Genomic DNA, 57,671 nt, shown 5'->3' on the forward strand with positions numbered 1-57,671 from the left:
GACCGCGCGTGGGTGAACGAGTGCGTCCAGCGCATCCGGGGCGAGTTCGCGCCACTGGGAACCTCGCTGCGTGAGATCCCGCTTCCACCGAAGCTCGCCGGGCTGCGGCTGTACCTCAAGCGAGAGTCCGAGCAACCCTCCGGCAGCCACAAGCACCGCCTCGCCGCCGCGCTGCTCACCCACGCCCTCGCGAGTGGACGACTGACCCCCGGACGCCCCGTGATCGAGGCGTCCAGCGGCTCTACGGCCATCTCCGAGGCGTGGTACTGCGAGCGGCTCGGCATCGACTTCCACGCCGTGGTACCCAGTGGCACCGCCCCGGAGAAGCTGGCCCTGATCACGCAGTACGGCGGACAGGTGCATCCGGTCGACGGCGACATCGTCGAGGAGGCGAAGAAGCTCACGACCGCACTCGACGGCCATTTCATGGATCAGTTCACCTACGCCGAGCGCGCCTACGACTGGCGGGGCGAGGAGGGCCTCGCACCGGAGCTGATCCGGGCGGTCCCCGACCTGGCCTGGTTCGTCATGGGCGCCGGCACAGGCGGCACGGCCACTTCGGTCGCCCGCTACGGCCGCTACACCGGGCGGACCCTGCGCGTGTGCGTCACCGACCCTGACCACTCCGCGTTCTTCCGCGGCTGGCGGGACAAGAACCCCGCGGCGACCGACAAGGGTTCGCACATCGAGGGCATCGGCCGGCCGCGGGTCGAACCCTCGTTCCTGCCCCCGCTGGTCAACCGCATGATCCAGGTCCACGACGGCGCGTCCGTCGCGGCCATGAGGTTCGCTGCCGCCGCGAACTGGGACATCGTCGCCGGACCCTCGACCGGAACGGGCCTGTTCGGCGCGATGCGGGTCCTCCTGGGCATGCACGCGGCGGGACAGACCGGGGCGGTCGCCACCGTGATGTGCGACTCCGGCGACCGGTACGTGAACGAGTACTACAACGACGCCTGGCTGGCCGACAAGCAGATCGACCACAAACCCTGGATGCCCACCGTCGAACGCTTCTTCACCACCGGCGACTGGACACCGCCCGCCGCCTACGAGCCCACCCCCAAGCCCGCCACCACCATGTGGAACATGTGAGCCGTCCCGTTCGTCCCGGCCGCCGGCCGGTCCGACACGGACGGCCACCGAGAGCGCCGCATCGGCGCCGCATTCGGCATGCGCACACCGGTCAAGGGCGCCGAAGACACGTCGCCCGCGCTCTGCCCGGTGTCGAAGCCATCGAGGAGAACAGCCGGGTCTCCCTCGACAGCGCGTCGCCGGACGAAGGCAAGGGAGCCGTTGCCGCCCGGAAGCCGGGGCCGGTTCGTGACGTGGCGCCCGCCAGTTGGGGATTGGACCGCATCGACCAGCGCAGCCTCCCCCTTGACGACCACTTCACCGTGACCGGCACCGGCCGCGGGGTGACCGCGTACATCCTGGACACCGGGATCGAGACCGGGCACACCGAGTTCGAAGGGCGCGCCACCGTGGGGTTCGACGCCGTCGGGGACGGGCGCGGGGGGCAGGACTGTCACTTCCATGGCACCCATGTCGCGGGAACCGTCGGCGGGAAGACCTACGGTGTCGCCAGGGACGTTTCCCTCGTCGCCGTGCGTGTACTGGACTGCACCGGCGACGGGACCACGGCCCAGACCCTCGCCGGCCTCGACTGGATCGCCGCCCACGCCCATCATCCGGCCGTGCTGAACGCGTCCGTCGGTGACCCCACGTCTCCCGTGCTCGACGCCGCCACCAACGCCGTCGCCGACGCCGGGGTCCTGCCCGTTGTCTCGGCCGGCAACGACGCCAAGGACGCCTGCACGGCCTCTCCCGCCCGCGCGGAGAAGGCCCTGACCGTCGGCGCCACCGACCGCCAGGACCATCAGGCCGGCTTCAGCAACTACGGGCCGTGCCTGTCGCTGTACGCGCCCGGCGTCAACATCGTCTCCGCCCGGCTCGGCGGCGGCTCCCGCGCACTCAGCGGCACCTCCATGGCCAGCCCACACGTCGCCGGCGCCGCCGCTCTCCTCCTGGAGCAGGATCCCGGGGCCACCCCCCAGGACATCACCCGCCGCCTCACCGACGCCGCCACCACCGGAGCCGTCGTCTCACCCGGTACGGGCTCCCCCGACCGCCTCTTGTACATCGACGCGTCCTGAACGCTCAAGGCCACCGCGTGGTGAGCACAACGGCTGGAAGGCGCCGTGTGACTCCTCCGAGGGGCGGGCAGTGATGACATCGGTCCCCCGGGAGGCATCAGTGGATTCTCTGCCCATGCGCGTGCACCCCCTCGGGGCGGCCGAGACCGCCGAGGCGGAACTGATCGACATGGTGCGTGCTCACTACGACAACGAACCGCTGATGCGCCTCGCGGGGGAGATCCACTTCGACACCGACCTGAGCCGGGCGGATGTCGCAGCCGCAGTCCAGGTCTACGGCCGACCGCTGCCCCAGGTCGTCTACCTTCCCTGCTGTGGCACCCTGCGCCATGCGCCGGCGATCCTGAAGCAGGGCGCCGGGCAGGTGGTCGCGGTGGACCTGTCACTGCCGAGCCTGCTCGCCGGGCTGGCCCGCAACGTCCCGGCCGAGGTCCGCCAACACCTCTCGGTGCACCATGGCGACATCCGCGACGCTACCCCGGTGCTTCCCCGGGGCGGGGTGGAGCTGGCGTTTCTCGGGGGGAACAGCCTGGGCGACATCACCGCCCCTGCCGGCCACCAGGCCTTCGTGGCAGCGCTGGCCGGGGCCCTGGCCCCGGGCGGGGTGCTGGTCTTCGACTACGTCGCTGATCGTTACCTGCCGCCCGGCGGGCAGGAGACGACCGAGTGGTCACAGATGTGGCACGGCCCGGACGGTGACATCGAGGTGATCGACCGCCGCACCCGCCGGGTTGCGCCGCTGGACGGGAGCGGCATGGCAGTGCTGCACGTGGACTGCGAGATCCTCCAGGCCGCGACCGGCCGGACGGTGGTCGCCGCTCACTCCTACCGCAAGCTGATCGTTCCCGACGCGCTGCTGATCCGCCAGTTCGCCGCCGCGGGGCTGCACCTGGAGAACGTCGGCCCGGTCGCCGACTGGTCGCCCTACTACCGTGAGCGCATCGACCGCATCGATGATCTGGGCATGCTCGGCGAGCCATGCTGCTGGTACCGGGCAGAGCGCTGTGCCGGCCCGAGGTCCTAACCTGCGCAGGAGGATCTCAAACCAGGTCATAGATGCAGGCAGGCGAGTTGTGTCAACAACCCACCAGCTCAGACCCCTGTTGATCAGGGGTCTTTTGCTTTTCCCGGCACCTGTACGACCACCGGGCTCCCGTCCCGCTGCCGCCCGCGCGTGAACGCGGACCGTGCGGTTACCCCACCCCATGACACCTCGCACCCTCGCGTCACGATCCGGTCTCGGAGGGCGGGTGGGGGCTTGTTTTCGGTCATGTAATCGATTCCAATCATCCGTGTAATCGATTCCACGGCCCTGGGTCGCTGGTTTCGAGGCGTACGGAAACCACAAGGAGGTGGTCCCGGAAATGGCGAGCATCAAGGATGTCGCGGCCCAGGCAGGAGTCTCTGTCGCCACGGTCTCGCGCGTCCTCAACAGCCATCCCTCCGTCAGCCCGGACGCGCGCGGACGCGTCCTCGCCGCCGTCGAAGCCCTCGGCTACCGGCCCAACACACTGGCCCGCTCGCTGCGCACCGATCAGACCCGCACGCTCGGACTGGTCATCAGCGACGTGCTCAACCCGTACTTCACCGCCCTGGCCCGCTCCGTCGAGGAGGAGGCCCGCGCCCTCGGATACAGCGTGATCATCGGCAACGCCGACGAGCGGCCCGAGCAGCAGGACGAACACGTCCGCACCCTGCTGGACCGCCGGATCGACGGGCTCCTCGTCTCGCCGGCCGACGGCGACTCCCCCCTGCTGCACGACGTCGCACGCACCGGAACGCCGATGGTCTTCGTGGACCGCTGGATGCCGGGTGTGGACGTCCCCGTCGTACGCGCCGACGGACACCGGGCCATCCAGGACCTGGTCGCCCACCTGTACGCGCTCGGCCACCGCAGGCTCGCCATCATCGCCGGGCCCGCGGCCACCACCACCGGCGACGAGCGCGTCGAGGCCTTCCGGGCCGCGATGAGCGCGCACGGACTCGCGCTGCCGGACGCCTACATCGGCCAGGGCGACTTCCAGGCGGCCAGCGGCCGGCGCGCCACCGAGCACTTCCTCGCCCTTCCCGAGCCGCCCGAGATCGTGTTCGCGGCGGACAACCTGATGGCGCTCGGCGCCCTGGACGCCATCCGCGCCCAGGGCCTGCGGGTGCCCGAGGACATCGGGCTCGCCGCCTTCGACGACATCCCCTGGTTCGTCCACACCGGACCGCCGATCACCGCGATCGCCCAGCCGACCGGCGAACTCGGCCGCGCGGCCGTACGCGCCCTGGTCGACATCGTCGAGGGCAGGCCCCCGCAGTCCGTCACCCTGCACGCCCGTCTCGTCGTACGCGGCTCCTGCGGCGAGCGCACGCACGCGCCGGAACCGTCCGCCACCGAGCCGAGGAGCAACGCGTGAGCGAGTCAATGGAGTTGCTGCGCGTCGACGAGTCAGTCGAGTTGCTGCGCGTCGAAGGCGTGCGCAAGACCTTCCCCGGGGTGGTCGCCCTGGACAGCGTCGACTTCGACCTGCGCAGCGGCGAGGTCCACGTCCTGCTCGGTGAGAACGGCGCCGGCAAGAGCACCCTCATCAAGATGCTCTCCGGCGCCTACCGCCCCGACAGCGGCCGGATCTTCGCCCGGGGACAGGAAGTCCGCATCAACGGGGCGCAGGACGCCGAGAAGCTCGGGATCGCCACGATCTACCAGGAGTTCAACCTGGTCCCCGATCTCACGGTCGCCGAGAACATCTTCCTCGGCCGCCAGCCGCGCCGGTACGGACTCATCGACCGGCGCCGGATGGAAGCCGATGCCGAGGTGCTGCTGCACCGCGTCGGCCTGCACGTGTCGCCCCGGGCGAAGATCCGCGAACTGGGCATCGCCCGGCTCCAGATGGTCGAGATCGCCAAGGCCCTCAGCCTGGAGGCGCGCGTCCTGATCATGGACGAGCCGACCGCGGTCCTCACCTCGGAAGAGGTCGACAAGCTCTTCCGGATCGTGCGCAGACTGCGCGAGGACGGCGTCGGCATCGTCTTCATCACCCACCACCTGGACGAGATCGCCGCCCTCGGTGACCGCGTCACCGTCCTGCGCGACGGCCGCAGCATCGACCAGGTGCCCGCCTCGACCCCGGAGTCGGAACTCGTCCAGCTGATGGTCGGCCGCAGCATCGACCAGCAGTACCCCCGTGAACGTGCCGATGCCGGGGAGCCGTTGCTGTCCGTGCGCGGCCTCAGCCGGGGCGGCGTCTTCCACGACATCAGCTTCGAGGTGCGGGCCGGTGAGGTCGTCGGCCTCGCCGGGCTCGTCGGGGCCGGCCGCACCGAGGTCGCCCGCGCCGTCTTCGGCGCCGACCCGTACGACGCGGGCACCGTCGACGTACGCGGCGAGCGGCTCGGCAAGCACGACGTCACCGCCGCCATGACCGCCGGGCTCGGCCTCGTACCCGAGGACCGGAAGGGCCAGGGGCTGGTGCTCGACGCCTCCGTGCAGGAGAACCTCGGCCTGGTCACCCTGCGCGCGGCGAGCCGCTCCGGGCTGGTCGACCTCAAGGGCCAGCGCACGGCCGCCGCCCGGATCGCGGAACAGCTCGGCGTACGGATGGCGGGCCTCGGCCAGCACGTCCGCACCCTCTCCGGCGGCAACCAGCAGAAGGTCGTCATCGGGAAGTGGCTGCTCGCGGACACCCGGGTGCTGATCCTCGACGAACCGACCCGGGGCATCGACGTCGGCGCCAAGGTCGAGATCTACCAGCTCATCAACGAGCTGACCGCCTCCGGCCACGCCGTCCTGATGATCTCCAGCGATCTGCCGGAGGTCCTCGGCATGAGCGACCGGGTGCTGGTCATGGCACAGGGCCGGATCGCCGGTGAACTCCCCGCAGAGCGGGCCACCCAGGACGCCGTGATGGCCCTCGCCGTCGGCTCCGCCCCCGCAACGGAACCCACCGAACGCACCGAACCCACCGAACCCACCGAACGCATCGAGAACGACGAGGAGGGCCCCCGTGGCCACTGACACCCATCCGCGCAAGGCGGGCGCGGGAGCCGCCGGGCCGGGCCTGCGCCGCCTGCTGCTCGACAACGGAGCCCTCACCGCCCTGGTCGTCCTGCTGCTGGCGATGTCGCTGCTCTCGGGCGACTTCCTCACCACCCAGAACCTGCTGAACGTCGGCGTACAGGCCGCCGTCACCGCGATCCTCGCGTTCGGCGTCACCTTCGTCATCGTCTCCGCCGGCATCGACCTGTCCGTCGGCTCGGTCGCCGCGCTCTCCGCGACGGTCCTCGCCTGGTCGGCGACCTCGGCGGGGATGCCCGTCGTCCTCGCGGTCCTCCTCGCCGTCGCCACCGGCATCGCCTGCGGCTTCGTCAACGGCGCCCTCGTCGCGTACGGGAAGCTGCCCTCGTTCATCGCGACGCTGGCCATGCTGTCGATCGCCCGCGGCCTGTCCCTGGTGATCTCCCAGGGCAGCCCGATCGCGTTCCCCGACTCCGTCTCCACCCTCGGTGACACGCTCGGCGGCTGGCTGCCCGTACCGGTCCTCGTCATGATCGCGATGGGGCTGATCACGGCCCTCGTCCTCGCCCGCAGCTACCTCGGCCGCTCGATGTACGCGATCGGCGGCAACGAGGAGGCGGCCCGGCTCTCCGGGCTCCGGGTCAAGAAGCAGAAGCTGGCCATCTACGCGCTGTCCGGCCTCTTCGCCGCCGTCGCGGGCATCGTCCTCGCCTCCAGGCTGACCTCCGCTCAGCCGCAGGCCGCGCAGGGGTACGAACTCGACGCGATCGCCGCGGTCGTCATCGGCGGCGCCAGCCTCGCGGGCGGCGTCGGCAAGGCCTCCGGCACCCTGATCGGAGCACTGATCCTGGCGGTGCTGCGCAACGGCCTCAACCTGATGTCCGTGTCCGCCTTCTGGCAGCAGGTCGTCATCGGGGTCGTCATCGCCCTCGCGGTGCTGCTCGACACGCTGCGCCGCAAGGCCGGTTCCGGGGCCCCGTCCTCGGCCGGCTCCTCCGCCGCCGGGCCGGGATCACCGGGCTCGGGGCGCAGGGGAGCGATGAAGGCCGGTCTCGCACTGGTCTGCGTGGCGGCCGTCATCGCCGCCGTGACGTTCTTCAACTCCGGTTCCTCCGGCGGCAACACCCGGATCGGGATGTCCCTCTCCACGCTCAACAACCCCTTCTTCGTCCAGATGAAGGCGGGTGCGCAGGCCGAGGCAAAGGCCGCCGGGATCGACCTCACCGTCACCGACGCGCAGAACGACGCCTCGCAGCAGGCCAACCAGCTCCAGAACTTCACCAGTTCCGGCGTGGACTCGGTCATCGTCAACCCGGTGGACTCCGACGCGGTCGGACCGGCCGTACGCGGCGCCAACGACGCGGGCATCCCCGTGGTCGCCGCCGACCGGGGCGTCAACAAGGCGGACACCGCGACACTGGTGGCCTCCGACAACGTGGCCGGTGGCAAGCTCGCCGCCAAGGCCCTCGCGGACAAGCTCGGCGGCAAGGGCAGCATCGTCGTGCTCCAGGGCACCGCGGGCACCTCCGCGAGCCGCGAGCGCGGAGCCGGTTTCGCCGCGGGCATCAAGGCGTACCCGGGCATCAAGACCGTGGCCACCCAGCCCGCGGACTTCGACCGCACCAAGGGCCTGGACGTCATGACCAACCTGCTCCAGGGCCACCCCGGCATCACCGGTGTCTTCGCGGAGAACGACGAGATGGCGCTCGGCGCGGTCAAGGCGCTCGGCAGCAAGGCCGGGAAGTCGGTCTCCGTGGTCGGCTTCGACGGCACACCGGACGGACTGAAGGCGGTCGGCGCCGGAACGCTGTACGCGTCGGTCGCCCAGCAGCCCAAGGAGCTCGGGAAGATCGCCGTGCGGAACGCGGTCCGGGCGGCCGAGGACAAGAAGGTCGCCCGCACGGTCAAGGTGCCCGTCAAGGTCGTCACCCGGCAGAACGTGGCCGACTTCTCCTGACCGGGCGGCACACCACCCCGGCCACCCGCTCCACGGAAGGAAGGCAGTAGCAGCAGATGTACGAGAACGAGGACTCCGGCCCCGTCCGGTACGACCTCCTGGTCGTCGGTTCGGCCAACGCCGACCTGGTCGTCGGCGTCGACCGGCGCCCGGCGGCGGGGGAGACGGTGCTCGGCTCCGACCTGGCCGTCCACCCCGGCGGCAAGGGCGCCAACCAGGCGGTCGCCGCCGCCCGCCTCGGCGCCCGCACGGCGCTGCTGGCCCGGGTCGGTGACGACGCGCACGGCAGGCTGCTGCTGGAATCGCAGCGGTCGGCGGGCGTCGACACCACCGGGGTCCTCGTGGGCGGAGCGCCGACGGGTGTCGCCCTGATCACGGTCGACCCGACGGGCGACAACAGCATCGTCGTCTCGCCGGGCGCCAACGCGCGGCTCACCCCGGCGGACATCCGGGCGGCGGCCCCCCTCCTCGCCGCCGCCCGGGTCGTCTCCGTCCAGCTGGAGATCCCCCTGGAAACGGTCGTCGAGACGGCCCGCGTCCTGCCCGCGGGGACCCGGCTCGTCCTCAACCCGTCCCCGCCCGCCCCGCTTCCCGCCGAAGTGCTCGCGGCCTGCGACCCCTTGGTGGTCAACGAGCACGAGGCCCGCTTCATCCTCGGCCAGGGCGCGGGCACCACCCCCGAGTCCTGGGCACGGGCGCTCACCGCACTCGGCCCCCGCTCGGTGGTGATCACTCTGGGCGCCGGCGGCGCACTGGCCGCCGACACCCGTACCGGGGAGTGTGTACGGGTACCGAGCCCCGAGGTCGACGCGGTGGACACGACCGGCGCGGGCGACGCGTTCACCGCGGCCCTGGCCTGGCGGCTCGGCCTGGGCGAGGAGCTCCCCATGGCGACGGCCCTCGCCGTCAGGGTCGGCGCGGCCGCCGTCACCAGGCAGGGCGCGCAGGCGTCGTTCCCCACCGCGGAAGAGATCGGCGCACGGTGAAGAAGTCAGGCATCCTCAACCGCCACCTCGCGGGCGCCCTGGCCGAGCTGGGCCACGGTGACACCGTCCTGATCTGCGACGTCGGCATGCCCATCCCCCTGGGCCCCCGCATCGTCGACCTGGCCTTCCGGGCGGGCGTCCCGGCGTTCGCGGAGGTGCTCGACGGCCTGCTGGACGAACTCGTGGTGGAGGGCGCGACGGCGGCCGAGGAGATCCGGGACGCCAATCCGGCGGCGTCCCGCCTCCTGGCCGAACGCCTCCCCGACCTCACCCACGTACCCCACGACGCACTCAAGGCGCTCACGGCCCACGCGCGCCTGGTGGTGCGTACGGGCGAAGCGCGGCCGTACGCGAACGTACTGCTGCGCTGCGGGGTCTTCTTCTGAACAGACCGCCGACGGCGCGAGGGCGGTCCCTGCGCGTCCGCCCACGGTGCATGGGCGGTCCCCGCGTGGTCAGTCCGCCGTGACGATGCCATGGCCGGTGACGCCCACGAGCACCCGGCGGTACTCCGCGGGGCGGGCGTCGAAGTCCACCCGCGCGGCCAGCCCGGCGGCGTCGTTGTTCTGGCCCCGCAGCAGGTCCACCGACGTCTGCGTGAACCGGTCCGCGAGGTCGTCCCGCGCGGCTGCGGCCAACTCCTCACGCAGCAGCGCCACGGACTCCCGGGCGAGACGGCGCCGCTCGGGCCCGGCACGCAGCATCTCCCGGTACCCACCGCACGGTTCGGCGTCGGCCAGCAGCGGTTCCAGCCGCTCGGCCAGAGCCCGTCCCGCGACCGCCGTGCGCCGGGCCGCCGCTCCGCCGTCCACCAGCACCTGGAGGGCGACCAGCAGAGCAGTGGTCCGGGGCTCGGGTCGGTCGGAGTCGACCCGTACGGCGGCGGTGGCGTCGACCCGGTCGGAGATCCGCCGCGCGGCGGCCACCGCGCGCCCGGCCGCCCGGGGGCCCACCCCCGGCAACCGGCCCAGCTCCCAGGCCCCGGCGTCGAGCACGTCCCGCACGCTCCGGATGCCGCCCTGCTCCCATTCACCGGAGCCCGGCCGCCCCCTGACCGCCCAGCGCAGCCGCGCCACCGGGAGCCGGCCCAGCCGCTCGTCCACCAGCTCTCTGTGCAACGGCGCCCAGGCCGCCCGTACGGCCTCCACGGCCCGCTGGTGGTCGACAGCGACGGTTCCGGCGGCGTCGCTGAGCCGCCGTGCCCGCCGCATCACCTGCGGACTCACCCCGCTCGTCCGCGCCATGGCCCGGATGTTCCCGCCGACGAGACCGACGATCGTCACGAGAAGCCCGACTGCCACCAGCGTGTCGGAGATCCGGGTCAGCTCGTCGTCCGGCCCGCTGTCCTGTTCCAGTTCGTACAGATCGCCTCGGTCCGGACCTTCCGACCGCACGAAGCCGGTGTCCCAGCCGAGCCCGGAACCCTCGTCGTAGTACGGCGCCTTGAGGATCGGATCGCGTTCCGGATCACACCGGTACGGGCCCTCGCGCTCGCCCTGCCCGAACGGATCGGCCCACCGCACGGTGCACGTCCCGTCGGCCGACTCGTGGAGCACCGTCAGGTCCACCTGCCGCAGCTCGGGATAGCCGGGCGAGGCCAGATACACCCCCAGCGAACACCCGATCAGCACCAGGCCGACCGCCAGCACCCACCGGAACACAGGCACATGCCCCCTCATCCGGTCCCCCTCGCGTCGCGATCGCCATACCCCCTGCATGGCTGGGGCCAGCTTGCGCCGCGCCCGGTCGGGCATCAAGAAGCGGGACCGGCAGCCCCCGGGGCCCGTGCCTTCCTGATTCCGGCAAGCAGCGCGGTCCCGGGGCCCGGAGGCGGCGATGGGGGAAGCGGAGCCGGTACGCGGCGACCTTCCTGCGGTTCCCCCAGCGCGGTGTCGCCCGGCTCGGCGATCAGCGCCACGAGATTCGTCACCGCGTTCCTGCCACTCGGCCAGATCGCGCGGCACGGGCGGCAGGATGGCCGGAGGCGTCAGCCGCTCCCGCGCGTCGACGGCTTCGGCCCTACCCGGCTACGAGTTCTGCCCCACGCCCGCCTCCACCAGGAATTCGCTCGGCGCACCGGACCACGACACGTGCAGTCCGTCGCGCGCCCGCGTGCAGGCGACGAACAGCAGACAGCGTTCAGCCATCAGGTCGGACTGGTGCTGCATGCGATCGACGTCGACGGGAGTGACCGCTCGCGGATAGGGCAGCGAGGCCTCGTTGACACCGATGACCGCGACGCAGCGGAACTCCAGTCCCTTGAACGCATGCATCGTGCCGACCTGCACGGCGTCCGGTGAGGCGGATGCGTCCCCCCGCAGCCGGGCCGCGAGGATTCCGGACGCGCGGAACCGGGCCACGGTCTTGTCGCAGCTGTTGTTGAACCGGGCCGTTACCCCGATCTCGCCCGGTGCGATCCCGCTGTCGATCCAGCCGCGAACCCGCGCGAGAACGGCATCGAGTTCTGCGTCCTCCGAATCCGCCGCGTACACCTCGGGCCCGTTGCCATGCAGGGCCGAACGGTAGCCGAGCAGTGTCTCGTTGCGCGTGTCGTCCGCCAACTGCTCGAAGGGACGCCCGATGAGGAGGGCGGTGGACCAGCTGAGGATCTCGTGCGTGGAGCGGTAGTTCTTCCGCATCTTGGCCGACCGGCCCGCGATCTTGATCCCCACCGCCTTCAACGACACCTTCGAGTCGTAGATGCGCTGATGCGGGTCCCCGGCGATGAACAGATCGTCCGGGCGCGCCGGGGCCGCCGCCCGCAGCAGCCGCCACTGGGCCGGGTGCAGGTCCTGTGCCTCATCGACCACCACATGCCGGTAGCGGGGGCCCTCGGCCGCCAGCAGATCAGCGGCCTCCGCACACGTGCCCAGATACGTGCGCAAGCCGTCGGCGGCGAGCCGCCCCGTGAACTCCTGCACCGTCCGCCACACCGGCGGACGGGCCGACGCGGGCAGCTTGCTGCCGCGACCGGAGCGCTCGCAGTCCACGTACTCCTGCTCCGACTGCAGATTCCGCGCCAGAATCACGTGCCGGTACTCCTGCCCGAGGAACTGCGCGCTGCCGGTGAACCCGGTCGCGCTCGCCGCCTGCGCCCACCGCGTGTCCTCCTCCCCACCGCGAAGGGGCCGACGCGACGTGGACAGGACACGCCCCGCGAACGCGTCCACGGTCATGATGTCCACCCGGTCGCGCAGCGCCTCGTCATCGACTAGGGAGGCCAGCCCCATCCGCAGGGCGCCCACCAGTGCGTTGGTGTAGGTGGTGAGCAGGATGCGCTCGCCGTCCTTCAGATAGCCCAGTAGATGCCGCACCCGGTGCAACGCGACGACGGTCTTCCCGGTGCCGGGGCCTCCGGTGACCTGAGCGGGGCCGGAGTACGAGGCCCGGTAGGCGACCTTGTGCTGCGACGGGTGAAGAAAGACCCGCCAGGCCGCGAACGGCTTGTCGAGGATGTCCCGCAACTCCTCGGACCCGGTGACGTGCGCGATCCGGGTACGGGTGCGGTGGATGGCGGTCGCGAAGTCCTCGGTGTCCACGGGCGCGTCGTCCCCTGGTGCGGCCGCGAGACCGACGGACACCACATCCCGCCACACCTCCTCCACGGTGAACCCCGCGGCGAGGTATTCGAGGACCTCGCGCTGGTCCTGGGGGAAGTACGGTGCGAAGACTTCCAGTTGCTCGGCATCGGTGAGTGCTCGCGCCTGCCGCAGTGTGGTCTCGTCGATCCCGAGGGCGGCCAGATCCCCGTCGGAAACCTTCGAGAAGAGCCGCCGCTCGGGCGCGGGGGCGATGCGCTCGTACGCGGGCGTGAGCTCGTCCAGCATCGCAATGTCCCGCACCTCGACGGCACGGGTCACCGTGTTGATGCTGGCCTTCTGCTTGATCGCCCAGTCGATGGCCTTGTCGTGCGGCATCACCCGCAGCAGCACGTATGTGTCCCCGCTGTCGGGCGCGAGCACGACGCCTCGCGTCCCCTGATCGATCCTGATGGTCCGGATGTGCGGATCGCGTGCGCGCTTCAGCGTTTCGAGCTTAAGCCCGGGGTCCTTGAAGAGCTGGTCCAGGGTGAGCCGCTCGAACTTCTCCCAGGCATCGAACACCCCTTGCTTGACGGTTCCTTGGAGCTTGCCGAGCTGGGCGCAGAAGCCGATGTCGAACGCGAGATGGGGCATGTGCGGACTCTCCGGGGGAGCAGCGGTTGCGGTCACGGGTGTGGTGCAGGTCAGGTGCTGGGCCCGTCGAGGCCGAGACGGATCAGGGAGAGCGCTTCGGCGACTTCTTCGGTCATCTCGTCATCGGCTCCGAAGACCACACACAGGTCGTCGTGCAGCGGCCGCAGAATCCGGTCCGCCTCGGCCGCCCGCCCCTGGGCAAGCAGCAACATGCCGATGTCACGGCGCAGTTCGACGGCTTCCTCGCTCAGGTCGCTGTCGACGGTCCGTACGACATCCAGGAGGCCGCGCAGTGCGGCGAGCGCGTCGGTGGCCTGTCCCAGCTCGGCGCGGCAGCGGGCGGCCTGGGCGCGGCAGGCGCGCGCCGGTGCACCGGTCGGCCCGTCGGTACGGGCATACGCGTCGGCCAAGGCGTCGAACTCGGGCAGCGCCGCCCGGTAGTCGCCGCCGAGCAACTGGATCGCCGCCCGGTTCTTCCGCAAGGCCAGCACCCGCTTGCTCTCCGCACCCAGGGCACGTGCGGCGGGTTCGATGACCTCGCCCAGCACCTCGGCCGCCTGCGCGAACCTCTCTTCCTCCAGGAGTGCTTCGGAGTGCGCGTAGGCATCGTCGATCTCTTCGCGCAGCTGCGCCGGAACGGGCACGGGTACGGGTGCGGGCAGGCCGGCCTGCGGATCGATCGCTGTCGCTGCGGCGCCGCGAGGCGTGCCCGCCCGTGCCCGCGGCGCGTACGGATCGCGGAAGATCCCCGTGGGATCGGGCACACCCTGCGGGCCGGCGTCCCCGGGGGCGAGGTTCTGACCCGGCGGCGGCAGGAACGGCCGCAGCCGTTCGTACACCTCCTGCACATCGGCCGGCCGTGCCTCCGGGGACTTCAGCAGCAGCTGAAGAACGAGGTCCTCCAGAACCTTCGGCACGTCGGGGCGCAGCACGCGCAGCGGGGTGGGAGCCGCGTTGACGTGCTGGTACATCACCATGTACTCGCCGTCCGCGCTGAACAGCAGCCGTCCGCTGAGTAGTTCGTGCAGCACGCACCCCAGCGCGTACAGGTCGGTCTGCGGGGAGATCCGCCCGCCGCGCACCTGTTCGGGGGCCATGTACTGATAGGTGCCGATGGGGCTGCCGGTCGCGGTCAGCTTGGTGACGTCGGTCCGCAGTATGGCGGCGATCCCGAAGTCGAGGACCTTCACCGTCCCGTCGCGCGCGACGAGGATGTTGCTCGGCTTGAGGTCCCGGTGGATGACCGGCACCTCGTGCGCGTGTGACAGCACGGTGGCGACCTGCGCCGCCACGGCCACCGCCCAGCTGACCGGCAGCAGGCGCTCCGGGTGGATGTACGTGGACAGCGGCATGCCGTCCACGAGCTCCATCACGAGGAACAGCCGCTCGTAGCTGTCGTCGAGCACCGCGTCGTACACCTGCGGCACGCCGGGATGCTGGATCCGTGCGGTGATCCGGGCCTCGCGGCGGAACCTCTTGACGAACTCCTCGGCCAGCTGGGGCGAGCCGGCCACGGCCTGAGGCCTGATCCGCTTCACCGCGACGGGCCGGTCCAGCACGGTGTCGTAGCCGCGCCACACGTCGCCCATGCCCCCGTTGGCGAGCGGCTCCAGGAGTTCGTACCGTCCGGCGATCGACTGCTGCTGCGGCACAGGGCCCCCGTGTGTGCGTACGTGCGGGTGCGGACCCGGACACGTGCACGTACGGCGCGTGCGGACGGACCCGGCTCCGGCGTCGTCGGGAGCAAGTCTCTCCGGAGAGTGATCTCTGGTCCAGCCGGTGCGCGACCGACCGTCGCGGAGGGTTGCTTTCCGGTCACGATGCCTTACCCGGACGGCACCTCCACAACGGCCCAGACCGTCTTGCCGGGCCCGTCCGTACACGGGAACCAGCCCCAACGGTCCGTCAGCGCCGAGACCAGGAGCAGCCCCCTGCCCCCGTCTCCCTCTAGGTCGAGCCCGGCAACCGGCGCCGCGACGGTCGGCCGTACGGGAAGCCGCTCGCCGCGCGTATCGGTGACCTCCACGCGCAGGGCGCTGCCCTCGGCGGACAGGTTCAGCCGGAAGTCCCGCCCGGGCACGTGCCCGTGGCGCAAAGCGTTCGCGCTGAGCTCGGCGACCACCAGCGTCACCGTGTCGTGCGTGTCGCTGCCGTACGGGACGCCCCAGGCGTCGAGCCGCTCTCCGGCCAGCCGGCGGGCGAGCCGGGCGCCGCGGGGCGTGGAGCTGAACCGCATCGCGAAGTGGTGCCGGGGGAGGCGGGGTTGGGCGGGGTGTGGGGACTGGGGGGTTCGGATGGGGAGGGGTGGGGTGCTGGTCATGGGCCCACGCTCTCGCGGTGCCGCTCACTGTGACCATGGGCGACGCGCGGTCTCGGTGTGCTTGTACGCGGTGGGCGTCTTGCTTGTACGCGGGTGGGGCAGGCCGTGGTGACGTCGCGTCGGCCGAGCAGATTCCGACACCCTCGCGCTTCGCAGTACAACAGAGCCGCTGCGTGCGTGAACCAGTGGCGGGAATCCCACGTTGTGCAGTGGTCTCGGCCGCTACGATCACGAAATGGCGGACCCTTCGGAATATGAGCTCTTGGCATGGCGTGACATCCAGCGGTTCAAGGACCGGGCACTGTCACGAATGATGAAGAACGCCGGTGAGCAAGTGGCGATAGGCACTGCGGAACTCGGCAAGCGGGCCGCGAAACGCCTGGAGAAGCACCCGAGGGCTCAATCGGCGGTAGCGCGTGGTCAGAAGCTCGTCGCCAAGGGCGCTGACACGGTCGGGACCAAGGCGCGCGGAGCCGCTGACGCCCTCCCGGACTGGAGCGGCACCGCGGTTCAGTCCGTGCGGCAGACGGTGGGGCGGGTCTCGCGGGCGGGACTTTCCTCCAAGCGGGTGGTGGCGCTCCATAAGAAGCGCGGGCACGACGTCGCAGCGCTGTCCGACCTGCACCGCCTCGACCTTCAACAGATCGACGCGGTCCGTGGACGAGCGGCGAGCTGGTACTACCCTGCTGTCGCCGCTCTCTCGGGAGCGAGCGCGGGGCTGGTGATCTCCGGAGGGCAGCTCGTCACCGTCGCTTCTGCAGGGGCTGCGGCAGCGCCTTCGGGAGGTGCCATCGTCGGCGCTTTCGCTGCCGATACCGCAGTCGTCCTCGGACTCGCATCCCGCTGCGTCGGCCAGGTCTCGCTCATCTACGGCTACGACCCCGAAGCGCCTGCCGAGAAACTCTTTGTGATGTCTGTCATCAACGCCGGAACTGCCGCGTCGGCCACCGCCAAGACCGCTGCGATGGCCGACATCTCGAGGCTCACCCAAGCACTCGTCCGCGGCAAGTCATGGAGCGTCCTCAACGAGGCAGTTGTCGCCAGGGTCTCCGCGCGCTTCGCGAAGGAATTCGGCTTCCGCCTTACCAAGAAGGGGCTCGGCAAGGCCCTGCCCGCATTCGGGATCCTCGTCGGCGGCACCCTCAACTGGACCACTCTGGAGTCGATCGTCGACGCCGCCGACGTGGCGTACCGGCGGCGGTTCCTCCTCGAGAAGTACCCGCATCTTGGTGACGAGGAGGCATACGCATCGCGTCCTGATGACGGACCGGACGCCCCGGACGAAGCCGACGTGGCGATCAGTGTGCTTGACGAGCTGGCCGAAGCGGGCGGACCCGACCTCAACTGAACCAAGCGTGGATCGCTCGCGCGTGCCGGGGGCTGAAGACCTTCTTGATGCACAGGATTTGAGCTGAGCTCTCCAGATTCGAGCTTGCCTGTACGGATCGGCGCTGCCGCCGGAAGTGGCTTGTTCTCTGACTTGCGGTTGAGATCGAGTACTGCGGGTCCGATGATGGCCGGGGCGAACAACGGACGGGGGCGCGCTGTGCTGAGCGCAGATGATGGCACGTCGGTCGGTGCGCCATGAAGCAGCGCATGCAACTGGTGCTTCAGGTGCTCCTGGTACTCGTGGCGAGTCTGTTCGGGATCGTCACCAACTACGCCACCGGTGTCGACGAGGCACCCTGGCTGTTACAGGTCATTCAGAGGGCGTCCGTCCCCGCCATTGGTCTGTTGGTCATCGCGATGGTCGTGGTCCAAGTCGTTGTGTACCGGCTGGAAAACCCGGCACCGCCGCAGGCCGACTGGCCGCGTGACCGGCCCCCGTACCCGGGGTTGGACGCCTTCGCGGAGGACGAAAGTGCTGTGTTCTTCGGGCGGGAGGCCCTGGCCGCCGAACTGACGCGCAGGCTCAATACCTCGCCGGACAGGCCGGCGGAACGGTTTCTGGTCCTGGTCGGCGCGTCCGGAAGCGGAAAGTCATCCCTGGTCAGGGCCGGCGTGATGCCCCGGCTGCGGGATCGCCGATGGACAGTGGTCCCTGCGTTCACCCCGGGGGCGAGCCCGTTGGGCGCGCTGGCATCGGCTATCGCCTCTGCTGGCGGGGGTCAGGAACCCGCAAGCGCCGTCCTGCGCCGGTTGCGGCAGGGCCCGGCCGCGCTCAGAGCGGAACTGACCCGCCTGCGTGGCGGCCGGTTCCGTCGGCTCCTCCTGGTGGCGGACCAGTTCGAAGAGGTCCTCACCCTGACCGGTGAACGGGAACGCGCCCAGTTCCTCGAATCGCTCCGCTACTGCGTTGAGCAGGACACGAGCATCCGCGTGCTCGCCACCCTCCGGGTGGACTTCCTCGGAAGGCTCCTGACTACGGGGCACGCCGAGATCTGCCAGCGCCCACTCACGGTCGGCGCACTCGGCAGGGGTCAGTTCGCGCAGGTCGTGGAGCGTCCCGCCGCACTGGTGGGCCTCACCTTCGAGCCCGGAGTTGTCGACACCATCATTGATGACGCCGGCGCGGACGATGCTCTGCCGCTGCTCGCCTACCTCCTCCAGGAGCTCTACTTCGCGGCCGGTCCGGGCGGTACGGTCACCGAGGAGCTGTACCTCGGCCTGGGCGGCGTGGCCGGTGCTCTCGCGCGGCAGGCGGACAACACGGTGTCCGAGCTCGACCATGCAGACGGGATCACCTTCGTTCTGAGGGTCCTCCTCAGGTTCGTCACGGTCCGGGGGCACGAAGTGGCCCGAAAACGTGTCCTCCTGTCCGAACTGACCGAGCCCGAACGGCACGTCGTGGACGCCTTCGTCGACGCGCGTCTACTGACGTCCGATGCGGCAGGCGACGGAACCGCAGGCCAGGAACAACCCTACGCACAGGTGACGCATGAGGCGCTGTTCCGACAATGGGCACCCCTGCGCCAGGAGGTCGAATCGCGTGCGGATCAGCTTCGCGAGCGGGCCGAACTGGAGCGCTGGGCCGAGGACTGGGAGCGCTCCGGCCGGAGCGACGACTACCTTCTGACCGGGGAGCGGCTCAGGTTGGCTCAACGCCGGCTCACCGCACTTGAGGAGTCGGGCATCGCCCCGGACCCGGTCCGCGTGCTCGTGCAGTGCTCGCAGCGACGCGACCTTGCCTTCCTGCGCCGCGTGTCGGACAGCATTGGCCAGTACGCGCTCGGTAGCGCGGAGACTCACCCGGAACAGGCGATACTCCTGTCTCTGGCCGCTCTCGGCGAATGCACGCCCACGCCCTCGGCCCGCCGAGGCCTCATGGCGGCGCTGGCCGCGAGCCATCTCCGTACACGCGTGGACGCGCACACGGACACAGTCCGGCACATCGCGTGGTCCCCGGACGGCCGCCGACTGGCCACCGCCTCGCGCGACGGCAGCGCACGCGTCCTGGACGCCCGCTCCGGCCAGTCTCTGCTTGTCCTGTCGTCCGACGGGGCGATGGTCGAGTCGGTGGCATGGTCGCCTGACTCCGCGTACGTCGCGACGGCCGGCCGGGAGCGTGTGGTGCGCATCTGGGACACCGTGGCGGGCGCGCCCGTCCGGCTGCTGACAGGAGCCACAGACATCGTGAGACAGGTGGCCTGGTCACCCGACGGAACGCGCGTCGCCGCCAGTTCGAAGGACTGCGTCGTACGGGTGTGGGAGGCCGGGACGGGTCGCCTCGTGCAGGAACTGACGGGACACCGGAACGACGTCTGGGGAGTCACCTGGTCACCTGACAGCGACCGTCTCGCCTCGGCCTCGCACGACCAGACGGCCCGCGTGTGGGACGTGGCGACGGGAACCGCCGTCGTCGTTCTGGAAGGACACACGGATTTCGTCGAAGGCGTCGCCTGGTCCCCGGACGGCCAGTCGATCGCCACCGGGTCGGGCGACCACACGGCCCGCATCTGGGACGCCCGGACCGGTGCGCTTCAACTACTGCTGCGTGGCCACACCGACTACGTATGGAACTTGGCTTGGTCTCCGGACAGCCGTGCCCTCGCCTCCGCGTCCTCCGACCACACCGTGCGCCTCGTCAGCACTCAGGACGCGAAGGTGCTGGCCGTGCTGCGCGGCCACGCGGATACCGTCTGGGGTGTGAGCTGGTCGCCCTCCGGAAGCCAGCTCGCCACGAGTTCCGCGGACGGCGCTGCGATCGTGTGGGACCTACGGCCCCGGGGCGCGGAGGTCCTCGCGGCCGACGGCCACCGAGGCCCGGTGAACGAGGCCTCTTGGTCTGCCGATGAGCAGTGGATCGCCACGGCCTGCGACGACGCGACCGTACGCCGGTGGAGTTCCGACGACGGTGCCCTTGTCGGAGAGCCGTTGAGGCTCGATGACAGGGTCTGGAGCGTGGCGTGGTCCCCGCTGCCTCAGGACGGCAGGCTGGCCCTCAGCACGAACGACGGTCTCTTCCGGATCGTGGACGAGGCCGGCACGGTCCTGGCCGAGCAGCGGGGAGAGGTCGTCGAGTCGTGCGCCTGGGCGCCGGACGGCCGCCGCATCGCGACTGGCGGACACGACGGAACCGTGCGCGTCCGCGAGGCGGACAGCGGCACGGAACTCACCGTCCTGACCGGCCACCAGGACTGGGTGGGACGCGTCGCCTGGTCGCCGGGCGGTCGCATGCTCGCCAGCGCGTCGGACGACCGTACCTGCCGTCTCTGGGACGTCGCGGAGAGCCGGCAGCTCACCGTCCTGCGAGGCCACGACAACTATGTCGACGACGTGGCTTGGTCCCCGGACGAAGAGCGGATCGCCACCGCCTCCGGCGACTGGACGGTGGCGGTGTGGGAGACCGCGACGGGCCGCCGCATCGATGTGCTCAAGGGCCATGAAGGACGCGTCCGATGCGTGGCGTGGTCTCCCGACGGCCGCCATCTCGCCAGCGGCTCGGACGACCGGACAGTGCGCGTCTGGTGTGCCGACACCTTGGAGGAGGTCGCCGTCATCGGTGTCCACCAGGACAAGGTCTCGTCGGTCGCCTGGTCTCGGGACAGCACCCGCCTGCTCACCGCCTCTTTCGACGGCACGGCCCGGATCTGGTCCGCCGCCCCCGACTACGACCGGCTCGAAGCCCACGCCCGGGGGCGCGTATTCCGGACCCTCGACGAGGACGAACGCCGACGCCACCTGCTGCCTCTGGCGGGGACGTAGCCAGTACGTCGACTCAGTACCGCTCCTCCACCGTCCGAGCGTCGGTGCTCACGAGGTAGTCGTCAGGATCGAGATCCATCGCCTTGCGGGCAGACGACGCCCAGTAGGTCGCGTTGCGCTCAGCGAATGTCTCCGGTCCTTCGTAAGAGATCAGCCAGACGAACTGGTTGCGCTCCCGGTCGACCCAGGCGCCACCGAGGGTGAACCCCAACTCCAGCCGCAGCGGCACGATGTCGGACGTCCATCGCTCCACCCACTCGTCCAGCAGGCCGTCGCGGACGGTATAGGTGCGGAGCTGAGTGGTCTTGGGCATGAGGGTGTCCTCTCGCAGGTCGACTCGGAGCGCGCCACTGCGAAGGGTATGCGATCTATCGGTAGCGGGTATCGCTGAGCGTCGGCTCGCTGGGCGCACTCTTTGGAGGGAAGCCCCTGTGAACGCGGTGCAGGTGGGTCGGCAGGTGATTACGGTGCCCGAGTGGGACGAACCGAGGCCGGGCGCTGCGGTGCGCAGGCGTGAACGTGGTTCGGAAGGTCCTGAGTTGAGGCCGGGCGTGGGGCGCGTATGTACGGACAGGCGGTGGTGACGATGGCGTTGGACGACGCGGGGGCGGAGCCGGGTGCGGAGGCGGTCGGCGGGCCTGAAACCGGGACGCGGCCGGAGGGCAAGTCGGAAAACGGGGTGGCGGTCGCGTTCGGGCGGCAGCTGAAGCTTCTGCGGATCCGGGCTGGTCTGGACCGGGTGGAGTTCGGGAAGCGGGTGGGGTATGCGGCACAGTCCATCGCCTCGTTCGAGCAGGGGCGGCGGATTCCGCAGCCGGAGTTCGTCGACAAGGCTGACCGGGTGCTGGACGCGGGTGGGCTGTTGATGGCGTTGAAGGAGGAGCTGGCGCGGTCACAGTATCCGGCGTTCTTTCGGGACGCTGCGCGGCTGGAGGCTGAGGCGTTGGAGCTCTTCTTGTACGCGGTGAGTGCCGTGCCGGGGCTCCTGCAAACGGAGGAGTACACCCGTGCCCTTCTCGCGATGCGACGGCCGCTGCTCGACGGGGACATTATCGAGCAGCGTGTGGTCTCTCGCATGGCTCGACAGGAGGTACTCAATCGGTGGCCCGCTCCCTTGACGAGTTTCGTGATCGAGGAAGCCGTTCTGCGGCGGCCGTTCGGCGGAACGGCAGTGCTCCGGGGCGTCCTTGAGCAGATCCTTCTGGTTGGTCGGCAGCGGAGCGTCGAGATTCAGGTCATGCCGACGGTCCGTGAGGACAACGCGGGACTGGATGGGCCGTTCACCTTGATCACGTGCAAGAGCGGTGAGCAACTTGCGTATCTGGAGGTACAAGGGCGCAGCATCCTGCTGACCGATCGCGATGAGGTGCGCTCTGTGGCGGCACGCTATGGGATCATCCGTTCGCAGGCTCTGACTCCGCAGGAGTCTCTGGTATTCATCGAGAAGTTGCTGGGAGAGCTATGAAGACCACTGATGCTCCTGTCACGCAGGGGCTGGCTTGGGTCAAGAGCAGCTATAGCGGGGCTGAAGGCGGTGAGTGCGTTGAGGTCGCTGCCGCCGCCACCCGCGTGCACATCCGCGATTCGAAGCAGACCGGCGGTCCCGTGCTGACGGTCGGGCCGGGCGCATGGGCGGGGTTCGTCGGGCTCGTCGCGAGCTGAGCCGCGCCTACGCAGGAGGGCCCCGCCCGCGTGCCGAATCGGCAATGCGGCGGGGCCCTCTCGTTCGTACGGGCGACGAACTACTCGTCCACGCCCTCGTCCCGGCGGATCATCCGCCAGGCCGCCCGGCGAGCACTGCGGTCCAGGCTGGAGCGGAAGTTCTTGTCGGGGCCGAAGTACTGGCGCCCTATGCCGGCGGTCGACTCGATGTGATCGGCCATGTTGTCGGCGAAGGCGCGGTCGAAGACCTTGCCGAAGTTCGCCTCGTCGTTGACGACGGCCGCGGCCCGGACCTTCGGGTCCTCGGTCGTCTTCTTGAACGGCTTCCGGACGTCGTCCTCGGTGAACTCCGTGCCGAACTTGGCATTGAACGCGTCGATCAGCTCCGACAGCAGAGACTTCTCCGGCTCAGCCGCACCACCCGTGCCGTCGCCGAAGCCGGGGAGCGCGGTCGGCCCTTCGGGGGACAGAGAGACGTCGTATTCCCCCGTCTTCTCCACCCGCAGATGGCTGAGATCGATCTCGCCTATGTCGACGCCGCCGTCCGCGAGGCGGGGGAGCCGGTTGAGGAGGTAGCGGCCGTAGAGGTGCAGCCGTTCCAACTCCGCGTCGCGGTAGGGAACGATCTGGGCGAGGAAGCCGTACTTCCGTACGTAGTCGTTGAGGTTCGCCCTGAACTCCTCGGCCACGTTCACGTCGTCCTCCTCTTCGCTCTCCAGGAGGGGCGTGAAGCGGGCGACGGCGGGGGAGAGGAGCCGGTACAGCTCGGCGTGCAGCTTCTCCCACTTCGCCTGCGAGCCGGCGGCCTTCTCCTTCGCCGCGAAGTACGCGGCGGCGAACTCGTCCATCTCGGACTCGGAGATGATCGGCGCCGACATAACCCGGCCCTGCGCGGTGTAGAGCAGGTTCGGGTCGGAGGGGAGGGTGTTGGCCTCCTCGAAGTACGGGCGGAACGCGTCCTGGATGTCCTCGGCGGCGTTCACGAAGTCAAGGACCGCCAGGTCCGCCTGCGTCTTGCGGTCGGCCGTGCGGTTGAGCCGGGAGAGCGTCTGGACGGCGGAGATGCCGGTCAGGGTCTTGTTGACGTACATGGTGGTGAGGAGCGGCTGGTCGAAGCCGGTCTGGTACTTCTCCGCGACGACCAGGATCTTGTACTCCTGCTGCCCCCGCCCGCCCGCGCCGACCGCCTTGTCGTCAGCCCGGGTGTAGGCGAACGCCTTCGGCAGCCCGCTCTCCGCGATGCCGCCGTTCTCCTTCGGCTCGGTCGTCTCCTGGTCGTCGCCGTTGATCTTGAGTGAGCCGGAGAACGCCACGAGGACGCCGAGGTCCGGATACTTGGTGTCGTACGCCCGGTCCTTGATGTAGCTCTTGATCGCACGGGCCATCTCCACGGCGGACTCCCGCGAAGCCGTCACCACCATGGACTTGGCGCGCCCGCCGAGCCGGCCTCGGGAGTGCGTCACGAAGTGCTCCACGATCACCTGGGCGTGCTGGGTGACGGTGCTCTCGTGCATGAGCGCGTACCGGGCGAGCAGGCTGTTGGCCTTCGAGGGGTCCACCTCGCGCTCGTCCCGGTTCTCGTTCACCAGCTTCCAGTACGTGTTATACGTGACGTAGTTCCGCAGTGGGTCGAGGATGAACCCTTCCTCGATGGCCTGACGCATGGAGTACGTGTGGAAGGGGCGGTAGGCCGCCTCGCCGTCCACGGTGTCCTCCGTGCCGAAGAGTTCGAGGGTCTTGGCCTTCGGGGTGGCGGTGAAGGCGAAGTAGGAGAGGTTCGCGGCCTTGGAGCGTTCCGCGGCCTTCTGCTTCAGCTTCTCGTAGACGGTTGCAGTGCTCGCGCCCTTGTCCTCTGAGTCCGCATCCAGACCGAGGTCCCGCAGCGCGGCCTTCACGGCGGTGGAGGCGTCGCCGGACTGCGAGGAGTGGGCCTCGTCGATGACGATCGCGAAGGTGGTGCCCTTGATCTCGGTCGGGTTGCGCTCGATGTAGTCGATGAGCGCGGGGAACGAGTGCAGGGTGACCGTCACGATCTTGCCGGTGTCGCGGGACAGCGCACGGGCGAGCTGTTCGCTCTTCGAGCCGTGCTTCTCATCGACCTTCACGACCAGGCCCTCGGTCTGCGAGAAGCTGCCGACCGTTTCACGGAGTTGGGCGTCGAGGTTGCGCCGGTCCGTGATGACGATGACTTTGTCGAACACGGGTGAACCCGGCTTGATCCGGCCGGCCGCGAGGGCGTCGGCGTCGAGCGTGCGGGGGTCCGTGTCGGCGTGCAGGTCGCTCAGCCGGTGAGCGAGCCAGCCGATGGTGTTCGACTTGCCGGAGCCGGCGGACGCCATGACGAGGTAGTTCTGCCCCACGCCGTGGGTCGAGGCGTGGGCGGCCAACTTCTTGACGACGTCCCACTGGTGGAAGCGCGGGAAGATCGTTGACTTGGCGGTCCCGCCGCCGGGCGTCTTCGTCTTCTGCTGGTGCACGTAACGCTGAAGCAGATCCAGCCAGTTGTCCCGTGCCCAGACCTGCTCCCAGAGGTAGGAAGTGGCGTACGTGCCGTAGGCGGTCGGGTCCGGGTTTCCGGCACCGCCGGGCAGGCCGGCTCCGTTGGAGCCGGTGTTGAAGGGGAGGAAGCGGGTGTTCTTGCCCCGGAGATGGGTGGCGACGAAGACGAGATCCGGGTCCACGGCGAAGTTCGCGACGACGCGGCGGGTGAAGATCAGCTCGGTGGGGTCGCGATCGGTGCGGTACTGCTCCTTGGCGTGCTCGACGCCCTGCCGGGTGAGGGGGTTCTTCAGCTCGGCGGTGGCGACGGGGATGCCGTTCAGGAACAGGGTCAGGTCGAGCTTGTTGCCCCAGTCGGCCTGCTTGGTGGCGTAGGTGAGCTCTCGTACGACGGTGAGACGGTTGGCCCGGTAGCCGTCGAGCACGGAGTCGTCGGCGACGAGATTCGGCTTGAAGTAGGCCACGCGGAGGCGGACGCCGCGGTCCTTGACGCCGTTGCGCAGGACGTTGAGGAGACCGTCTTCGCTGATGGCCTTGTCGAGGCGCTGGGCGAAGCCGCGCTGGGCGGCGTCGTGGTCGTCGCCGTAGACGGCGACAAGTTCGTCCCACTCGCGGATCTGGCTCTCGCCGAGGAAGGTGAACAGCTCGTTGGTGTCCAGGCCGAGGTCGGCCTGATAGTCCTCGGGCTGCGCCTCGCGCCAGCCGCGCGCGGTCATGGCCGCGACGATGGCGTCGCCGAAGGCGGACTCGTTATGGATGGGGCTCATGCTGTCGGCACTCCATCCGTTACGTTGCGGCCGCTGGCGGTGGAGACGTCGAACTGGCCGGTTACGGCGGCAGTGATGAGAGCTTTACGGCGTTCCTTCAGCAACTGACCCTGCCTTGCGAGAGCTACTTGAAGTGCATTCCTACGATCCAGAGAACGAGTGATCTGCATTGCAGTTGATTGCTGAGTGGCCAACGACGGTACATTGAGAGCGAGATTGGCGACGTCCCCGAGGCCAAGCCCCATTTTCGTTCCCCCGTAGCTATTCATTTGGAGAGCCTGACGTGACCGGGTGGACTTTAGCGCATATGCCAACCAGTGTGGATCGCAGAGCCCGTCGGCGGGGCGCACCAATGCTACGTGTTGGCTAATGTTCCCATCCTTTCCGCGTTCGTCAATCAAAGCTACAGATCCAATGTCTGCAGTGATGCTCACTAGGACGTCATTGATCTGTGTCCGGGAACGCTCTCGTTCTGGTCCGGGCGGCGCATCTACGTAAAGGAGATCGCGCAAATCAAGCGTGATGCCCTGGCGCGGGATGTTGGTGATTCTGAGAAATGGACTGCCGGAGTTTACGGTAAGCTCTCCCCACCCGCGGGGACCGCTGGTGATCTTCTTCGTCAAGTATTTTAGGCGCACGGAACGCCCCGGTGAGGCATCAATTGCTTCAGTGGTGACACTCTCCAGAGATGCCTGCAACAGTGCGATTTGCTGACTTCGAAGCGTAGTGAGTGCATCGAGCCGGGCAGTCTCGGCGTCGAGGAAGTCGGCGATGCGGCGCTGCTCTTCTATTGGTGGAAGCATTACTCGCAGGGACCGCAGCCAATCGTTGTCAATCTCCACTTGATTGGGTCGAACGCCTCGAGAGAGGGATGAGTATTCTGCCGTGTATACAGTGGAGCGAAAAAGCCAATTAAGGAACCGGTGGTCTTCGGTATGATTTGGGCGAAAGCAAATATAGTGACCGGAAACGATCCCTGTATGCGAGGAGATGCCGACGGATCCTTGCCATGCTTTCATCCTGTTTACGACGAGCCAGCCGGAATGCACCAATTGATAGATACTTCTGTCCAGTGCCGCCTTGTTGAAGTTGTCGTCCCGATCTGAACGCTTAACGACGCCATGCTCGCGGTAAACACTCAGAAGTTCCTGCTCAGGGTGGTTGATGTCCTTCACGCGCTCAAACATCGACCACAGTGGGGCTGAGTTCCACTGAGACGGCCAAGAGACAGAAGAACCCTCGGAGAGACGCTTGTGGCTGGTGGGGCTCATTCCGTCACCTCGCCCAGCAGCGCCTGGATCTCCGCCTCAAGCGCCTTCAACTCCGCATCGATCTCCGCCAACGGCCGCGGCGGCTCGTACACATAGAAGTGCCGCGTGAACGGGATCTCGTACCCCACCTTCGTCTTCGCATGGTCGATCCACGCGTCCGGCACATGCGGGTGCACCTCCCGCTTCAGGTACTCCTCCACGTCCTCGCCCAACGGCACGTTCTCGTAGTCCCGCAGCTCACTGTCCGGCTCCGAAGCGCCGCCCTTGACGAGCTGCACCTCCCCCTCCGGATCCCGCACCCCCACCGCATCCCGCAACGCCTTGGCGAACGGCGCCCCAGCCGGCCCCGGAACCCCGGCCTTCGCCATCGCATCGCGCACCGCCACCTGAGCCTCCGACTTGGTCGCCCACTCCGAGCCCAGCAGCGGCTTCAACGCATCCCCGAGTACCGCCGCCTCAGCATCGGCCAGCTTCCGGAACTGGGCCTCCTCGTCCTCCGTCAGCTTCCGCCGGGCCTTCGCCTTCGCGGCCAGCTCCGGCTCACGCGGCAGGAACCGCTCCTCCGCCCACTTCTGGACCGGCTTCGATGCGAGCAGCGCGGCCAGCGTCTCCTCCGTCAGTTCGAAGCGCAGCTTCAACGGGCGCTCCACCGTGATCCGCTGGTAGCCGAACGCCGTGTTGTCGAAGACCTTCACCTTGGCGTGCATCGAGTGGTCCGGGTTCGCGGCCGCAGCCACCGCGTCCGCGTACAACCGGGTGATGTCGCCGATATGGTTCGGCTTGCTGCCCGAGCCGTCACCCAGTTCCTTCCGCTTGTCGCCCAGCGACTTCCGCATCTTCACCCACTGGTCGCGCGCGTCCAGCAGCACGACCTTGCCCTTGTGCTGAGTGTCCTTGCGGTTCGTCAGGATCCAGAAGTACGTGGAGATACCTGTGTTGTAGAAGAGCTGGTCCGGCAGGGCGACGATCGCCTCCAGCCAGTCGTTCTCCAGGATCCAGCGGCGGATCTCCGACTCGCCGGAGCCGGCCGCTCCCGTGAACAACGGCGAGCCGTTGAAGACGATCGCGATGCGCGAGCCGCCCTTGCCCTTAACGTCCACAGGCTTCATCTTCGAGATCATGTGCTGGAGGAAGAGCAGCGAGCCGTCGTTGATGCGTGGCAGGCCGGCGCCGAAGCGGCCGGAGTCGCCGAGGTTCGTGTGCTCGTACTCGACGTCCTCCTTGACCTTCTTCCACTCCACGCCGAACGGCGGGTTCGCCAGCAGGTAGTCGAACTTCTCCCGCGCGTGGCCGTCGTCCGAGAAGGAGTTGCCGTAGGCGATGTTCTCCGGGTCCTGGCCCTTGATCATCAGGTCGGACCGGCAGATCGCCCAGGACTCCGGGTTGAGCTCCTGGCCGTACACCTCCACCGTGGCGCCCTTGTTGTACGACTTGATGTGCTCCTCGGCCGCGCTGAGCATGCCGCCCGTGCCGCAGGCAGGGTCCAGGACCGTGCGTACGACACCGGGCAGGCTGAGCGCGTCGCCGTCCGGGGCGATGAGCAGGCCGACCATCAGCTTGATGACTTCGCGCGGGGTGAAGTGCTCACCCGCGGTCTCGTTGGACTGCTCGGAGAAGCGGCGGATCAGCTCCTCGAAGATGTAGCCCATGTTGTGGTTGGAGACGACCTCCGGGCGCAGGTCGAGATCGGTGAACTTGCCGATGACCTGGTAGAGGAGGTTCGCGCTGTCCAGCTTGCGGATCTGCTGGGCGAACTCGTACTTCTCCAGCACCTCACGCGCGTTGGGGGAGAAGGCGCCGACATACACCTGGAGGTTCGAGGCCATGTTGCCCGCGTCGCCGACGATCGACTTCAGGGTCAGACTGCTCGTGTTGTAGAAGGAGTGGCCCGAGGCTCGGGGCAGGAAGTAGTCCCGGTCGAGCTGGTCCTCCTTGCACCGGACGACCTCCGCCGCGACCGCCTCCCGCGTCGGCTCCAGTACGCACTCCAGGCGGCGCAGCACGATGAACGGAAGGATGACCTTTCCGTAGTCGGACTGCTTGTAATCGCCGCGCAGAAGGTCGGCGACGGACCAGGCGTGGTTCGCCAGCTCCGTGTGCTTGCTGCTGTTCAAGGGGTTCCCCGGTTCCATATCGACCCCGCTCTGCTGGAGCGGGTATGGGCAAGTGTGGTGCTTACGTGAAGGGTGTGGTGCCGGTTCAGGCCGATTCGGCGCCCGCTGTCCTGTCGGGTGCGGCCGGAGGTGGTGACGGGATCAGGCCGCCCCCGGTGAGGCCGCCCGCCAGCAGCCGGGCCGTTTCGTCAGCCAGCTCCGTGGCGCGTGCCGCCTCCGCGCGCAACGTGTGCACGCGGCGGAACGCGTCGCCGTAGCGCCTCTGCTCCTCCAGGGGCAGCAGCGGGACGCGTAGGCGACCGGGGCTGACGTGCAGGATCGTGCTGCCCGTCGACGCGGCGGCGATGTTCTCCGCCGAGCCCAGGAAGCCCGCCAGGAACCACGGGTCGAGCCGGGCCGGGTCCGGGCGGAAGAGGTGGACCTGGGGGCCGAGCAGGGCTCCCGCGTCCGCCTCGTCCGCCACCCGGGCCATCGCACCGTTGCCGCCCGCGATCGCCCGTACGACGACGTCGCCCGGCGCGATCACCGGTGCCGAGTCCGTACGCAGACTGCCCGGAGCACCGGACGGAGCCGCACCCCGGGCGATGTCCGGGCCGGTGAGGACGGGGAGCGTGACCGTCGACGCGTCGGCCGCCGAATCCCGCGACTCCGGCGCCGTGCGCAGCAGTGTGAGCGCGCCGCCCCGTGCGAGGTCGGCCGCGGTGGCCGTGCGCCACTCGCGGAGTGTCGGGCCGGCCGCGCTCCAGTCGGTGTAGCGCGCCGCCTTGCCGAGCGACGCGGCCCCGGCGACGAGTCGACGGCGTACCTCCTCCGCCTCGCGGGCCAGGTCCGCCGGGGCGATGTCCGTACGGGAAGCGCGGACGTGGCGGGCGGGCGTGAGGTCGACGACGTCGTCCAGGAGGTCGACCACCGGGACCGCGCGCGCCGTACCCGGCTCGTCCGTGAACGTGTCCGGGGCCTCGGTGAACGCCGACCACTGGCCCAGGGCGGCCTCCGCCAGCACCGGCCAGTCCAGCGCGGAACGGGCGCCGCGCGTACCGGTCGCCGTCGCCGCCGAAGCCGCCGAGCGGTCGCCCGCGTCCGCCGCCTCCGTCGGATCGACAAAGAGGACCGACTTCCGCTCCGGGCCCGCCGGTTCGGGGCGTTGCAGCACCCAGATCTGCAATCCCACGTGAAAGGGGGTCGCAGCACCTGGGGGTAGGGCGATGACCGCGCGGACAGCTCCGCTGCGTACAAGATCCATGCGTACGCGACGGCCCGAGGCGCGCGACGCGGTGGCCGGCGGCAGGAGCATCACGGCGTGGCCGCCCGGCACCAGGTGGGCCAGCGAGTGCTGGACCCAGGCGAGCTCGGACTCGGCGCGAGGTGGGACGCCGTACGCCCAGCGCGCGTCGTACGCCAGCTCGTCGTGGCCCCAGTCGCGGTCACCGTACGGCGGATTGCACAGGACGGCGTCGACGGTGAGGTCTGCGAAGGCGTCGGAGCGGAGGCTGTCGCCGACGTGGACCGTGATGTCCGCATCGGGCGCGGCCAGCAGCAGGCTCACCGCGCTGCGCTGGGCCTGAACAGGAACGGTGTCCTGTCCGTACAACGCGCCCGCGCCTCGTCGGGCCACCGCCGCGAGCAGCGATCCGCTTCCGCACGCCGGGTCGAGCACTCGCGCGCACGGGCCAGGAACCAGCCGGGCCATCAGGTCCGCGAGGGGGGCGGGGGTGCGGTAGGTGCCGCCGACCGAGCTGTCCTCCAGCTCCCGCTCAGCCAGCACGGCGAGGGCTGCCTCACCCGTCCCGTCGGCGTCCACACAGCGCAGCAGCGCCCGCAGCGCGTCAATGTCCTGCCCGGCGAAGCGGACAGCCGCCGCTCCGGGGACCAGGTCCGCGACGTCGGCCGACGCCCCCTCCGCGCGGACGATCAGGCTCGGATCGGACAGGCCGGCGAGCGCGGTGCGCTCCTCGGGCGTGCATTGGGCGGCGGCCAGCACCAGAGGGAGCAAGCTGCCCGTCACGCCGCCGCCCTGCTGATGCAGACGCAGCGTGGTCCGCAGCTCCTCCGCCGGATCGGCTGTTGTCACGTGGCCGCGGGCGCCGAGCCAGGCCTGTACCTCCACGAGGCCGTACAAGGGGCTGGACTCCGTGCCCCCCGACGGGGCCGGGAAGTCGTCGTGCCTGCGGCGCCAGTTGCTGACCGTGGCGCGCGTGACTCCTGCGATGCGTGAGATCTCGGCGGCGGTCACCTGGGCGGATGGCTGTGGCATGGCGGGAGTCCTGAACCTCTCGGTAGTGAACAGCTCACAACCTACACCACCAGTCAAACGGATGAAAGTGATTGACAACGCTTTCATGTTCTTGTTTCTCTGGAGTTGCTTCCGAGTGAAAGCGCTCGGCAGGCACTCGTCGAACCCGTGGGGAAGGATCGCCATGCGCATCACCATGCCGACCGCAGTCATCGAGGGAACCCAGCTCACCGTCATGCCCTTCCGCGCCGACGCGGTGATCGGGACCATGTCCGTACCGACACTCGTCCAGCTCGTCCCGTCACCGCGCCGCGAGGAGGACACGAAGACGCTGAAGGCGGCCTCGGGGGCCGTGCGGCGCCACGCCGAACTGCGGGCGCTGGTACAGCGGGCACTGAAGTCCACGCAGAAGGGGAAGAACGTCGGCTCCTACGCCGAGTACCTCGCCGACGGGGTCAACGGCGAACTCGGCGCCGGCTGGTCGACCCCGCCGATCACCTTCTGGCACGCCGGTCCGCTCGCCGCCCTCAGTGACGAACTGCTGCCCGGGACCGGGTTGCGGAGCCTGACCATCGCGCCCGGCACGTCGGTCGTGGCCATCGATGGTGAAACGCAGACGACCGCGTGGCACGAGCTGTACGACGACCCCGAGCGGTTCGGTCTCACGTACGCCGAACTCGCCCAGGTGCGCGTGCCGTTCGAGCTGTACGTGGACCTGAGCGTCGCCGACGCGCGGCAGATCTTCTACGACCGCAACGTGCAGGGCGTCGCCGTCGCGAAGAACCTGGCGATGTCCATGGACCAGCGCGACTTCGCCACCCGCCTCGCGCACCGCGTAGCCGAGGCCGTCAAGGTGGACATCGATGGCCGGCTCGTACCGTTCACCAAGTTCGTCAACGCCACCAAACGGCAGGTGGGGAAGGCTGAGCCCGAGGTCGTCACCCTGTCCGCGATGCGGGCCCTGGTCATCACGGCGGTCTACGGCAAGGGTGGGCTGTCCCGGTCGGCGGAGACCGTTCACGAGGACGAACTGCCGTCAGGGGCGACAGCCGAGCAGGTGGAGCAGTACGTCGTCCCGGCCTTGGCCCGCCTGATTGCCGAGCACGCCCAGCACTTCCTCTCCCGCAGCGCCCTCACCGCGCCCGCGGTACTGGCCGGCCTCGGCATCGCCGTGCACCACACCACCCCGTGGGCCGACCCCTCGAACGCCATGAGCGCGCGCGAACTGGACCGGCTGCTCGCCGGAATCTGCTGGGAGCGCGAGGCCCGCTACTGGGACGGCGTGGCGGCGAAGGCCGGCGCGTCCGGGCGCCTCAACTTCAGCGGCGGCGTGAAGGACTCCGGCGGCCGCGTCGCGGACGCGCTCCTGTACCCGGGCACGGAGGCGGGCCGCCGGATCCGGGGGCAGTGAGCCCTTCGCGTTCCGGCTCCTTCCCGTCCGTTCCCCGCGATCCGTCGCACTCCGCACAGCCACGAACCGCTCAGCCATCCACCAGCAACTGGAGCACGCCATGAACACTCCCGAGGCCCAGGGCCCCGGCCCTTACCAGGCGCCCGGATCCCACCAGGGTGCCTACTTCACCGCCGCGGTCCCGCCTGCGCTCCCGCCCCGCAAGCCCTCACGGGCCAAGGCGTGGATGACCCACGGGGCTGCCGCCTTCGTGGCGCTGTTCATCGGGGTGGGCATGGGTGCGAGCGGTGGCTCGGACGCGGAGGCGGATGACGCGAAGGGCGGCGGGCCGGTGAAGCCGGCGCCGACCGTGACGGTGACCGGGGCGGCGGTCAAGGCCCGTCCGGCGCCGACCGTCACCAAGACGGTGACGGCGAAGCCCAAGCCCCCGAAGAAGACCGAGGCCCCCGGCCCGGCCACGAGCTTCAGCGGTGACGGTGAGTACCTGGTCGGCGAGGACATCGCGGCGGGGACGTACAAGACGGCCGGAGCCGACGGCTCGTTCGGCTGCTACTGGGAACGGGCCAAGGACGCGAGCGGGGAGTTCGGGTCGATCATTGCCAACAACAATCTGGAGGGCCCCGGCCGGGTGACGCTCAACAAGGGGGAGTACTTCAAGACGAGTCGGTGTGCGGAGTGGAAGCGAGCCGGTTGACCGGCCCGCCCCGGGGTGCTCCACGAGGGCGGGACCGCTCAGCGGGCAGCGAGCGGGCAGGGGGGTGCCCTTCAGCCCTTTCAGCCAGGCGTACTCGGGGAGCGGGAGTCGCCGTCCAGGTCACCGGACACGATGGCCCTATTCCGTCACTTCCTTGTCGCGTACACGATGAGGTTGTCCACGGGGTGCCCCGCGGCGTCGAACGCACCGTCGCAGGTGATCAGCCGCAGCGCACGGGCCTTGGTGTGTCCGTAGACCCGCGCGGTCGGGAACGCCTTCTTGCTCGCCGTCTCCCGGCCGGTGACCTCGAAGTGGATCTCGGTGCCCCGGTCGTCGCGGACGCTGATGTCCGCACCCTTGGTGATCTTCTTGAGGTCGTGGAACACGGCCCGGCCGAAGCGGGTGTCGTTGTGGCCGATCAGTACGGCGGGGCCCGGCTGGCCGGGTACTGAGCCGCCGGTGTACCAGCCGGTCGTCATGCCCTTGTCGGCGGGCGGCACCTCCACCGTGCCGTCGGGGTTGAGCCCGAGGCGCATCACCGCGCTGTTGATGCCGAGGGAGGGGATGGAGACATGGACGGGCGGCGAGGCGGACTTCACGGACGGGGACGGGGGCGCGGAATCGGACGCGGTTCCCGGGCCGGGCGCGGGAGTTCCGGTCGTCGCGGGCGACTCGACGCTCCGGGCCGCGGCCGAGGACTTCGACGGCGAGGCGTCGGAGCAGCCGGTCAACGCGGTCAGCGCGGTGAGCGCGAGGCAGGCGTACACCGGCAGTGCGGTACGCCGGAGGAACCGGGGTGTGCGGGACATCTGGGGCGTGCGGGACATGAGGACGGACTCCAGAAGTGATCGGCCGACGGCAGTGGCGCCGCCCTGATGCAGGACGACGCCACTGTCGGCTCTATCGGCTGAGGGGTGGTCAGCCGTTGCGACGGCCGGTGGAGCGGCGGCGCAGGACGACCGTTCCGGCGCCCGCGACCAGGAGGGCCGCGACGGCGGAGCCCGTGACGGCAGCGGTGTTGTCACCGGACGTGCCGGCCGGGCGCTCGCCCGCCGCGACTCCGCCGCGCGGGGCCTGGTTCGCGGGTCGGACCGCGGGCGTGGGGCTGTCGCCCGCGGCGACTCCGCCGCGCGGGGCCCTGGACGGTGCCGCGGTGGCGGGGGCGGCCGAGGGCGCTTCGGAGGGGGTGGCCGCCTTGGTCGGCGCGGGCGAGGCGGAGGGGGAGGAGTCGGCGAAGGCCGAGGCGGCGGGGACGCTTACCGCACCGACCACCACAGCGGCCAGGACAGCGGTACGCAAGGACGAGCGCAGGGACATGTATGGCTCCGTTCAGGACGGCCCCGACGGCGCCGCGATGCGGAATCGCACCGCGGCGCGAGGCGTGCCGACAGGCTGTCCCGAAGTTATGAAGAAGCTGTCAGGACGCTGTGTTCATCGCATCAGGGCTGCTCGGACCCGGCCTCGGACCCGCGCTCGGACCCGCGCTCGGACCCGCGCTCGGACCCGCGCTCGGACCCGCGCTCGGACCCGTCCAGGTCGTGGGCCGGGACGCGGTGGGCCGGTACACCGCCGGGTGGGAGACCGTCGGCCGTGAAGTCGCCCGCTGAGCCGGGCTCCTGTTCCTGTTCCTGCTCCCGCTCCGGCGGGCCGTCCCCGTACGCGCCCTCGCGGTCGGCCGGGAGGCGGAGCGTGAACACAGAGCCCCGCCCCGGCACGCTCACCGCCGTGACCGTGCCGTCGTGCGCCTCCGTGAGCTTGCGTACGATCGCCAGCCCCAGTCCACTGCCTCCCGTGCGCCGGCTGCGGGACTTCTCGCCGCGCCAGAAGCGGTCGAAGACATGGGCGAGGTCCTCCGGTGGTATGCCGCTGCCCGTGTCCGTGACGTCCACCAGAACCGCGTCGCCGGACTCGGAGCCGTACGGGCGCAGGGTGACGCTTCCGCCGGACGGGGTGTGGCGTACCGCGTTCGAGACCAGGTTGCCGATGGCCTGGCGCAGCCGGACCGGATCGGCCGTCAGCCTCGGGACCGGGCGGTCCGGGGCCACGGGCAGCACGGTCAGCGCCACCCCGGACGTCTCGGCGCGGGCCTGGTGCGCGGCGGCGACCTGGCCCAGCAGCTCCTCGATCCGCACCGGTTCGGCGTGCAGCCTGAGTGCGCCCGCGTCGGCCTGGGCCAGATCCTGGAGGTCGTCGATGATGTGCTGCAACTGCACCGCCTCCTCGTGCAGCGAGGCGATGAACGCCGGGTCCGGCTCCGCCACCCCGTCCTGCGCCGCCTCCAGCCAGCCGCGGATGTTGCTGAGCGGGGTGCGCAGTTCATGGGCGACATCGCTGACCATGGCCTTGCGCTGGGCCTCCAGCCGCGCGCGGTGGGCGGACATGTCGTTGAACGTGGCGGCGAGCCGCCCGATCTCGGTGTCCGCGGCGACCAGCACCGGCACGCTGTCCTCGCCGTCCCGCATCCGCTGGGCGGCGCCCGTCAGCGCGCGCAGGGGGCGTACGAGCCGGGCGCCCACGAGGACCGACGCGCCGACGGTGAGAGCGAGGACGAGCGCCGCCGCCCCCGCGATCTTCGCGGTGTTGGCCGGTGAGAGATCGAAACCGGGCACCGTCGTGCCGCCGGTGTCACCGATGAACAGCAGGGCGGGCGAGGCGACGTACGAACCGAGCTGTTCGCGGCGGGCCGTGCCGACACAGGAGGCGATCGCCCGGTCGCCCTCACCGTTCCCGGCCGACTGCGAGGGACGGGTGCCCGGAGCGGCGCTGGGTGCGTCGGTGGGCGGGTAGGTCGGCGCGGGGGTGGGCGACGCACTCGGCAGCTTGGTGGGAACCGCCACGGCCGGCCTGGGTTCCATGGGCTGGCCCCAGGACAGATCCAGCTTCAGCTGGACGCCGGCCCGGCCCTGGCGCTTCAGGCAGGCGTCGGCCAGCTGGTTGAGGGCCTTGAGCGCCTTCCTCTCGGTCGCGGTCGGGCTGTCCAGTTCATCGGTGGCGCAGCGCGTGCCCTGGACGCGGTCGGGGTCGTTGCCCACCACCTGGATCCGGGGGCGCCCGCTCGCGCTGCGCACCACGTCGGAGGCGATCCCGGTCGCGCTGAGACAGGACACCTTCCGGTCCGCGGTCTTCTGCAGCGCCGCCCGCTCGGAGGCGGGCAGCCGGAACGGCCCGACCGCTCGCGGATCGACCCGGTCGGCCGGAGCTCCTGACGCGCCCGCGGTCTCGGCCGCCAGCGCCGTGTCCACCGACAGCGGATCGACGATCGCCGAGGCCTGCGCCGGCAGCGCCGCCGCCGACTCCGGATCGGCCGAGTCGGCGAGCAGGGCGCGCCGTTCCGTCGTCAGCGCGATCCGCCGGCCGGACTGCTCGGCCAGATCACGCACGGTCTTCCCGACGCCGTCCCAGGTGGGATGAGCCGCCGCGTATCCGAGCAGACTGTGGTAGATCCGGGCGTCGGCGGTCAGGTTCTGACCCTGCTCCTGCCGGATCGCGCCGGACGTCGTCTGCACGGCGAGCCAGGCGGTGGCAGCCACCGAACAGGCCGCCACGAGCGCCGAGACGGCCAGCAGCCGGGCGAAAAGGCTCTTGCGCAGGGGCAGCCGCGCCCGTTGCCCGGCGTCCGCCGCCTGCTGTTCTCCGCTACGACGACGCACGTGCCGCCGCCTTCGCCGGGTCCGTCAGCTTGTACCCGACACCGAAGACGGTGAGCAGCCGGGTCGGCCGGCGCGGGGCGGGTTCTATCTTCTTGCGCAGGTTCATGATGTGCACGTCGACCGTTCGGTCGCTGATGTACCGGTCGAATCCGTGCAGCTCCGCGAGCAGTTGCTGCCGGGAGAAGACCCGGTCGGGCTCGGCCGCGAGCGCGGCGAGGATCCTGAACTCACCGGGGGTGCATTCGACGGGCTCACCGCCGACCGAGACCAGATGCCGGGTCGGATCGACGACGAGCGAACCGACCGTCAGAGCCGAGTCGTCGGCCGGCTCCGCGCCCGTGGCGCGGCGGCTGCGCCGCAACAGCGTACGGACCCGGGCCATCAGCTCGCGCGGGCTGTACGGCTTGGTCACGTAGTCGTCGGCGCCCAGATCGAGCCCGAGCAGCAGATCGTCCTCTGTCGTGCGGGCCGTCAGCATCAGCACCGGCAACTCCCGGCACTCGGCGCGCAGCACGCGCACCACATCCAGACCGTCGGCACGAGGCATCATCACATCGAGGACCAGCAGGTCCGGTTCCCGGTGCCGGACCAGATCGAGGGCCGCGAGGCCGTCGCCGACGAGCGTGACGGAGTGGCCCTCCCGTTCCAGGTATCGGCGAAGGAGTTCGGCCTGCTTCTCGTCGTCTTCAGCGACGATCACGTTTGCACACACGTGCTCGATCGTAGAGGGGTTCGAACAGTGGACGTCGGCCTCTTGCCCGAGGCGCCCTCGTACTGGTCTTGTGTACCCGCAGGTAACTGGCATGCGCGACGGTTGTACGGGTGCGACAGCCGTGCGGTGGGACAGTCGTGCGGGTCGGGCGCCGGACGAGGCGTACGCGACGGGCACGGCGTTCACGAGGGTAGGGAGCAGGGTGGAGCGGGTGGCAGGGCACGAGGTACGGGACAGGCTGCCCGAAGGACTGGCCGACGCGATACGGGAGACGGCCGCGGAGATCGCGGCGCTGCTGCGCGCCGCCCCCGACACCGGGCTGCCGGTTCCCAGGTCCGAGTGGACCGTGGGGGAGGCGGCGGCGCATCTGGCGCAGGCCAACCAGCTGATGGCCGACGTGGCCGCCGGACGCCCGCGCGACTACGGGGACGGCACCCCGCAGAGTCTGGCCGAGGCCAACGAACGGGCTCTCGCGGCATTCGGTGAACGGGCGGGGGAGCCGCTGGCCGCGATGATCGTGTCGCAGGCCGCCGCGTTCATCACCGCGGTGGCCGAGCACCCCTCGGACGAGACGCTGATGACGCCGATGGGCCCGATGAACCGCGCGGTCCTCGGCTCGTACCTCCTGACGCACATGCTGGGCCACGGCTACGACCTGGCGCGGGCACTGGGGCGCCCGCACATGGGCAACCGGGTCCGAGCCGGGCTGACCGTGCCCTTCTTCGTCGAGGTCATGCCCCGGGTGACCGACGACCGGGCCACGGCAGGTCTCACCGCCCGCTACACGGTCCGGCTGTGGGGCGGCGGCCGCTTCGGGGTGACGTTCACCGACGGCACGGTGGCGGTGGGCCACCGGCCGCCGGACCGCCCGGACTGCACGATCTCCATCGAGCCGGTCACGTTCCTGCTGATGGCACTCGGCCGCATCGCCCCGGCGGGCGCCATGGCCAGGGGGCGGGTCCTGGCCTGGGGGCGCAAGCCCTGGACAGGCCCCCGCTTCCCGGCGTACTTCACGGCGCCGTGATCCCGGGACGGCCGGCTCTCAGCCCTGACCGCTGTGCGACTCCATGAGCTCGTGGTGCGCGGCCAGCACGTCCTCCGCGAGCACCGTTACGATCTCCTCGCGCGTCGGCGTGGTGTCGGAGTGCTTGGAGAACAACCGCAGATCCCGCTGGGCGGCGGTCTTCTGGCACAGCTCACGGGCGAACCTGGCATTGCCCACGGTGTCGGCCATGCCCTCGTCCACGACAGTCGTACACAGCGAACCGAGGACCCCGACCGCCTCCTCGTCGGGCTCGTCGCCCTGGGCGGCCAGGACGGACCGGGCGATGAGGACGAGTTCCCGCGCGGAGTACGACGGGAAGTCCACGCGTGTGGTGAAGCGGGACACCAGGCCGGGGTTGGCCGCCAGCAGACCGGCCATCTCGTCGCGGTATCCGGCGAGTACGACGACGAGCCGGTCCCGGTCGTCCTCGGCCCGTTTCAGGAGCACCTGCAAGGCCTCGTCCCCGAACGCGTCGCCGCCGCTGTACCCGCTGTTGGACAGGGCGTACGCCTCGTCGATGAACAGCACGCCGTTCAGCGCGGAGTCGATGACCCCGCTGGTCTTGATGGCCGTGGACCCGAGGTGCTGCCCCACGAGATCGACGCGCTGGGCCTCGATCACATGCCCGGACCGCAGCAGGCCGAGCCCGGCGAAGACCTTGCCGATGATGCGGGCCACCGTCGTCTTGCCGGTGCCGGGCGGCCCCGCGAAGACGAAGTGGCGCGGCTTGGCGCCCCCGGGGAGCCCCTGCTCCTCCCTCAGCGCGGCCATGCGCAACTGAGCCATGAGGGTGCGGACTTGGCGCTTGACGGGTTCGAGCCCGATCATGCCGTCGAGCGCCTGCTGGGCCTCGGCCAGCAGCGCGGCCCGCTCCTCGGCCGACGGCCCGTCCCCGCTGCCGCCGCTCGCGTCACCACCGGGCCCGGCCTGCGGCGACGGTGAGCCGGCAGCGGCGGACACGGACGCCGCCGGCTCACCGGAGCGCCGCTCCGGAGCGGCATCCGAAACACCCTCGGAGGCGGCCGGGGCCGGCGTCGCGCGGGCCCGGGCGCGGACATCCACGTCGAAGAGGCCCGGCGAACACCGGAAGGCGTACTGGTACCGCTTCAGCGCGTCCTCCGTCCGCCCCAGCTCCTCCAGCGACCGCCCCATGAAGTAATGGGCCTCGGCATCGAAGCGGCTCCCCTTCTCCAGCTTCCTGGGAAGAGGTTTGAGCACGTTCAGCGCCTCGTGGTGGACGCCCTGGGCGAAGAGCGACATACCGACGTACAACTGCGCCTCGTCGAACAGGAACGCGTCACCGATCCCGGTGGCGAACCGCAGCACGAGGGCCCAGTCGTTCTTGAGGAACGCGTACCGGGTACAGACGAACCGGGTCTCGTCGCAGTCCAGTTGCGCGGTGGACAGCCCCGCCCAGGCCTCGTCGAGCCGGCTGTTGTCCAGCAGTGAGGACATCGCCGCCAGCCACAGATCCCGCGCGTTCTCCAGCCGGAAGGTGACGTAGTGGCCGATCTGGAACGTGGACCGCAGCGGCAGCCCGAACTTGGTGCGCAGCGCGCCGAAGGCCCCGGAGTTCCGGAGCATGGCGTCCAGCGCCTCCTGCTGGCCCTGGCCGGTCGCGTGGAGGCCGAGCCACGCGTCGGTGGCGGCGGGATCATGCGACGTGGCGAGCGCGAACTGCGCGGACGCGCCGGTGGTGTCCCCCTGACGCATCAGCAGCATCGCCTGGTTCCACGCCTGCTCGGACTTCCTGACCGACCCCCGGCTCGCGGCTGCACCCTGCACGTGTCTCCCCCTCCGACAGGCGTGCGACCCGCACGGCCCACCGTGATCACCTGGAACGGTCGTCAGGATAGCCAACCCCCGTCCGGGGAGCGCGGGGAGCGCACCGCGCGGCGCCCCACTCGGTAGATTGCATCTGCACGGTGGCAGCGGCGGTGCCGGGGAGGGCGCATCGCGCGGAACACCGGGAACGGGGAGTGCGCCACATGCTGGATCCCATTTCGCTGACAGCCGTCTCGGCGGTGCTCGGTGCGGTCGGCTCGGGAATGGCCAACGAGGCCGGAAGATGGGCGTGGGAGTCGACCGGCGGATACGTCCGCCGCATCGTCGGCCGCGAGATCCCGGCGCCCGTCGCACCCGGCGAACTCGACGCGGTGGCGCTCATGGTGTCGGAGCGGCTCCGCCAGGACCCCCGGCTCGCCTCCTCCTGGACGGCGTTCGCGAACCGGGTGAGCGGCACCGGCCGAGGCGCGGCAGCGCACTTCGCGCCGCGTCCCGGGCAGCCCGGACTCCCCGCCTCGACACGGTTCTTCACCGACCGCAGGGAGGCGCTGAAGAGCCTCGACCGCGAGGCGTCGCGGCGCGCGGACGGCACCCCGAGGCTGGCCCTGGTGCACGGCGCCGAAGGCATGGGCACCAGCACGCTGGCGGTGCACTGGGGGGTACGCCGGGCCGGCCTGTTCCCGGACGGTCAGCTCTACGCGGATCTGGCGGCCGGCACCACCGCGGTGCGCGGTACGGGGACCGTGCTGCGCGGCCTGCTGCGGGAACTCGGCGTGCCCGCAGAGGAGATGCCGACCGCCGCCGACCAGCTGAGTGAGTTCTTCCGAGGCTGGGTGGCGGACCTGAGGCTGCTGATCGTCCTCGACCACGTGCACTCGGCCGCCCAGATCCGGCCGCTCCTCACCTCCGCGCCATCCGTGTTCACGATCGTGGTGGCCCGCAGCCCGTTCCCCGGCCTCGACGCGGTGCGCGTTCCCGTCGGCCCGCTGGCGGACAAGGACGCGGTACGGCTGCTGACCCAGCTCCTGGACAAACCGGCGATCGCCGCGGCCCGCGCCACCCTGCCCTCCGTCCTCGCCCGGTGCGGCGGATCGCCGTACGCCCTGCGCGCGGCGGCGCCACGGCTCACAGAGCCCGTCCCCGGTACGCAGGCCGGCGGCGACCCCGTACGGGCGGCGGCGCAGGACACCTACGGCGCGCTGGACCCGGGGACGGCGCGGCTGTACCGCCTGCTGGCGGTACGCGAATGGCCCGCCCTGGACGCGGCGGTGGCCGCCCGCGTCGCCGGGGTGACGCCGCAGGACGCCGAGCGGGGGCTGGACGAACTGGCGGACGGGCTCCTGCTGGAGCGCAACACCACTGCCGACGGCCGGGCCCGCTACCACTACCGCCCGGCGGTCCGCGGACATGCCGAGTCCGTCGCCGTACAGGAGGACGGCATCGCCGGCTGCTCGGCCGCGATGGCCCGCGCCCTGCGCTGGTACGTCGATCTGTCGACATCCGCGGCGCATCAGGCGCTGCCCGAGAGCTGGCGGGTCCCCGCGCCCTCCGGCAACCGCGAGACCCCGGCCTTCGAAAGCCGGGGCGAGGCGCTCGACGCACTGATCGCCGAGTCCGGCAACCTGATCCAGGCAGTCCACTGTGCGGAGGAATCCGGCGACCCGGCCTCGGCCGTACGACTGTGCCGTTCCCTGTGGCCGCTGCAGCTCAAGGCGGGCCGCCACGAGATGCTGCTGCCCGCCCTGCGCGCCGGAGCACGGCTCGCCGACGCCCACCTGCCGGGAAGCGCGGACGCGGGAGCCCTGCACGCCCAACTCGCGCACACGCTGACCGAGCTGAGCCTCTGGGACGAGGCGGAGGCGGAAGCGCTCGCGGCCGGGCGGGCCGAGGCGGCGGCGGGGCACAAGCGGGGCCATGCGTCGGCGACGGAGTTCCTCGGACTGCTGAGGCTTCGCCAGTGGCGGTTCCAGGAGGCGTACGAGTGCTTCGAGGAGGCGGACGCCGTGCTGGTCACGATCGGGGCGGGGGACGCAGGCACTGCCGACGTCCCCCGCGCACGTGCCCTGCTGGAACGCCACCGGGGCCGTGCCCTGCGCGGCCTCGGCAGGTTCGAGGAGTCCAGGGACCGGCTGGGGACGGCGCTGCGTCACTTCCGCGCGGACGGCGACACGTACAACACGGCCCGGTCGCTGACCGACCTGGCCGAGACCTGGCTGGACGAGTCGGACACCGCCGCCGCGCGCCCCCTGGTGGAGGCGGCGATCACGACGCTGAGCGGCCAGAGCGCCGAGTACCACGTGGCGCATCTGCGGTCCATGCGCGAGCGCTGCACGGCCGGGGAGCACGGCACCGGCTGAAGCGGGTCACCCGGCGGGCAGACCGGTGACCCGCACCCGCACACTCCGGGCCCCGGCCCGGACGGTGAACCCGCCGTCATCCAGCAGGGTCACGAGCCGCTCCGCCATGACGTCGTCGCCGGCGCCCCCGGCCCCCAGCAGCGCATGGAGGGCGGAGGCGGCGGCAGCCGGGTCCACGGGGGCCTCCGCCGGGGACGTCAGGCCGAGCAGCCGCCCGCCCCTCGGCCTGACGACACACTCGGACGGGCCGACCGTGAAGGCGGCCAGCGCACAGCCGGGGTGACGGTGCAGCACTTCGGCCGTCCAGACCGCCGGAGACCCGAACCGGGGATCGTCGGGCCGGCCGTCGCGGAAGACGACGTCGGCCAGCTCCAGCCCGTCCACGTCGCGGGTGTCCTCGTGCACGGCGATGTGCGCGTCACCGCCCGCGTACTCGGCCGAGGACGGCGGCCCCGCCCAACGGGCCATCGAGACCTCGCCCGGCCGCGTCACCCGGGTCAGTACGTGGAGGGGCACCGTGACGGACACCGGCTCATGGCCGGGCAGCGGCAACGGCTCCAGCGAGGCGGCCCACTCCGGCTCCGCCGCACCCATCATCGAGTAGAAGAGGGACCGCAGTCGGACCGCGGCCTCACCCGGTACGGAGGTCGTGTACTCGGCGGGCCCCGGCAGCGGCCGGTGGTGCTCCAGGAGCCGGTCGATCTGCTCGCGCAGCGGCGCACCGGGGTCCAGCCGGGGCGCCACCCGCATGAAGTCGGAGATCGGTGCCCCGGGATCGAGCTCGTGCAGCGGCGCCGCCGCCAGCAGCACCGGAGTGCCGAGCGCCGCCGCGTAGAAGGTGACGGACCCGTGGTCCCCGACCACCGCGTCGGCCGCCACCAGCGCCTGCCGCCATCCCTCCAGCGGATCGATCAGCACCAGCCCGCGGCGCCGCGCCCGGTCGAGCCAGGCCCGGACCTGGCCGGGGCCGTGCCCGTGCCAGATATTGGGGTGCAGGACGGCGGCGAACCGGTACTCGTCCACGGGGAACTCGCCTGCGAGCCGGGGCAGCAGCGCGGGCAGGAGGTCGTCGCCGCCCGCGCCGCCGTCCCCGAAGAAGGACGCCGGATTCCACGTGGAGTTGAGGACGATCAGCCGTTGCCCGGACCGTACCCCGAGCGCCCGGCGGAAGCGCTCGCGGTAGGGGCGGGCGGCGAGTGCGCGGTCGAAGCAGGGATCTCCGGCGAGCACGGCGGTCGGCGCGGCCTCGGGACACGCGGCACGCAGCCGGTCGCACTGCTCTGGATGGGAGAGGACGAGAGCGTCCGCGATGGGTACGCCGTCCGCGAGGACCCACTGCGGGGCCTGTCCGAACACGGGCACAGGGCTGGGCTCCGCCCCGGCCCCGGCCTCAGTGTCCGGTGTCCGGTGTCCGGTGTCCGGTGTCGCCAGCCTCTTAGTGTATCCGACACCGTGCGAGAGGACGGCCAACTTGCTTGACAGGAGGTCCAGTTGGCCACCGAAGCTGGCGGAGACGGCCAGGTCCACCGGCGTTTCGAGGGCCTGTTCCCACGGCAGCACCGGCACTCCGGTTCCGGCGAGGAGCTCGGCCGTGCCGGCCGAGAACGCCGAGGACTCCGGGCAGGTGGCGAGGAGCTGGATCCGCAGATCGCCGTCGAAGAGCGGCAGCACGTCCAGGAGCCGGGTGGCGGAGGTCACGTTGTGCACGACGACCAGCACCCGCAGGCACTTCCCGCGGGTGGCCCACCGCACGGCACCGTCCCCGACCGGCACTCGCAGCCATCCGGCCCGCCCTTGTGTCACCCGCGCCCCCACTCGGCCCATGGGCCGCGCGACTGCCCGGCCGACCAGCCACGATATCCAATCGGCCCGGCCGGGCGCCCTGTCAGGCGGCCATCGCCACGGAAGTCTTCCGGAGCACTGGGCCAGGGGCCGCGCCGCTCTTCCGGTCCCCGAAGACCACCACCCGCAGCAGGGCGAACCGCCCGACCCCGGCCAGCGCCGACGCCGACAGGTACACGGTCTGCTCGACCAGGGCCGACGGCTCGGAGCGGAACGCGTACAGGCAGAGCAGCGCCCCGGTCGTGAAGGCGTAGCTGACGGCGACGGTCAGCCCGGACTGGAGGTGCACGCCCCACCCGCGGCGCTCGCTGCGGAACGACACCCGGCTGTGCAGCTCGGTGGCTATCACCGTGGACACCACGGTCACCAGCGCGTTCGCCAGGGCCAGTGGCATCCGGTCGTGGAGCAGTACCAGCACCGCGCTGGAGGCGACCCCGACCCCGCCGCCGCATACCACGAAGCGCACGAATGCCGCGACAAGGGCGTGGGGCGTGCGCGTCGGCTGGCGGGGTGGGGCGGCGGTCACGGGGTTCCTCCGGAGGCTGTGCGGGGCGGTACGAACATCTCACCCCAGAATCTACGGACCCGGCGTCCTCCCCACGACCCGGTTTCTCCCCGACCTTCCTGGGGGTTGTCCCCCAGGGGATCCGGGGGGACAACCCGCCCCGGAACAGCCGCGGTCGGCCCGCACGGCACTCGCCGTGCGCGTCAGTCCGCCCGCACCGAGGGCTGTCGCGGTCCGCGGAATGTGGTGCGGAGCGCGTCGGCGCCGGACTCCTTGAGCCAGTCCGCGAGGGTGCGCAGTCCGGGGTGCACGACGCGCAGTGCCTCGATGTCCGCGTGCCAGCGCGCACCGGCTGCCCAGCTGTTCCTGACGTGGGCGATCTCCGGACCGAGCGACGTGGCCTCGTCGTGGGTGAGCTGGTGATAGCGCACGGTCGTGCCGGTCGCTTCCGTGATGGCGGCGACCGCCTCCGTCGGGGTCGGCGCGTCCCCGGCCAGCTCCAGCGTCCGGCCGGCGAACCGGTCCGGGGAGTCGAACGCCAGCCCGGCGAACTCCGCGATGTCCTCCACCGCGATGACCTGGACAGGTTCGTCCGGCGGGAAGACGTGCCGGTGCACACCGTCGACGATGCCGCCCAGGCCGATGTCCCACGAATCGAGGAAGTTCGACATGAACCGCACGGGACGCAGCACCGTCACCAGACCGATCCGCTCACGCAGGTAGTCCTCGATCCGCTCCTTGCCCCGAGCTGTGGGCAGCCGGTCCGGAGTGGACGCGATACCGGTGAACACGACGTGCTCGACTCCGGCTGCCGCCGCCGCGTCCGCGAGAGCCCGGCCGCGGGAGAACTCCCGCTCCGCGTCGGTGCCTCCCGGCCCGTACGCGAGCGGAGGCACGGCGAAGAGCCCCGCCGCACCTTCCAGCGCCGCCGGAAGACTCGAAGGATCGTCGAAGTCGCCGAGGGCCAGTTCGGCCCCGGCGGCCCGCAGCGCGAGGGCCGCCGGGGCGGTCGTGTCACGTACGAGCGCACGCACCGGCGTGCCGGCCGCCAGAAGCCGGCGTGCGGTGGCGCCGCCCTGTTTGCCGGTCGCACCGGTCACGGCCACGAGCCGGGCAGCGGGACGAGAACCGGGAACGGAAGAGGTGGGCCGTGCCGGGTGAGCAGTCATGTCGTCCTCCGCCCCGGGGAGTTCGAGGGCCTCGTCAGCGTGGCGGCCCCGGGGACGGTGTGGAATCCTGCACGCGGTTGAAGGCGACGGACAAGGAATACGTGACATGGCTCCTGCTCCCTCCGGCACCGGCCGGGCCGATGCCCGCCGCAACCGCGCGAAGGTGCTCGCCGCAGCCGTTCAGGCGTTCACCGTCAAGGGACTCGATGTCTCCCTCAGCGAGATCGCACGGCAGGCCGGGGCGGGCACAGGCACCGTGTACCGGCACTTCCCGAGCAAGGAGAACCTGCTGGAGGCCGTACTCGTCCAGCATGTCGAAGATCTGGTCGCAGCGGCTCGCCGGTGGGCCGCGCAGGCCCCTCCGGCCGCGGCGTTCTTCGGTTTCCTCCTGGAGACCATCGACACGTCGTCCGGACGCAAGCACGTCTGCGACCTCGTGACCACGGACACCAGCTGGCCGCGCCCGATGCTCGCCGCGTCCGGGCACCAGTTCCAACAGGCGCTGACCGACCTGCTCCGCGCAGCTCAGCGGGCCGGTGGAGTCCGTGCGGACCTGGGCCCGGACGACATCGCCGTACTCATTGTCGGGTGCGCGACGATGCGGGCCGCCCACCGGGACAGGGCCGCCGGAGTCCGCATGGTCCACCTGGCGCTGGAGGGCTTGCGGGGAAACGCTCCGGTCACGGAAGGGCGGATGTTTCGTTACCCACCCGACAGGCGTCACGCAACGAGACCGCGATGCGAGGAGTGCGGGGCCGAGTTCGACGCCAAGACCGTGGGGCGCCCCGCACGCTACTGCGGCGCGACGTGCCGGCAGCGGGCCCACCGGCGTCGCAGCGGGCGATGAGGCCCGGTCGCAGGAGCCTCTCGGCGCGTGCGAGCAGGAGCGCGAAAGCCACGGCCCGGCACCGAGTGTTCGGCCGAACGCCACCGTGTGCACACTGCACGGGTCTTCCGTCGGACCGCCGGTTCTGGAACACTCCTGTCGTTTTCGCCCTTATGTTTCCTCACCCCACAGAGGCCCCCACTCATGGCAGAACTCAACCGTCGCCGCCTCCTGCAACTCGCCGGAGGCACGGTCGCCTTCAGCGCGTTGTCGAGCAGCATCGCCCGCGCCGCCGCACTGCCCGCGAAGGGCCGTACGGGCACGCTCCAGGACGTCGAGCACATCGTCGTACTGATGCAGGAGAACCGTTCCTTCGACCATTACTTCGGCACCATGAAGGGTGTGCGCGGCTTCGGTGACCCGCGTCCGGTCACGCTGCCCGGCGGAAAGCCGGTCTGGCACCAGAAGGACCTCCTCGGCAAGGAGGTGCTGCCGTTCCGGCCGCCCGCCGACGACCTCGGGCTGCAGTTCCTCCAGGACCTGAACCACGACTGGGCCGGTGGGCACCGGGCGTTGAACAAGGGCGCGTACGACCAGTGGGTGCCCGCCAAGACCGCCACGACGATGGCCCACCTCACACGTGAGGACATCCCGTTCCACTACGCCCTCGCCGACGCGTTCACCGTCTGCGACGCGTATCACTGCTCGTTCCTCGGCTCGACCGACCCGAACCGCTACTACCTGTGGAGCGGGTACACCGGCAACGACGGTACCGGCGGCGGTCCCGTGCTCGGCAACGACGAGGCGGGCTACGGCTGGAAGACCTACCCCGAGCGGCTGGAGGAGGCCGGGGTGTCGTGGAAGGTCTACCAGGACATCGGTGACGGGCTCGACGCCGCCGGTTCGTGGGGGTGGATCGACGACGCCTACCGGGGGACGTACGGCGACAACTCGCTCCTCTACTTCAACAGTTATCGCGACGCCAAGCCCGGCGACCCCCTCTTCGACAAGGCGCGCACCGGGACCGACGTCAAGAACGGCGACGGGCTCCTCGACGATCTCAAGGCCGACGTCCGGGCCGGGACGCTCCCCAAGATCTCCTGGGTCGTCTCGCCCGAGGCCTACAGCGAGCACCCCAACTGGCCCGCGAACTACGGTGCCTGGTACATCTCGCAGGTGCTGGACGCGCTGACCTCCGACCCCGAGGTCTGGGGCCGGACCGCCCTCTTCATCACCTACGACGAGAACGACGGCTTCTTCGACCACGTCGTGCCGCCGTTCGTGCCGTCCGGCGCGGCGCAGGGGCTGTCCACCGTGGACACCTCCGCCGACCACTTCCCCGGCGACATCCGGTACGCGGCCGGGCCGTACGGGCTCGGGCAGCGCGTGCCCATGACGGTCGTGTCCCCGTGGAGCACCGGGGGGTTCGCGTGTTCCGAGGTCTTCGACCACACCTCCGTCATCCGGTTCATGGAAGAACGCTTCGGTGTGCACGAGCCCAACATCTCGCCCTGGCGGCGTGCTGTCTGCGGCGATCTCACCTCGGCCTTCGACTTCCGCACGACGGACACCGCGCCCGCCTCGCTGCCCTCCACGGACGCATACGCGCCGCCGGACGGGGAGCGGCACCCCGACTACGTTCCGGTGCCGCCGGTCTCCGGCAGTGTGCCGAAGCAGGAGTCCGGCACGCGGCCCACCCGGCCACTGCGGTACGCGCCGCTCGTGGACGGGGCGGCAGACCCGGGCACCGGGAAGTACCAGCTCACCTTCAGTGGCGGGGACGCGGCCGGAGCGCAGTTCCTGGTGACGTCCGGCAATCGCGGCGACGGGCCCTGGACCTACACCACAGAGGCGGGCAAGTCGCTCTCCGACAGCTGGAACACGGCCTACTCCAGTGGCGTGACCGACCTCACGGTCCACGGTCCGAACGGGTTCCTGCGGACCTTCAGGGGTCCCGGCAAGTCGGCCGGGCCGGAGGTGACGGCGCGTCACAACCCGGCGAGCGGAGCTCTCGAACTGACTCTCACCCAGGCCGGCACGGAGACCGTCCAGCTGACGGTGCGCAACGCGGACGCCTACGGCGGCGGGGCGCAGACCTTCGCGGTGCGGGCCGGCTCGACCGTGAAGCACACCGTTGACCTGCGCGGAAGCAAGCGCTGGTATGACATCGAGGTGATCTCGGACGCGGACGCCACCTTCCTTCGCCGGTTCGCCGGACACGTCGAGACGGGTGAGGCGGGAACGAGCGACCCGGGCCTGGTCACCGGCTGACCGGCCGGCCCGGGAGCGGTGAGCGGCAGCCGGGCTGTCATCGGAGAGCGGTGGGGACGCACGGGCCGGGTCCGGCCCTGCCCGTGCGTTCCTGACCGACCGTCGGGCGGGCGGCCCCGTGTGTCGGGGCGCGCCCGCTCGGTGCGTTAGGGTTTTTGCCGGGTCATGAGTTCCAGTGCGCAGCCCCGGCTTGCTGGACGGCACCCCGCTCCGCTGCGGGTGCTCCGGGTGACGACCTGCCCCGTGCGCGAGGTACGGGGAACAGCGGACCGCGGTGCAGAGCGCTCGGGGTCCATCATCCCCGGAAGGCGGGACTCGCCATGCTGCGTCATCTCCCCGAGCACGGCTCTGTGCGGAGCGAGGACTGCGAGCGGTACGCCGCAGGCCACCAAGTGCACTGGATCCACGCCAAGAAGTGTCGGCAGGAGCCCGGTCAGGCCGTCGAGATACTGCTGACCGCGGACGACGTCCGGGACGACGGCTGGATCGGACTGCGTGCCGCGTTCGACTACGCGGGCACCCTTCCACGGGTGTGGACACACGCTCCGGACGCGCTCCGGGAGACGCTCGCCGGGCACCGGGGGCGCGTGTACTGGCTCTCCCGCTGGCATGCGCTCAAGCTCGTGACCGGTGCCGACCGGGTCGCCGGACTGGTCAACGTCGCCTTTGAGGCGGGAGAGTTGTGCGGGCGCCCGGGCCCCGGGCGCTCGTAGCCGAGTCGCTGTCCGACGTCGGTACTCGGAGTCGGTACCTGGAGTCGGTCGTCAATTGTCGTGAGATGTCGACCGGTTGCTTCATTCCGAGCGCACATTTGATCGTCATTGACCGCTGTGGTGTCACATAAAATCCTTATAGTGGGCGTGCGTTGACCGCACGATCGTGACGCGTGACGCTTCCGCCACAGAAGTCAGGACGATGACGCGCCCTTCCTCCACAGAGCCCGAGCCCGCCTCGCCCCCTCCGGAGTGCCCCGCGCACGCGTGGCAGGGGGCCGTACCCCTCAGCGGGCCCTCGTTCCAGACCGAACCGCAGTCCGTCTACCGCGCCATGCGACGGGACCACGGGCCGGTCGTTCCCGTCGAACTGCCGGGCGGGTTCCCCGCCTGGCTGGTCATCGGCTACCGGGAACTCCATCAGGTCACCAGTGACGGTGAGCTGTTCCCGCGCGATGTCGGCCTGTGGAACCAGTGGGAGAACATCCCGCAGGACTGGCCACTGCTGCCCATGGTCGGGCGGCCGCTGCCGTCCATCTACTTCAGCGCGGGGGACGAGCACCGGCGCCACGCGCGGATGGTCGGACCCGCCCTCGAAGGGGCCGACCCGTTCGAGATCCGGAGCCACTGCGAGCAGTTGGCCGACCGGCTGATCGACGCCGTGTGCAGCCGGGGCACGGCCGACCTCGTCGCCGACTTCTGCGAGCCCCTTCCGGTCCTGGTCCTCGCGCGGCTGGTCGGATTCCCCGACGAGGAGGGCGCCTCCATCGCCCGGGTGCTGAAGGACCTGGCCGACGGCGGTCCGGGCGCGCAGGAGGCCCATCGGCGTTTCGGGGAGCACATGGCGCGACTCGTCGCCGCGAAGCGTGCCGCCCCCGGCGACGACGTGACCTCCCGGATGCTCGCGTTCCCCGAGGCCTTCACCGACGAGGAGTACATGCTCGACCTGATGGCCATCACGGCCGCCGGGCACCTCACCACCGCCGACTGGATCAGCAACTCGCTGCGGCTGATGCTCACGGAGGACGAGTTCGCGCAGTCGATGGCGGGCGGCCGGCGCAGCGTGGCCGAGGCCATGAACGAGGTGCTCTGGGAGGACGGGCCGACGCAGATCCTCGCCGGACGCTGGGCCGCCCGCGACACCCGGCTCGGCGGACGGCCGGTCAGGGCGGGGGACATGCTGCTGCTCGGGCTCGGCGCCGCCAACACCGATCCGCTGATCCGGCAGAGCCTGACCGGCGGCGGCTCCTCCGCGCAGGGCGGCAACGGCGCCCATCTCGCCTTCAGCCACGGCGAGTACCGCTGCCCCTTCCCCGCTCAGGAGATCGCGGAGACCATCGCGCGTACCGGCATCGAGGTGCTGCTCGACCGCCTGCCCGACCTGGAGCTCCGGGTCCCCGTCGCGGACCTGGTGCGACGGCCCTCCGCGTTCCTGCGCGGGAACACCGCGCTGCCCGTTCGGTTCACCCCCGTTCGTACGACAGGAGACCTCTCGTGAACTGCCCTCACGCCGCCGCGCACGCCGCCACCCCGGACGGCGGAACCGTCGTCATCGACCCCATGGTCCAGGACCTGGACGGTGAGACGGCGAGGCTGCGCGAGGCCGGCCGGCTCGCCCGGATCGAGCTGCTCGGCGTACCCGCCTGGACGATCACCCGGCACGCCGACGCCCGCCAACTCCTGGTCGACCCGAGGCTGGTGAAGGACCTCGACGCCTGGGGGCTGTGGCAGAGCGGCGAGGTGACGCACGCGTGGCCGCTCATCGGGATGATCGACGCCGGGCGGTCCATGTTCACCGTGGACGGCGCCGAGCACCGGCGGCTGCGCACCAAGACCTCCCAGGCGCTCACCCCCCGCCGGCTGGAGGCCGTCAGGCCCGACATCGAGAAGTTCACCGAGGAACTGCTGGACGCGCTCGCGGACGGCGGCAGGGACGGGTCCGTCGTCGACCTCAAAGCGGTGTTCGCGCAGCCGCTGCCGATGCGGGTCGTCGGCATGCTCATGGGCGTGGACCCCGCCGAGAACGCCATGCTGACCAGACAGTACAAGGCCTTCTTCTCCATGCTCACCCCGCAGGACGAACGGCTGTCCCTGCTGGCCGAGTTGGACGTCTTCTACGCCGGGCTGGTCCGCGAGAAGGCCGCACGGCCCACCGACGACCTGACCTCCGCGCTCATCCTCGCCGACGAGGGCGGCGAGCCGCTCACCGAGGAAGAGGTGGTGGGCAATCTCAAGGCGATGGTCGCGGCCGGCCACGAGACCACCATCGGGCTCATCCTCAACGCGGTACGCGCCCTCCTGTCCCACCCGGAACAGCTGCGGATGGTCCTCGACGGGGAGGTCTCCTGGGAGACGGTGATAGAGGAGACGCTGCGGTGGGACACCCCGACCACCCATCTGCTGATGCGGTTCGCGACCGAGGACATCCAGGTGGGTGACGACGTCATAGCCAAGGGCGAGGGCGTGGTCGTCTCGTACCGGGTGATCGGCCGGGACTTCGAGCAGCACGGCGCCGACGCGGACGCCTTCGACATCACCCGCCCCGCCCCCGTCCGGCACATGACGTTCGGCCACGGACCGCACATCTGCCCCGGTGCGGCGCTCTCCCGGGTCGAGGCGGGGATAGCGCTGCCCGCGCTCTTCGCCCGGTTCCCCGGACTGCGGCTCGCGGTGCCGGACGCGGACATCCGCAAGCTCCCGGTGATGACCCAGAACGACATGGAGGCCTTCCCCGTACTGCTCGACGCCTGAACCGGGCCGGACGGCATATCGTGGCGGTGGCCGTACGGGCGACCGCCACGGGCCACCGCCTTCGGAAGGCGCGTGTCGAGGTGCGTGTGTCGAAGCGCTTCGACGGCTGTATGGACACGCTGTGCCAGCAGGTCTAGGCTCGCACCATCCGTACGCGCCCAAGGTGATGGGTGGGGTGTCGAAGCGCTTCGCCGCAATGGTGTCCGACTGAAGCCGCCCCTCCGCGTGCCGGTGTCCGATGTCGTTCCGTGATGGAGAGCCGAATGGTCACCCTTGCCGAGGTCGCACAGCACGCCGGAGTCTCCGCCAGCACGGTGAGCTACGTCCTCAGCGGGAAGCGGTCCATCTCGGTCCCCACCCGGGAACGGGTGGAACGGAGCATCAAGGAGCTCGGCTACCACCCCAACGCCGGTGCGCGGGCGCTCGCCAGCAGCCGGTCGAACATCATCGCGCTCATGGTGCCGCTGCGTACCGACATGTACGTCCCCGTGATGATGGAGATCGCCATCGCCGTCGCCACGACGGCCCGCGTCCACGGCTACGACGTCCTGCTGCTGACCGGCGAGGAGGGCCCCGCCGCCGTACGCCGGATCGCCGGCAGCTCGCTCGCCGACGCCATGATCCTCATGGACGTCGAACTGCACGACGAACGGCTGCCGCTGCTGCGCGAGACCGACCGCGCCGCCGTGCTCATCGGGCTGCCCGCGGATACCACCGGGCTCACCTGCGTGGACCTCGACTTCGAGGCGACCGGGGCGCTCTGCGTCGAGCACCTGGCCGGACTCGGGCACCGTGAGGTCGCGGTGATCGGTGAGGCTGCGGCGGTGTACGAGCGGCACACCGGATTCGCCGAGCGGACCGTCGACGGAGTACGGGCCAAGGCACGGGAGGCCGGCGTGCGGGTCCTGCACCGGCCCTGCGAGGGCGGCTATCCCGCGATGGCACAGACCCTTTCGCGGATATTCGACGAGCGCCCCGGCACCACCGGCTTCATCGTGCAGAACGAGTCTGCGGTGGAGCCGCTGCTCAATCTCCTGCGGCAGCAGGGCCGGGCGGTGCCGGAGGACGTGTCCGTGGTCGCGATCTGCCCCGAGCAGGTGGCTTCCCAGGCATCGGTCCGGCTGACCTCGGTGGCCATCCCCGCGCAGGAGATGGGGCGCCGCTCGGTCGGACAGGTCGTCGCCAAGCTCTCCGGCCGGGGCACCGACGAAACGGAGCTGCTGGCACCGGAGCTGACGGTACGGGAGAGCACCGGGCCCGCCCCGAGGTGACACCGCACACCTGTGCGCGCACGAGCCGGCCCACGCGAGGGGACCGGCTCCCTCTGTGTGTGCGGCTCAGCTCGCGGAGACACCGAAGAGCATGACCTCGTAGTCGTATTCGGTGTCCCAGATCCGATCAGAGCCGCCACTGCCGTTGCCGGGGCCAGTGCGAACCCGGTGTGAGCGTGCGGGTGCGTGGTGCCATGGTCGTCCCTCCATGGTGGGTGGGGGAGCGCTACCGTGGCCCCAGTTCGAGGACGCGGTCCACGCCGGCCGTCAGCTCCAGCGGAGCAGCGGTCGATCCGGCGGAGGAATCGGTGAGTGTGCTGCCGCCGCCCGTGCGGACATCGACGCGGGCGTCACGGGTGGGGTGCAGCACCGCGGTCGCGGTGCCGTCGGCGCACCAGCGCAGATCCAGACCCGCGCCGAACCTGGTCCGGATCCCGAGCAGTTCACCGCTGGGGCAGCCGGTGAGCGGTGCGGGCAGCAGGACCAGCCGGTGGGGTGTCGACTGGACGAGCGACTCGATGACCGCCGCGGGCAGCGCGTGGGCGGCGTCCGCGTTGTAGACGTCACGCCCCGGATAGTGCGCGCTCATCAGGGAGTCGTGGAAGAAGTCGCCCGCGAGCACGGCGTTCAGCGCGGCGGAGGCCCTCGCCCCGTCCCGCAGCCGCGCGGCGACCAGCGCGTGGTGCAGATGGCCGTGGGCGGAGTCGTTCTCCGAGCCGCGCAGCTCCAGCGCGCGATGCGCCGCGGCCGACAGCTCGGGGGTGTCGTACGGGTTGATCGCGTCCAGCGGCCACACCGGGTAGAGGTGACTGAGATGGCGGTGGTCGTCGTTCTCCTTCAGGCCCGGCCACGCCCATTCCGCGAGGGCGCCGTCCCCGTTGACGCGGAAGTCGGGGAGCCGGGCAGCCAGGTCGCGCCGCCGGGCGGCCGCCGGGCGGTCGGGGGAGCGGTCCGCCGACACGGTCAGCGCATGACGGGCGGCGGCGAGGTCCATCGTCGCGTTCACCGTCACCCAGCTCGCGTTGGCGGGCCGGTTCTCCGGCGAGTAGGAGGGCACCAGGGCGACGGCCCCGTCCGGGCCCGTACGGGTCAGGAAGTCCTCGTAGAACAGGGCCGCCTCGTCCAGCGCCTCGACCAGTCGCGGGTCCGTCACTCCGCCGGCCTCGGCGTGCGCGAGCAGCGGCTCCAGGAGCCAGTCCGCACCGGCCGTCCACAGATGCAGCGGATATGCGCGCTGGTAGTGGCGGGTGTGGCCGGATTCACCGTCGGTGTGGGAGGGGGCGACGATGCCCCGCGCTCCGAAGACCGCCCGCGCGTTGTCCCGCCAGTCACCGAGCTGGCCGTACACCAGGGCGGCTTGCGCCAGGGACACCTCCGGCAGCGCCGCGGCCGCCGCGGAGGCGATCTGGAGGTTGAGATTGGCGTTGGTGGTGAACGCCCCCGACCAGGCGGTGTCCCAGTCGCCCGTCCACAGCCCCGTCAGCCGGGGCGGCAGCACACCGGAGGACGAGAGCAAGTGGTAGCGCCCCGCCGCGAACAGCCGCTCCAGCAGCGCGGGGCTGCCCGCGAGGCACACCAACTCGCTGCCGGGCAACAACCGTTCCGCCGGATCCGTGTCCAGGGTGAGGGAGGCCCGCTCGAAGGCGGGACGGTGCAGCGCGACGTGCCGGTCGAGCAGTGCCCCGTAGCCGTCCCCCGGCAGCGCGGCGCACTCCGCCGCGAGATCGAGGTCACCCGCGTGGCGCCGCACCCGGGTGAGCAGCAGCAGGCTCCTGGCCCCCTCGACGCGGATGCCCTCGCCCGATACGGAGACCCGCCCGCCGTCCGCCCGGACGACGGCCACCCCGGTGTACGCCGACTCGCTGTCCGGGTAGCCCGCCCGCAGCGTCAGCCTGCCGCCGCCCGGAGTCAGCGCGGTGCTGCGCCCGATCGCCAGCCGGGGCGGTGCGCCGGGCAGGGCGTGGTCCAGGGTCAGGTCCACCGCGAGCCCGGGGCCGGTCACCCGCTGCACGATCACGTCGTGCGCGCGGGAGACGAAGACCTGGCTGCGCCGGCCCTCGCTGACGGCCGTGATCTCACCCGTGGCGAAGTCGACCGTGCGCCGGTAGCCGGTGTACGCCGGGTCGTCACCGGGGACGGGCACAGAGGCGGGGTCGGGCACCGAGCCGGGGACGGGGCGGATCCTGGTCTGGAACGCCGGGTGGAAGGGCTGCACCCAGACCAGTGGCCGCCCCGCGCCGAACCGCTCACCCGCTGTGGTGTCCCCGGCGAGCAGGGCATCCCGCAGCCCCTCGATCCGGTGCGCCAGCTCGGGCGGGCGGAGGTGCTCGCTGCCGTTGGGCCGGACCAGCGTGTGGTGGTTGACGATGACCCGGTCGTCGGCCGGGTCCCCGTACACCATGGCGCCGTGCCGGCCGTTGCCGCCGAGAAAGGCGTCCTCCCAGCGGGCGGCGGGGCGGGGCTCCCAGGTGCCGTCGATGTGCGCGCGCCCGGTCACGGCGCGGGGTTTCTCAGTACGGCCACACCGTGCCGGCCCAGCTCCACCTGGCCCCGCACCGCACGGCCGGTCAGCAGGTCCTCCGGGGCGCCGGGCACGGTCACGGTGACCGGGGCCCGCCCGTGGTTGAGCAGGAAGAGCAGCTCGCCGCGGCGGACCGCCTCCACCCCGTCGGGCAGCCCCGCCAGCACCGGCTGCGCCCCGGCCTCCCGGGCCACCCCGCCCAGCAGCGCGCGCAGCGCCTCCGGTTCCGGGAGCGTCGACAGGTACCAGGCCCGGCCCCGGCGCAGCACCGCGGGCAGCCCGGCCAGCTCGCCGTCGCGGTAGGCGGCCACCACCTCTGTGCCCGCCTCCGCCTCCAGCTCCTCGGACCAGAGGCCGCCCCGGAAACCGTCGCACCGCACGGCCGCGCCCGCGTCGAGCGGCCACCACTCGTGCAGGGTCCTGATGCCGAAGAGTTCACGCAGCCGCACGTCCATGCCGCCCGGCCTGATCCGGTCGTCCACGTCCGCGACCCCGCTGAAGAACCCGCAGACCAGCCTCCCGCCGCCGCGCACGTAGGCCACGAGGTTGTCGATCGCGGTGTCGTCGAGCAGGTAGAGGTGCGGCACGGCCACCGCCCTGAACCGGCTCAGATCGGCGTCCGGCCGGGCGAACTCCGTGGCGAACCCCTCCTCCCACAGCGCCCGGTGCCAGCTCCGTACCACCTCGGTGTAGTCCAGCAGGGCGGACGGCCTGCCCTCCTGCGCGCCCGCCCACCAGGAGTCCCAGTCGTGCAGGATCGCCACGTCCGCGCCGACCCCGCTGCCGCCGACGGCCGGGCCGATCACGGCCAGCTCCGCCCCCAGACGCTTGATCTCCCGGAAGGTGCGGCCCTGTTCTCCGGCGTG

Annotated in this window: 41 protein-coding genes and 1 riboswitch (2 of these 42 cut by a window edge); of the genes, 22 read left to right on the plus strand and 19 right to left on the minus strand. The window is 70.8% G+C overall.

Annotated features, from left to right (window positions below; translation table 11 throughout):
- The 8 genes from OG892_RS34270 to rbsD all read left to right on the plus strand — a co-directional run.
- A protein-coding gene (locus OG892_RS34270; protein ID WP_371631115.1) for a PLP-dependent cysteine synthase family protein crosses the window boundary here: on the plus strand, positions 1-1,092 show its 3' portion. 69 nt of this gene lie to the left of the window's left edge; the window shows 1,092 of its 1,161 coding nt (coding positions 70-1,161); its start codon lies beyond the left edge, outside the window; it ends in the stop codon at positions 1,090-1,092.
- 254 nt (positions 1,093-1,346) lie between these two features.
- A complete protein-coding gene (locus tag OG892_RS34275) occupies positions 1,347-2,153 on the plus strand; it encodes a S8 family peptidase (RefSeq protein WP_073734293.1) in 807 nt (268 codons plus the stop codon).
- A gap of 115 nt (positions 2,154-2,268) precedes the next feature.
- On the plus strand, positions 2,269-3,177 hold the full coding sequence (locus OG892_RS34280) for a class I SAM-dependent methyltransferase (RefSeq protein WP_073734294.1): 909 nt from the start codon (positions 2,269-2,271) through the stop codon (positions 3,175-3,177).
- Positions 3,178-3,517: 340 nt separating this feature from the next.
- Positions 3,518-4,555 (plus strand): LacI family DNA-binding transcriptional regulator, encoded by a 1,038-nt coding sequence (locus OG892_RS34285; RefSeq protein WP_073734295.1) that lies wholly within the window; start codon positions 3,518-3,520, stop codon positions 4,553-4,555.
- Positions 4,556-4,563: 8 nt separating this feature from the next.
- Positions 4,564-6,153, plus strand: coding sequence for a sugar ABC transporter ATP-binding protein (locus OG892_RS34290; RefSeq protein WP_371631738.1), 1,590 nt, complete (start codon positions 4,564-4,566; stop codon positions 6,151-6,153).
- A complete protein-coding gene (locus OG892_RS34295; RefSeq protein WP_073734297.1) occupies positions 6,143-8,110 on the plus strand; it encodes a substrate-binding domain-containing protein in 1,968 nt (655 codons plus the stop codon). Before OG892_RS34290 ends, OG892_RS34295 begins: the two co-directional genes overlap by 11 nt.
- A gap of 56 nt (positions 8,111-8,166) precedes the next feature.
- Entirely contained in the window at positions 8,167-9,096 is a 930-nt protein-coding gene (locus OG892_RS34300) for a ribokinase (RefSeq protein WP_371631116.1), read from the plus strand.
- On the plus strand, positions 9,093-9,482 hold the full coding sequence (gene rbsD / locus OG892_RS34305) for a D-ribose pyranase (protein WP_073734299.1): 390 nt from the start codon (positions 9,093-9,095) through the stop codon (positions 9,480-9,482). The genes OG892_RS34300 and rbsD overlap by 4 nt, the downstream gene beginning before the upstream one ends.
- A 69-nt stretch (positions 9,483-9,551) precedes the next feature.
- On the opposite strand, the gene OG892_RS34310 is transcribed toward rbsD, so the two are convergent.
- The 4 genes from OG892_RS34310 to OG892_RS34325 form a co-directional block, all read right to left on the minus strand.
- Entirely contained in the window at positions 9,552-10,763 is a 1,212-nt protein-coding gene (locus OG892_RS34310; protein ID WP_371631117.1) for a hypothetical protein, read from the minus strand.
- Between the two features lie 360 nt (positions 10,764-11,123).
- Positions 11,124-13,271 (minus strand): UvrD-helicase domain-containing protein, encoded by a 2,148-nt coding sequence (locus OG892_RS34315; RefSeq protein WP_371631118.1) that lies wholly within the window; start codon positions 13,269-13,271, stop codon positions 11,124-11,126.
- Between the two features lie 50 nt (positions 13,272-13,321).
- Positions 13,322-14,923: a serine/threonine-protein kinase gene (locus OG892_RS34320; RefSeq protein WP_371631119.1), complete on the minus strand. Its 1,602-nt coding sequence runs from the start codon at positions 14,921-14,923 to the stop codon at positions 13,322-13,324.
- A 173-nt stretch (positions 14,924-15,096) separates the two neighbouring features.
- The gene (locus OG892_RS34325) at positions 15,097-15,591 is read right to left on the minus strand and encodes an ATP-binding protein (RefSeq protein WP_371631120.1); all 495 of its coding nucleotides are present in this window, start codon (positions 15,589-15,591) and stop codon (positions 15,097-15,099) included.
- A 235-nt stretch (positions 15,592-15,826) separates the two neighbouring features.
- Here OG892_RS34325 and OG892_RS34330 point away from each other — a divergent pair, with 235 nt between their 5' ends.
- Together OG892_RS34330 and OG892_RS34335 are read left to right on the plus strand one after the other, a co-directional pair.
- Complete coding sequence (locus tag OG892_RS34330) at positions 15,827-16,939, plus strand: EcsC family protein (protein ID WP_371631121.1); 1,113 nt, start codon at positions 15,827-15,829, stop codon at positions 16,937-16,939.
- Positions 16,940-17,187: 248 nt separating this feature from the next.
- Positions 17,188-20,736 (plus strand): AAA family ATPase, encoded by a 3,549-nt coding sequence (locus tag OG892_RS34335; RefSeq protein WP_371631122.1) that lies wholly within the window; start codon positions 17,188-17,190, stop codon positions 20,734-20,736.
- A gap of 13 nt (positions 20,737-20,749) precedes the next feature.
- Here OG892_RS34335 and OG892_RS34340 read toward each other — a convergent pair whose 3' ends face one another.
- On the minus strand, positions 20,750-21,049 hold the full coding sequence (locus OG892_RS34340) for an NIPSNAP family protein (protein WP_371631123.1): 300 nt from the start codon (positions 21,047-21,049) through the stop codon (positions 20,750-20,752).
- Between the two features lie 273 nt (positions 21,050-21,322).
- Here OG892_RS34340 and OG892_RS34345 point away from each other — a divergent pair, with 273 nt between their 5' ends.
- Together OG892_RS34345 and OG892_RS34350 are read left to right on the plus strand one after the other, a co-directional pair.
- Positions 21,323-22,201, plus strand: a complete 879-nt coding sequence (locus OG892_RS34345) for a helix-turn-helix domain-containing protein (protein ID WP_371631739.1) — start codon at positions 21,323-21,325, stop codon at positions 22,199-22,201.
- A complete protein-coding gene (locus tag OG892_RS34350; RefSeq protein ID WP_371631124.1) occupies positions 22,198-22,398 on the plus strand; it encodes a DUF397 domain-containing protein in 201 nt (66 codons plus the stop codon). Before OG892_RS34345 ends, OG892_RS34350 begins: the two co-directional genes overlap by 4 nt.
- 80 nt (positions 22,399-22,478) lie before the next feature.
- Here the strand turns inward: OG892_RS34350 and OG892_RS34355 are convergent, their stop codons facing one another.
- The 4 genes from OG892_RS34355 to OG892_RS34370 all read right to left on the minus strand — a co-directional run bounded on the left by OG892_RS34355 (position 22,479) and on the right by OG892_RS34370 (position 31,303).
- On the minus strand, positions 22,479-25,664 hold the full coding sequence (locus OG892_RS34355; protein ID WP_371631125.1) for a type I restriction endonuclease subunit R: 3,186 nt from the start codon (positions 25,662-25,664) through the stop codon (positions 22,479-22,481).
- Positions 25,661-26,839: a restriction endonuclease subunit S gene (locus tag OG892_RS34360; RefSeq protein WP_371631126.1), complete on the minus strand. Its 1,179-nt coding sequence runs from the start codon at positions 26,837-26,839 to the stop codon at positions 25,661-25,663. The genes OG892_RS34355 and OG892_RS34360 overlap by 4 nt, the downstream gene beginning before the upstream one ends.
- 92 nt (positions 26,840-26,931) lie before the next feature.
- Entirely contained in the window at positions 26,932-29,049 is a 2,118-nt protein-coding gene (locus tag OG892_RS34365) for an N-6 DNA methylase (RefSeq protein ID WP_371631127.1), read from the minus strand.
- Between the two features lie 85 nt (positions 29,050-29,134).
- The gene (locus OG892_RS34370) at positions 29,135-31,303 is read right to left on the minus strand and encodes an N-6 DNA methylase (RefSeq protein ID WP_371631128.1); all 2,169 of its coding nucleotides are present in this window, start codon (positions 31,301-31,303) and stop codon (positions 29,135-29,137) included.
- A gap of 163 nt (positions 31,304-31,466) precedes the next feature.
- Between OG892_RS34370 and OG892_RS34375 the strand changes: the two genes are divergently transcribed.
- Both OG892_RS34375 and OG892_RS34380 read left to right on the plus strand, forming a co-directional pair.
- Positions 31,467-32,693 (plus strand): DNA sulfur modification protein DndB, encoded by a 1,227-nt coding sequence (locus OG892_RS34375; protein WP_371631129.1) that lies wholly within the window; start codon positions 31,467-31,469, stop codon positions 32,691-32,693.
- Between the two features lie 100 nt (positions 32,694-32,793).
- Positions 32,794-33,387: a hypothetical protein gene (locus OG892_RS34380; RefSeq protein ID WP_371631130.1), complete on the plus strand. Its 594-nt coding sequence runs from the start codon at positions 32,794-32,796 to the stop codon at positions 33,385-33,387.
- A gap of 146 nt (positions 33,388-33,533) precedes the next feature.
- Here the strand turns inward: OG892_RS34380 and OG892_RS34385 are convergent, their stop codons facing one another.
- The 4 genes from OG892_RS34385 to OG892_RS34400 form a co-directional block, all read right to left on the minus strand.
- On the minus strand, positions 33,534-34,214 hold the full coding sequence (locus OG892_RS34385) for a class F sortase (protein WP_371631131.1): 681 nt from the start codon (positions 34,212-34,214) through the stop codon (positions 33,534-33,536).
- Between the two features lie 91 nt (positions 34,215-34,305).
- Entirely contained in the window at positions 34,306-34,704 is a 399-nt protein-coding gene (locus OG892_RS34390; protein WP_371631132.1) for a sortase-dependent protein, read from the minus strand.
- A gap of 122 nt (positions 34,705-34,826) precedes the next feature.
- Entirely contained in the window at positions 34,827-37,037 is a 2,211-nt protein-coding gene (locus OG892_RS34395; protein WP_371631133.1) for a sensor histidine kinase, read from the minus strand.
- The gene (locus OG892_RS34400; RefSeq protein WP_327339963.1) at positions 37,024-37,749 is read right to left on the minus strand and encodes a response regulator transcription factor; all 726 of its coding nucleotides are present in this window, start codon (positions 37,747-37,749) and stop codon (positions 37,024-37,026) included. Before OG892_RS34400 ends, OG892_RS34395 begins: the two co-directional genes overlap by 14 nt.
- A gap of 202 nt (positions 37,750-37,951) precedes the next feature.
- Here OG892_RS34400 and OG892_RS34405 point away from each other — a divergent pair, with 202 nt between their 5' ends.
- Complete coding sequence (locus tag OG892_RS34405) at positions 37,952-38,773, plus strand: maleylpyruvate isomerase family mycothiol-dependent enzyme (protein WP_371631134.1); 822 nt, start codon at positions 37,952-37,954, stop codon at positions 38,771-38,773.
- An 18-nt stretch (positions 38,774-38,791) separates the two neighbouring features.
- Here OG892_RS34405 and OG892_RS34410 read toward each other — a convergent pair whose 3' ends face one another.
- On the minus strand, positions 38,792-40,579 hold the full coding sequence (locus OG892_RS34410) for an AAA family ATPase (RefSeq protein WP_371631135.1): 1,788 nt from the start codon (positions 40,577-40,579) through the stop codon (positions 38,792-38,794).
- A 203-nt stretch (positions 40,580-40,782) separates the two neighbouring features.
- Here OG892_RS34410 and OG892_RS34415 point away from each other — a divergent pair, with 203 nt between their 5' ends.
- Positions 40,783-42,936 carry a tetratricopeptide repeat protein gene (locus OG892_RS34415; RefSeq protein ID WP_371631136.1) on the plus strand — a complete coding sequence of 718 codons (2,154 nt, stop codon included), beginning with the start codon at positions 40,783-40,785 and terminating at the stop codon, positions 42,934-42,936.
- 6 nt (positions 42,937-42,942) lie between these two features.
- Here the strand turns inward: OG892_RS34415 and OG892_RS34420 are convergent, their stop codons facing one another.
- The 3 genes from OG892_RS34420 to OG892_RS34430 form a co-directional block, all read right to left on the minus strand.
- Complete coding sequence (locus OG892_RS34420) at positions 42,943-44,688, minus strand: hypothetical protein (protein ID WP_371631137.1); 1,746 nt, start codon at positions 44,686-44,688, stop codon at positions 42,943-42,945.
- 133 nt (positions 44,689-44,821) lie between these two features.
- On the minus strand, positions 44,822-45,304 hold the full coding sequence (locus OG892_RS34425) for a hypothetical protein (RefSeq protein ID WP_073734307.1): 483 nt from the start codon (positions 45,302-45,304) through the stop codon (positions 44,822-44,824).
- A 182-nt stretch (positions 45,305-45,486) separates the two neighbouring features.
- Positions 45,487-46,383 carry an NmrA family NAD(P)-binding protein gene (locus tag OG892_RS34430; protein ID WP_371631138.1) on the minus strand — a complete coding sequence of 299 codons (897 nt, stop codon included), beginning with the start codon at positions 46,381-46,383 and terminating at the stop codon, positions 45,487-45,489.
- A gap of 175 nt (positions 46,384-46,558) precedes the next feature.
- On the opposite strand from OG892_RS34430, the gene OG892_RS34435 reads away from it, so the two are divergent.
- The 6 genes from OG892_RS34435 (at position 46,559) to OG892_RS34460 (ending at position 54,284) form a co-directional block, all read left to right on the plus strand.
- Positions 46,559-47,299, plus strand: a complete 741-nt coding sequence (locus tag OG892_RS34435) for a TetR/AcrR family transcriptional regulator (protein ID WP_371631139.1) — start codon at positions 46,559-46,561, stop codon at positions 47,297-47,299.
- Positions 47,300-47,482: 183 nt separating this feature from the next.
- Complete coding sequence (locus OG892_RS34440) at positions 47,483-49,549, plus strand: phosphocholine-specific phospholipase C (RefSeq protein WP_371631140.1); 2,067 nt, start codon at positions 47,483-47,485, stop codon at positions 49,547-49,549.
- Between the two features lie 161 nt (positions 49,550-49,710).
- A riboswitch (SAM riboswitch) is annotated at positions 49,711-49,820 on the plus strand.
- Positions 49,821-49,869: 49 nt separating this feature from the next.
- Positions 49,870-50,262, plus strand: a complete 393-nt coding sequence (locus OG892_RS34445; protein WP_371631141.1) for a hypothetical protein — start codon at positions 49,870-49,872, stop codon at positions 50,260-50,262.
- A 202-nt stretch (positions 50,263-50,464) separates the two neighbouring features.
- Positions 50,465-51,760, plus strand: coding sequence for a cytochrome P450 (locus tag OG892_RS34450; RefSeq protein WP_371631142.1), 1,296 nt, complete (start codon positions 50,465-50,467; stop codon positions 51,758-51,760).
- Positions 51,757-53,013 (plus strand): cytochrome P450, encoded by a 1,257-nt coding sequence (locus tag OG892_RS34455; RefSeq protein ID WP_371631143.1) that lies wholly within the window; start codon positions 51,757-51,759, stop codon positions 53,011-53,013. Before OG892_RS34450 ends, OG892_RS34455 begins: the two co-directional genes overlap by 4 nt.
- Positions 53,014-53,276: 263 nt before the next feature.
- Positions 53,277-54,284 (plus strand): LacI family DNA-binding transcriptional regulator, encoded by a 1,008-nt coding sequence (locus OG892_RS34460; RefSeq protein ID WP_371631144.1) that lies wholly within the window; start codon positions 53,277-53,279, stop codon positions 54,282-54,284.
- A gap of 226 nt (positions 54,285-54,510) precedes the next feature.
- Here OG892_RS34460 and OG892_RS34465 read toward each other — a convergent pair whose 3' ends face one another.
- Both OG892_RS34465 and OG892_RS34470 read right to left on the minus strand, forming a co-directional pair.
- Entirely contained in the window at positions 54,511-56,781 is a 2,271-nt protein-coding gene (locus OG892_RS34465) for a glycoside hydrolase N-terminal domain-containing protein (protein WP_371631145.1), read from the minus strand.
- Positions 56,778-57,671, minus strand: the final stretch of a protein-coding gene (locus OG892_RS34470) for a beta-galactosidase (protein WP_371631146.1). Its footprint extends 1,083 nt past the window's final position; the window shows 894 of its 1,977 coding nt (coding positions 1,084-1,977); its start codon lies off the right edge, out of view; the stop codon is at positions 56,778-56,780. Before OG892_RS34470 ends, OG892_RS34465 begins: the two co-directional genes overlap by 4 nt.

This window comes from Streptomyces sp. NBC_00341 (assembly GCF_041435055.1).
Classification (GTDB): Bacteria; Actinomycetota; Actinomycetes; order Streptomycetales; family Streptomycetaceae; genus Streptomyces.

Excerpts from the sequence above, each read along its gene's own strand:
- OG892_RS34280 (WP_073734294.1), top strand. The coding sequence starts at position 2,269 with ATGCGCGTGCACCCCCTCGGGGCGGCCGAGACCGCCGAGGCGGAACTG.
- OG892_RS34285 (WP_073734295.1), top strand. The coding sequence starts at position 3,518 with ATGGCGAGCATCAAGGATGTCGCGGCCCAGGCAGGAGTCTCTGTCGCC.
- OG892_RS34290 (WP_371631738.1), top strand. The coding sequence starts at position 4,564 with ATGGAGTTGCTGCGCGTCGACGAGTCAGTCGAGTTGCTGCGCGTCGAA.
- OG892_RS34300 (WP_371631116.1), top strand. The coding sequence starts at position 8,167 with ATGTACGAGAACGAGGACTCCGGCCCCGTCCGGTACGACCTCCTGGTC.
- OG892_RS34315 (WP_371631118.1), bottom strand. The coding sequence starts at position 13,271 with ATGCCCCATCTCGCGTTCGACATCGGCTTCTGCGCCCAGCTCGGCAAG.
- OG892_RS34325 (WP_371631120.1), bottom strand. The coding sequence starts at position 15,591 with ATGACCAGCACCCCACCCCTCCCCATCCGAACCCCCCAGTCCCCACAC.
- OG892_RS34330 (WP_371631121.1), top strand. The coding sequence starts at position 15,827 with ATGGCGGACCCTTCGGAATATGAGCTCTTGGCATGGCGTGACATCCAG.
- OG892_RS34335 (WP_371631122.1), top strand. The coding sequence starts at position 17,188 with ATGCAACTGGTGCTTCAGGTGCTCCTGGTACTCGTGGCGAGTCTGTTC.
- OG892_RS34340 (WP_371631123.1), bottom strand. The coding sequence starts at position 21,049 with ATGCCCAAGACCACTCAGCTCCGCACCTATACCGTCCGCGACGGCCTG.
- OG892_RS34345 (WP_371631739.1), top strand. The coding sequence starts at position 21,323 with ATGGCGTTGGACGACGCGGGGGCGGAGCCGGGTGCGGAGGCGGTCGGC.
- OG892_RS34350 (WP_371631124.1), top strand. The coding sequence starts at position 22,198 with ATGAAGACCACTGATGCTCCTGTCACGCAGGGGCTGGCTTGGGTCAAG.
- OG892_RS34355 (WP_371631125.1), bottom strand. The coding sequence starts at position 25,664 with ATGAGCCCCATCCATAACGAGTCCGCCTTCGGCGACGCCATCGTCGCG.
- OG892_RS34370 (WP_371631128.1), bottom strand. The coding sequence starts at position 31,303 with ATGCCACAGCCATCCGCCCAGGTGACCGCCGCCGAGATCTCACGCATC.
- OG892_RS34375 (WP_371631129.1), top strand. The coding sequence starts at position 31,467 with ATGCGCATCACCATGCCGACCGCAGTCATCGAGGGAACCCAGCTCACC.
- OG892_RS34380 (WP_371631130.1), top strand. The coding sequence starts at position 32,794 with ATGAACACTCCCGAGGCCCAGGGCCCCGGCCCTTACCAGGCGCCCGGA.
- OG892_RS34385 (WP_371631131.1), bottom strand. The coding sequence starts at position 34,214 with ATGTCCCGCACGCCCCAGATGTCCCGCACACCCCGGTTCCTCCGGCGT.
- OG892_RS34390 (WP_371631132.1), bottom strand. The coding sequence starts at position 34,704 with ATGTCCCTGCGCTCGTCCTTGCGTACCGCTGTCCTGGCCGCTGTGGTG.
- OG892_RS34415 (WP_371631136.1), top strand. The coding sequence starts at position 40,783 with ATGCTGGATCCCATTTCGCTGACAGCCGTCTCGGCGGTGCTCGGTGCG.
- OG892_RS34435 (WP_371631139.1), top strand. The coding sequence starts at position 46,559 with ATGGCTCCTGCTCCCTCCGGCACCGGCCGGGCCGATGCCCGCCGCAAC.
- OG892_RS34440 (WP_371631140.1), top strand. The coding sequence starts at position 47,483 with ATGGCAGAACTCAACCGTCGCCGCCTCCTGCAACTCGCCGGAGGCACG.
- OG892_RS34445 (WP_371631141.1), top strand. The coding sequence starts at position 49,870 with ATGCTGCGTCATCTCCCCGAGCACGGCTCTGTGCGGAGCGAGGACTGC.
- OG892_RS34450 (WP_371631142.1), top strand. The coding sequence starts at position 50,465 with ATGACGCGCCCTTCCTCCACAGAGCCCGAGCCCGCCTCGCCCCCTCCG.
- OG892_RS34460 (WP_371631144.1), top strand. The coding sequence starts at position 53,277 with ATGGTCACCCTTGCCGAGGTCGCACAGCACGCCGGAGTCTCCGCCAGC.